Source organism: endosymbiont GvMRE of Glomus versiforme, assembly GCF_003546845.1.
This window is the reverse complement of sequence record NZ_NWVA01000009.1, coordinates 1-57,671: the sequence shown is the minus strand read 5'-3', so window position 1 is coordinate 57,671 and position 57,671 is coordinate 1. Positions and strand designations below refer to the sequence as shown.

Sequence of the window (57,671 nt, the reverse complement as noted above, 5' to 3'; positions counted from 1 at the left end):
ATCTTTTGAGAGGGAAGGTTTTTATATTCCTATTATTATCCTTTTTTCTTTATAATTTCATTTTTCTTTTGCTTCTTTTCTTTAAGTTTCCTATATTTTTATATTAAAAAGTTTTTTGAATGATTTATATAGTATATTTTAGATATTTACCACCCTCTATTGTGGCAGGATGGAAAAATCCTTACAAATTAGAGGAGGTAGAAAGAGGGTTGGGGATTTTTTTTTTGGTTCTTTTTTACAAGCCATGACTACTCGTAAGCAATAATGGGTAAAGCAAACACATAATTACTAAGATTATTAAAACAAACGCTATTCAAAAAATTAATTTTCCAATCATTATTATTACATTATCCGACAAGGATGCTTAGGTATAATTTAAATATTGGCTTTTATCCTATCTGACAATCGATTATCCTTTTCGCCTAATTTGTTATTACTTTCTCTCATTTCATTAATTAACTTAATGGTTGAGCCTTTGTTATTGTTTATCTCAGAGTATTTATTTGCCAAATTTGCAGTAGCAACAGTACCGCTTGCAGCAGCTATAGCTGAAGCAGCACCTAATAATAAAGAGGCTCCACCGGTAGCAGGAGCCAAAGCAACTGAACCAATAACATTAAAAAGTCCTAATCCTGTTATAGTTCCCATAGTAGCACCAGCCGGAACATTAACTGAGGCCATAAGCATTCTTTTTTTTTTGCTCTATCTGCCCTGAATAATTAATCCCATAAACGAGCATGTTAGCAAAATGCTCGCAGTTTCTATTTCGTAAATCATAGTTATTATGTCAAAAATTATTGTCGACAGCCCAAACAATTTGTTCGGCTATCCTTCGTAAATATTTAAAAGGTATCATGGAATGATAAACAACAGCTTCAGAACTGTCTATATTACCATCAAAACCATCAAATTTTTTAAAATCTTCCCAACTGTCAATATAGGTTCCATTTCTATCCTTAGAAAAATGACAAACTTCGCCATCACCAACGTACACTCCAACATGTTCATAAGAAACGCTAGATACTTTTAAAACATCAAATACCTTTGCATAATCACTTATATTATCAACAGGAACTTTTACATCTAATTGCCCTGGTGCAAGAAAAGGACCATATCTTATCTCTCATTTTTGAGGCACATCTCTCTTTATCACATAAGGACTAGTAATTATACTATCAAAACGCTCATAAGAATTAGTTTTAGGATGAATATCTAGCATAGGAGCATCATACCAACCATTACTATTTTGTAGTTTATTTTTTAGGTATTTAGCCTTATCTCTAGCACTTGATAAATTACTATGATCACTTTTATACTTTATAGCTGACAACTTTTCACTCATGCTTTTTACGGATGGCTCAAAAACTACTATTCAAATATAATAAGGATAAGAGGAAGAAGAATTACAATTAATCACATAACCACAGTTTTTATTAAACCAAGTTTCAAAGGTTTCTACTTCTCTAATATTGCTGATACTATGATGCTTTTTTAATTTATCAAGACATTTTTCGTGATAAGAACAATAATCTTTCCAAGAATAATCAGTACTAGTAGAGCAAGAATTTGCTTTGCAAGTTGTCATAATATATTATTTTATGGTTTTTTTGCTTTAAATGTTGAATAAATATTTAACTAAAACCCTTAAGAATTATTTTTTAAGAAAAAGCCTGTTCTCCTTAGTTATTTATCACTAATTTTTTATTCAGAGAATAAGCAAGTAAGTTTTATCAAGAGTTCAGGAAGTAAAAAAGCCTGTTGTTCAGGAGTGTTGTTTTTTAGTAAGATATCTATGTTTCAAGAACTCTGTAAAAAATTTACTGAATCTCCAATACTTTATAAAACATTATCTTAATTCAATATCTCACTTATTAAATCTCTCTTTTAACTCCTCAATGCTCTCTAACTTCACAAATCGCCTTCCATTTTTAATTAAATCATAAGTAATTCTAAAAAAGCATGGAGTTCCTTGGCGGTTCTTTTCCTCCGACTAAGCAATAAACATGAATGCCCCTAAATGTCCTAATATAAGACTGCCAACTTTTAAATACTTTAGTTCAACCCCTACTATCTAAATCCAAAGCACAAAACCAATAATTACCAATCTTGGTTCCTGTTCTCAACCCATACTCCTCATTTTCCTTCAATAATTCTTGAATGCTCTGCTTCTCTGTATAATTCGAGTAAGTAAGGAAAAATTAACAGTTGAATTAGAAGACCATCGAGAAATTAGTGTTCTAATTAGTTGATTAGCTAATAGGTGATTTTTCTTAAAAGATCTTAAATCTGAACAATTAAAGAATTATAAAATTTGGGGAGGGAGCTATACTTTGCTTTTTCCTGATATTGGTGAAAGTGTGACAGTTGGAGTATTTATCCAAGGAGAAAATTATTCTTGCTAATTTATTAGGTAATTGTGAAATAACTAAAAAGGATTTTCAAGAAAAGGAGCTAGGAAAAACTATCGATTGAACGAAATGAGTTGAAGCAACTTTTAAAGAAATCCAAAAACCAAAATAACCAACACTATAAATTAATCCAACTAAGTCAATTCATAATCATAATTCTAAAAAAAAACGTTATGCCAAATCCAAATAATCTTTTTGTCAAACCTTTTACTAACTTGGTCTTAAAAATAAAAATACCTCTCCTTATAATTTTGCTGGGAATTATACTCAACTACTAAAAAGTAAAGTAAATTATAAAGCAACTGTTAAGTAAAAGAAATATAAAATATTAATCAATAAATTTCCTTGATATTAAACTATTAAAACTAATAATTATTGCTAATTTTACTTAATCAATAAACTAAATAACTTTCTAAACAATGAATACTCACTCTCTTATTTTTATACATTCACCCTTTACCTCTTCCTACTTTATACTCCACTCAACTTAATAATTTTTGGGTCTTACAGTCCAAATCCTTTATCTGATAAGTTACACTCATCTTATTAAGGTTTTGATGCTTTGCTTCTACTAACATTTTTTTGGTTAATTCTTTCACTCTCAAAACATTTACTTTTTCTATTTGCTTTACTTCTAAACACTCAATAGCCCCTAATAATCTAAACAAATTTAATCCGTCCTTGGTTCTTTTATGGATGTAATTAGTATCCTCAAAAAGTAAGATATTAGGCTGATAATCTCTTACTAGTTGTTGAATAAATTTATAATGTTCTTTTCAATCTTTACCTTGATATTGCAAAAACTCCTCCACTTCTCCATTTCTGAAATATATTCCTGTTGTGCCTGTGCCTGAAGGATCTATACTTAAAATCTTATCAAACTCTTTATTAAAATTATTAAGATTTTGTTTCATTTCTAACTTTTATTTGGGCTAACAATCGATCTATTGATTTATGTCTCTAAATTTCAGCATTCCTTCTTTTAAGTATATTTACTTGTTTGACAATAAAAAAAACCAAATTATAGGAAGATGATTAAAGGACTGATATGTATTTTTCTGACCATTTCGACCTAATCAACTATCAAACTCTTCTCAATATTCTAAACCTTAGTTACGTTTTAAAAAACAAGAATAATATTACAGTGTTAGAAATTAAGATAGTCTTTTAATTCATTTTTAGCATTTTTATTTAATCAAAGTATTCTACACAGTATCATAAAATATTCTGATAAGCCTTTTTTTATTTAACAATTCTGCAGCTTTTTCAATAACATTTTTTATCTCTTCATAATTCCTTGGTCTATTCTTCCCGCCTGCTGTCCAAAAAATCAAGAGACTAACTCTGCAGGATTAAAAGAATAATGCGTTTCTTCCAAAAAGTCATAAAAAACTTCCTTTGCTGGCATTAGTTTTAAGAATGATCGAACTTTTTGTTAAAAAAGAACTAATTAGTTTTTAAACATAGTTAACTAATTAGGAAGAAATGTAGAAACTACCATTAATTTGATAATTTATAAGTGATTAAAATAAATGCATAATGGTTTTTTTTTCTCCTTCAATATTAGTCATTTTTAGATGTTTCATAAATTTATTGTTTTTTAATTAACAAAGGGTCATTACTTTTCAAAAATTTTACAGTTTCTTCTTTGCTGTAAAAAATATTAACTCATTGAGATATTACATTAAAAGTAATGCCATTGGAAAAATGATCTTTTCCTCAATTTGTTACATAATCACTAATAATATTTTCATTTTTAGCAATTTTTTTATCAAAAACAATGTAGATTTTTCCATCAGTAATTTTTTGGTTCAATTTTTCTTCTTCTCATTCAGTGTCGGAAACTGCACAAAATCAAATAAAGTCTTTGGTTTTGCCAGTCAAATTAGTAAAATGTTGGGCAAGTAGTTTGTTAAATCCTCGAATTCATGTTATTTTTTTACCATCGCTTCTTTTAATATCAAGAGTCTCTCTTTTTAGCTCTCCTAAATTAAACACAAAATATTTTTTTAGTTCTAATCTTTTTTCTAAAAGATATTTTTCCAATTCTTCTTCTTCAGATAATTGACCATTGTTATCGCTTTGAGTATATTTTCAAACAATTCCCCCAATCATTAAAAAACTAATTATAACAAACAAGAGAATTATTTGCTTTTTTTTTGCATACTAATATTATATTCATTTTGGTAGTATATATCAAGTAAAGGTTTGATTTTCTCGTTAAATACTTTGGCTTTTTCCTCGCCGAGTATAATGATAGGTTAATTTCTTTCTAGTCATGCTAATTTTCTTTAAAAGAATATTAATACTTGATCTACTTATCTTAATATCTAACTTTTTACAAGGATAGTTGGCTATCTCTTGTTGAGTTTTGATGTTATTATTGAGAACATAGGTAGCAATGACTGTATTTAATCTATTTCTTTTTTTTTTAATTCAATCTCTATTTGATATTTTTCTTTACGTATTTCTGAAAGTTTCTTTTCTAAATTTTTTATTTTTTCTCAATCGATTCATTCTTTGTATCATTTTTCTTCCTTAAATTCTTGTTTATTTTCTAGTAAATTTTCCCAATGTTGTCTCTTCTGTTGTTGATGAATTGCTAGATCAGAATCAATTAAGCTTTTAATATGCTCTTGTGAATTAAGCATCTTTCTTAAACTAACGTTTTGTTTTCAAAACATTTCAGCGGTTTGCTGGGATAAAGTGTTGATGGTACCAATTCGATAAACAGAATCTTCTCCTAGTAGTTGTCGCACATAATTATGAGCAGTCTTTTGATATTCACCAGAAAAATTAAGATCAATATCAGGTGTCTTTTCTCCCTCTCAACCAAAAAAGGTTTCAAAAGGTAAGTTATGGCCTTCCATAATTAGTAAAGAAGAACAATTAGGACAATTCTCTTTTTCCTGATAGTCATAGCATGAATAAACTCGGTCTTTGGTTTCATAAAGTTCAGTATAACGGCAACTGGAACAAAATTTATAAAAAGGCAAAGGGTTTAAATCAGTTATTCCACATAAATAGGCAATAAAAGAAGAACCAATTGAACCCCGTGAACCAACCAACGAACCGTCTTGGTGAGTTTTTTGAACCACTTTATAAGCCAATCAATAGATAAAGACATAACGACCTTTAATGATTTGCCATTCTTTTTCTATTCTTTCTTTCACGAATGGTGGTCATTGCTGACCAAATATCTCGTTAGTCCTTTGAGTATAAGCAGATATTAAATTAATTTCTTCTTTTTTAATACTTTCGGTGGTGGAATAATTGAGGGGAGGTTGTTGAATATTAACTTTGCCTATTTTATTTATTAATTGCTGAGGATATTGAAAAATAATCTTTTCTACTAGTTTTTTATTGCCAAGCCAAAGTCAGTTGGCTATCATTTCTTCTAAATTGAGTAAGTGTTGAGTTGGTAAATCAGCAAAGCGGTCTTCCTTTCCTTCGCGAGTGGCTTCATAATATAAATAATGGCGGCTACCATTTATACCTTCATTAGCCACCACAATTTCTTTTAATTTTTTTTCTTTACTTTGACAGTAATGAACATTGTGAGAAACAATGGTGGGAAGATTTAGTCCCTCGGCTGTCCTAATAATTTCTACAATCATGGCTTTTAATTCCATTTCTCCTATTTTTCCACTTAATCATAAATAACGAAAAGTTTCAGGACTGTTTATTTCTATATAATCATAAAACCTCATTGCTTTTTTTCTTTTCTCGTCAGAATTAAAAGCACTAAAAAGAGTAAAAATTTCTCCTTCTCGCCCTCCTGCTGCTCCCACTAAAAGACCCTGACGATATTTGGTTAAGTCAGAACGAAAAACACAAGGTTTTTTAAATAATCTTTTGGTATGAGAAAGAGTTATTAAATGATAAAGATTATTAAGCCCGACTTGACTACAAACTAAAACTTTTACTTTGCGTCCTCGATTAGGAAAATAATCATTATTAATTAATTCTTTTGTTTCTGGCCAATAACTAATTTTTTTTTCTGTTAAAATTTTCAACAATTTTTCTAATAAATCAGCTAATAATTTGCTGTCGGACAGCGCTCGGTGAGCTTGAGAAACTTTTCCTTGACCCGGAATACGGCTCAATTTCTCTAAACTATATGATTTTCGTTCAGGCAACAATATTCAGGATAAAGGTAAAGTATCCACCACCGGATAAGGTAATTCTTCATTAAAACACTCTTTTCAAACTTTATTTAAAAAGCCATAGTCAAAATTACGGGCATTGTGAGCTACCAATATACAATTATCGCCTCATTCTTGGCGGAGAGTTGGCAAAATTTCCTTAATTTTGGGAGCTTTTTTTAATTCGTTAGGGTCAATATCAGTGTACCAGTTGGCAAGAATTTCGGGAGCAATCTCTTTTTCGGGACAAATTAAATACTCTCCTTCCCGAATAATTTTTCCTTGGTGATAAACCACATATCCTATCTCAATTATTTCATTATAAGTTGAAAAAAAACCAGTCGTTTCCAAGTCAAAAGCACAGTAAGTTAATTCAGGTATTTTTGTGGTTAAAAGTTGGTCATTTTTCTTGCCCTGATGATTAAATATATAAGGAGGTAAATCGTCCTCTAACATTTCCAGTTCGCAACCATAAATAATTTTTAAGTCATTGTTTTGGTAAACACTAAATTCAGGAAAAGATTGAACATTGTAATGATCTGTTACAGCTAGAGCAGCATAGTTTTTTTGTTGAGCGTTTTCTATATAATCTTTTGGGCTACTTATTCCGTCTAAAGTGCTAAATTTAGTGTGAACTCCTAATTCAAATAATTTTCTCTCTTTTCATTCTTGAAACAAGTTCAATTTAATCAAACTTGGTTCTTCTTTTTTATTTATTAGCGCAACAGTTAACGATTTTGAGTTATTTTTATTTCTTCTCTCTTTAGTTTTGTTTTTATTCAAAGCGAAACGAATATCAGATAAACCAAGTTTATTTAATATGTTTTTAAGAATGACTAATTTAGACTTTCAAATACTTGTAACTTGATGATTAGGTAAATGTAAATAGACTATATTTTTTGATAACGCAAAGTTTTCTAATATTTTTTTTTGCTCAAAAAAAAATATTATATCCTCTTTATTTTTTCACATAAACGGGGTTGAAAAAATAAACAAAAAATATTCATGAATAATTCTTTCATTAATTACTACTTCATGAATATTTTTAACCTTTATTTGAAAATCAAGACATTTGAATAAATAATTTAATTTGTTATAGATAGAATAAAAAAGTTTACTAAGTGCCTCTCCTGAAAGCAAGCGAGAAATACTAATCTCTAAGCAGTTATAAGAAACAACACAATTAATTCATGCTTCTCTTAGTTCTTTGTCATTTTCTATTTCTAGTTCTTTAGAGAATTTGGAAAACATTTAGGAAATTAAAAAATCAAAAAAATTTATATAGAGGATTTTATTATGCTATCAATAATTCTTTATAGTTTAATTTTGTTGTAAAACCTTGTTAAACAAGAGGAAGAAATTTCTCTACTACATTCAATTTAAAGAAGTGCTTGATAATCTTGATATTGAACTAAATACTTGTTTATTATCTCTTGAATGATATTTTTTTTTACGTTTAATGAATAAATATCTCCAGCATCATTCAAATCAATAAGCATGTCGAGAATCTTTAAAGAGTAATTTGATATTTTGAATCTGTTAAAAATTATTCCTTCTCCGGTGCTTCATAAAAGATAGATATTTTTGCCAGTGCAAAGATATTGAATAAGTAATTGAATCTCAAAAATTAATAAAGCAAAAGGACTAGCAAATAATTTTTCAAAGCTATCTAGACAAATATTATCCCGGCCAAATTTCAATTTGCTTGTTTTAATACTATTAGATTTCAACTCGACAACAAAATCGTAAAATTCTAAATCAATGTAAGTAGCTAATAATTTACCTTTATAGAAAACGTAATGAAGCTTTTCGCTGCCAATAAAGCGGCTAAGTTTTAATGATTTGTTTTTTTTTAAAAAATTAATTGTTTCATAAATTCTCTTGTCTAATTTATTTAACTTGACATTTTCTACTGAATCAACAAAAGGAGGATAAACACCATTTTCTACAAACCCCTGGATAATTTCATGAAAATTTTTGCCTCGCTCAGCTGCTTTGAGGAGAATATGTGTTGGTATTTCTTTATACTCTATTTCCCGCAAAATTTTAGTGAGAGTGCTAGCACTTAAAGCTTTTTTTTTATCATGATAAGGCCACAAAATACCTGTTTCAAGTTTTAATAATTGAATTTCTTTATTATCCATTTAAACTGTTTAAATCTTAAAAATTATAGAGTTCTTCAAAATTCTAATTCTAGTCATCACTTATTAAAAATTATTTTCATTAATGTCTTAATCATTCTTAAGTTTAATTTTAGTGAATATCATTAAACAATATTAGCTAGTCATAGTATAGGTTAAAAATTACGCATTTTGAAACTTGAAACTACAAAAGGAACAATAAATATTATCATTAAATGCTGTCCATACACCATTAAGAATAAAATACTATATATATGTTAGTAGAAAACATGGAATATGAAGTTAAAATTAGAAAAGCAAACAAAACTTTTGAAAACAAGGTAGTTTTAGAAGATGTTAGTTTTAGCGTTAATAAAGGTGATATTCACGGATTTATCGGTTCAAACGGAGCAGGTAAAACTACGATTATTAAAAGTTTAATGAATTTAGTAAAACTCAATTCTTTTGAAGAATTGAGTTTAGGTGAAGAAGAAGTTGGAAAAGATCAACTTATTAATCAAAAAGTTGGATTTATGGTTGAAAAATCTCCTTTTATGAATAGTTTGAAAGTGGGAGAATTTATTCATTTAGTAGGGCGATTACGGGATATTTCTTATTCAAAAATAGAAGAATATTTACAAAAATCAGAACTAAATAACTACCGAGAAAAAAAAATCGGAGAATTGTCAATGGGGTGAACTAAAATTTTACTCTATTTTGTGTCTGTAATACATAGTCCAAGAATTTTAGTGCTTGATGAACCAACTTCCGGTTTAGACCCTTCTCATCGAGCAATTCTGTTAAGGCAGCTAAAGAGATTTCAAGAACAAGGAGTAACTATTTTTATTTCTAGTCACATACTGTCTGACTTACAAAGATTGGCAAATTCTATAACTTTAATTGATAAAGGCAAAATAGTTTATACTGGAGAAAAAAAAGATGATATTGAAGAAATGTATAATAGATTAATTCTTAAGGAAGATAAGGAAAAAATTGCAAAGGAAGAGAGTTCAAAATCATGAATTTAGTAATAGTTTAACGACTATAATAAATAATAAAGAGATATATAAAATTAATAATAATAATATCTTAATACATAAACTATGGAACATCAAAAAATAAATTTATGAAACACTTTTAAATTTTATTTTAAGAAGATTTTTTTTAGCCTAGGGATGCTTATTCCTTTATCTCTTAATTTAATAATTATTGCTGCTGTTGTTGCTAACCAAACAACGACAAATACTCCGCCTAATTCTTCTGTTGATTTTAATGACTTTTTTATTACTGTTTCTTTCTTAGTTAAGGATAATCTTCTTTACTTATTTGTTCTACCATTATCTTGATCGATTGTGAAATTAGTTGAAGAATTATCTCACGCATCTGTAAGGTCTGGTATTGATGAATTTTTTATTTCCACCGAAATAAACAATAATCGTAAAAAATTTTTCTGAAAAAAACTATTTACCCTAGCTTTTTCTTTTTTTATTTTATATACAATTGCTTTCTCTGTACCTATTAATTTTGTTCTTAAAAATGCGCCTGCTTTTCAGGCTTTATCTCTACCCCAAAGTATTTCTTTTTTAGCTTTTCACTATTTAATCATTCCATTGTTTTTTATCCTCCCTTTATTAGTTTTAATTTTTGCTTTATCTTCTTTAGAATCTATCTTATATCCTATTATTAAATGATCTATTAAACTTGCACTTCTTATATCTTCTTTTATTTTAATTCCTATTTATAAAATTATAGAAAGCAGGTTTGAAGATCAAATTAAATCAGCTGGAAAACTTCTTAAATGGGCAAAAAACAATTGTTTAATCTCTATGTTAACAGTTGTAGTAACAACTATTTTCTTAGCTTCTCTCCTTTTATTTTTTTCCTATAAAAATTATCAAAAAAAAGATTTGTTATCTGACGAGAGTAAATAGATATTTTTTTTACAAAAAAGAATGTATTTTTACTTAATAACTATTGCCTACGACGGTAGTGATTTTACTGGATGAGCTAAACAACCTAATAAATTGACTATTCAAGAATGTATAGAAAATGTACTTAGCAGCATTTTTAAGCAGACGATTAGCGTTTTAGCGTCTAGTCGTACTGATAAAGGAGTTCACGCTTGTGATCAAAAATTTACCCTGCGTCTTACATTTAATATTAATAAAAAACAGTTATTTAATTTACTAAAAAACTCTCTTAAAAAATATGTTTTTGTTAAAAAAGTTGAAAAGGTAAGCTGTGATTTTCATCCTATTTATAATGTTTTAAGTAAAGAGTATCGCTATTTTATCAATGTAGGAAAATATAATTTTTTTCAAAAAAAATACTGCTGAGAATATAACAAATTACTTGAAGCCAAAAAAATAAATAATATTCTTCAAATTTTCCAAGGCAGACACGACTTTTTTAATTTTTCCTATTGTCGCTGGCAAGAGCGAGAAAAAACTAATACCGAAAGAGAAATTACTTCGCTAAAAAGTTGAAAAAGAGAAAATATCATTATCATTAGCATTACTGCTAAAAGTTTTTTGCGCTACCAAATCCGAGCCATAATCGGAGAAGTTATTAATTGCTATGAGGGAAAACAAACTATCGCTGACCTAAAAGAAAAAATGACTAATTTTGCGAAAAAGAATTACAAATATAAAAATATTGCCCCGGCAGCAGGTCTATATTTATGGAAAATTGATTGAAATTAAGTAAATAAATGCAATAATAAAAAAATTTACCATGAAACAAAAATTAAAATATTTCTTGTTAATGATGATCGGCAGCGTAGTAACAGCAGCTTTTTTATTCTGACTTTTAAGAAATAATAACTCACTTCACCCCCCTTATCGGAAAAAACGTCGAACAAATCCCCCGGTTGATGATTCTCTTGGCACCGAAAAATATGCGGCAATTGAAGTTACTCAAAAACATCAAAAACTTGAATATGGTTCTTCCATTGTTTCCGCAGCTGGAATTTCTGAAAAAGAATTTCTCGAAAATATTAGGGGAGAATGAAAATTTCTTCCGGCTGGTTCAGCTCTTCTAACTGACACTCTTGATGGCAACGACAACGGTTCATCTATTCTTAACAGCAAAGGAATAACCCACATTATTCATGCTGCACCAAATCCTAGAAGTAGTTTTTCTAACGACCAAGATTTTATTAATTGTGTAGTTAAATCAGTGCAAAATTCGATTATTATTGCTGACCAGTTAGCCAATAATCCGGATAAAGAAGTCGAAAAATTAGCCATTCCGTTAGTTGGTGGAGGTATCTATCTTGGTAATTGTGATCCACAAAAATTAGCTCAAGCTATAATCATTGGAGCCGTTCATCAATTAGAAAAAATGCCACATTTAAAAAAAATTATATTTATTGATTGAGGAGGAGATTATAAATATTTCTCAAAGTCCTTTGAGGCAGAATTGCAAGATTTATTTCATGATAACATAAAACATCCTTATTTAGTAATCAGATTAAAAAACAAACTAGATAAATGCGTTGTTTGCAAAGAAGGAGATATTCGCGATAAAAATCTCCATAGAGCCAGTGTTATCGTTAATGCGGCTAATGCCCAAGTCAAATTTGGTGACGGAGTTTCTGGAAAAATTGCCGAGCAAGTAGGAAACAAAAATAAAATAGACCAAGTCGCCGAAAGATTAATTAGGAAATTTAATAATGAATTTTTTATTTCCAGAAGTAAAGTTATATACACTAAAGAAGACGATAGTGACGATGAAGAATACTATACTGTATCAAGAATTAAGTAGGGGATGAATTACGACAAAAGGCTAATGAACTAGTTAGCCATTTGTTTAACGTCTTCTTGGCTAACTAATTGAGTATTTAAATATGAAGCGATAATTACCAAAGCCTTTAAATATCGTTTGTATCCTAATCAGCAACAAAAAGAAAAATTAGAAAAACTTTGGAAACTTGTCGGCTACTCTATAACGATTTTCTTGCTGAAAAGAGGGATAAATACGAAAAAGAGAAAGAGAAAATAACTTGTTCTGAGCATAATTAATTCTTTACTAATTAGGAAAGAAGCTAATCTTTTTTTAAAAGGAGTTCATTCTCAAGTTCTCCAAGATATAGTTCGATGAGTTAATAAGAGTTTTCAGAACTTCTTTCGGAGATTAAAAACCCAAGTAGACAAAGCTGGTTATTCGAGATTTAAACCATTTGGGAGATATGATAGTTTCACTTATCCCCAATCGGACTTCAATCTAAAACATAGTCAATTATTCCTTTCTCATTTAGATAAGATCGAAAGTTGAAGCATGCAAGTCAAATATGTGTAGCAATTGTGATGAATTGCTCTTATTGCAATTACCTAGATAATAGAGATATTATGCTGCCATAATATTCTAAAACGCGCAAAGGGATTGGGAACCAGCCTTCAAGAAGCATTTTCGCTGGAAGCTGTGTAGAATTAAGAAATAATTTCTGATTTGTTAGAAGACCCCCTCTACTTCTATAATTGGTGGGTAGTTCACTCTAATCAAAAAGTCATCAAAGACATAATAGTATAACAATGATACAGAGCCTTAAACAAAAATAAATGTTAGGATATCTTCTCTCTGCCAAAAATATGCTTATAAAATAACTATAAATATGAATTTTTTTTTAGTTTGTTTTTTTCTAGTTTTTTTGGCCTATTCATTTCTTGTTGGTTTAAATCGTAATTTTACTTTTCGAATAATTAAAAGAAAATTAATATGATGAATATTAGCTCACTGAGGAGCATCCATTCTGGCTCTACTTGGAAAATTTTTTTTGTTAACCGTTGGCACTTTGCAAATGTTTGAAGGGTTAAAAGTTGGAGGTAATTTTACCGAAAATTTAAAAATCATTCAAAATCGTACTTTTTCTTTTCCTTCGCCTTGGAAAAATTATAAATTAGGTTTAAATTTATTTATAGTTTGCTATCTAGTTGCGACTCTGATTTATACCCATTTAGCTTATCTTCACATGTATTTAGGATATACTCTAGAGGACAAAATTCGGGAGCAATTAATTAAAATTTCCCTGGCCCGTTACGTCAAACTTCCTTACTTAGAAGCTCAAGCAGTGAAAAACCGACTGCGCAATATTCTTTTGTTAGATATTCCACTGATAAGCTTGTATTTTGCTGGTGGCAACAAAGGGCAAAATTTTAACCAAATCTTTTATCAAGGAGCTGATACTTTAGTTACTCTCGGGTTAACTGTTATAACCCTGCGAGATAAAGTTAAATCAGACAAATTATGAAAAGGTGTTTTGATAGTGTTTGGAACGGTCTTTTTTACTCTATTTTTGGTTACTTTATTACAATGGTTAATAACAAAGAAAGAAAAAAAGTTCAAGCAATCATCGGACCAAGAAAATCAAAAAATCGATAATCTATTAGATAATATTGAACTACTAAAAAAGAAGGAATTAAGCGGAGTTTTCTTAAAAGAAGTTGGTCAAATAGTAAAAAATAATACCAAAAGACGAATTAAAGACAAATTTTTAATTGTGGCTAATGGAATCTATCCAAATCATTTTCTGCCTCGAGCAGCTGGAGTAGTTCTATTTTTTTTTACTTTAAACTTTGAAGCCACTAAATTAATAAATGATGCTCTTAAACAATTAAAAAGTGTTTTAACTGCTACCTGAGATCTGCCTGGCGTTCTTGCTTCCAATCATCGTTTTTTTGACTTTTACCAGATGACTGTTTCTTGACTAAAAGATAAAAAGATTAGTTTTCGTCTTTTAGAGCTTATTCAAAAAATCGAATTAAAAGATGTTTGTTTTCGCTATCCTAGCCAAAAAAAATATCTTTTGAAAAACTTTAACAAAATAATTATAGCAGGAGAAATCACTGAATTAGAGGGACGAAATGGTACCGGCAAATCTACTATTATTTTGCTCATTTTAGGACTATTGAAGCCACAAAAAGGACAAATTATCATTAATAATCGCTATAATTTACAGGAAATCGATTTAGAATACTGACGCAAGCAAATTGCCTACTCCTCTAATCATACTTTGTTAAAAAAAGGTTCTGAAGGAGAAAAACAAATTCAAGAATTAGAAGATGTTATCACGAAAGATAATTACGCTTCTTATGACAATGAAAGAGGCAGCAAAGTCTTAATTTTAGACGAAGCATGAAACTCCATGGATAAAAACAATCGCGGACAATGAAAAAGAAAAGTGAAAAAATTAACTAAGGATAAAAAAATCATTACTATCATTATTGAGCACTAAAATATTCTTATACAAGTATCAATAATTATCACCATATTTAACGTTAATAACTTTTAATAATGTAATAATGACAACGCTACAACAATATTTAGACAATAAATATAAAACTAAAGAAGAAAGAAAAAAAGTTAAAGAGATTGATGTTTTAGAAATAAATAAAGAATTAGAAACTTGAAGCAGAGCTGAATGTACATGAGTTGTTGATAAACTGCTAGAAGGAGGAGAATTAGATTTAAGTGAATATGTAAATTTAGAGCATTTACTTTTAGACAATCATTCTTTGACTGGATCAAAATGATTAAGGACTCCATTTACTAAATTGACTTTGGGAGTAAAAAAACACCTTAAACGTTTTAAGGGTTGAGATAATATAAGGACTGGTGAATTGGATTTAAGTGGTTGTTCTATTTTTTTATATTTTGATTGTAGAGAAAACTCTCTAACCAAAATAATTTATCCTAATAATGATCCTCAAGGATGAGTTCAAAAGCAATGAAATGATAGTCGAAAACCTCTTTTTTCAGAACTAGAAAAATTGATTGATATTTCTGATTTAGATGAATGGATATTTAATTATGATTTTAACAAAGTGGGAGATTTTGAATATCATAAAATTTGTGGAAAAGAACGTCATTTTAATTGTCTTGATAGTGTTTCTATTTATAATTTGGGCAAAAAAGTGACTGCTCGAAATTTAATTGTTTTGTCTCGCTTACTAACTGATGAGAAAGAATTTAAAAAGGGCAAATTGAAATCTTACGAGAAGAAAATTAATGAGTTTGCTGAAAGAGAATTGTCGTTTTTCGAAGAAATGACTCTTAGCAAAAATTGAACTGAAGAAGAAAAGAAGGAAGTAGTTGATAAAATTTTAAGTGGCGATAGAGAATTACTAGAACGATTGCAAGATCTCCCTTATCTAAGTAAAGAATTTCAATTTTCTAGTACTCAGTATTTTTGAACAAGAATCGAAGACTTAGAAAAAAAAAGTACCAATCTAAAAGATGAATTAGCAATGGAACGAGAAGAAGCCGAAAAAATGCAAAAACAAATGGACGAATTTTATCGTAAAAACATACCCGAGCTAAAAACAACTCTTGCCGGGTTTAGTCAGAATATTTTACAACTTAATGTGGAAAATAAGAGACTGAAAGAAAAAAATAAAAGATTAAAAAGAGAGTCAAATTCCAGGCTCGACAACAATCCCCTAAATAAAGAATGAAGAGAAAGACAAATCAAAAAAATCACTGAACAAAAGGATCAAAAGATTAAAGAGCTCAAAGAACTAGAGGAGAAGCTAAATGATTTAACTATAAATCAAATATTAATCGAAAAGTAAATAATATTATGGTAACAAAAGTAGAATTACAAGAAATAAAAAGAGGAATAAAGGATGAAATTTATAAAAGTAAAAGAATTTTGAAAAACAAAGATGATTTTATACGAGAAAAGATAACAAAATTAGAAAATTGAGCAAAAAAATTAGACAAACATGATATAGATTCTATTGACGATTTGTTGGGCGAAGATATTGGCGATGAATTAAAAGAAACAAGACGACAAATAGATTTTAGAATTGCTCTTTTAAACAGAGAGGTTTTAATCGATGATTATAAACAAACCGAACTAATAATCCAAGAAATGATGAAAATTGATGAGTGAAATGAAGCGAGTCAAGAAAACCGAGACCTTTCTCGAAAACAAGCTCAAAATATTAGAGAATTTGGAGAATTATTGAAAGGATTTGAATATAAAGGAGAGCCTTTGATCAAGCACGAACTAGTTTTAGATGATCATGGTGATGTAATTTCTGGAAGTTTTAAGTATAATCTAACTGTTTTAAAAGATTTCTTAAATAATTATACTTTTGTTAATACTCAACTAAAAGACGCTAAGGAACAAACAAAGTCCTTACAAGATAGTTTAAATAAGAGCAAACAATTATTGACTAATCAGTTGCTTGATTGAGGAGAAGAAGAGGAAGGTAACGAATTTGAAATAGTAAGAGATATTGCTGAATTAGATGAAGAAATAAGAGAATTAAAAAAAAAACTAGCTAGAATTGAAGAAGAAAAAAAATTGTGAAAAGAAAATGCTCAAGAACTAGGAAAACAATTAGGAGAATTACAAGTTGAACTCAATCGAGTTGAGCTTAATAGCAAAATCATAGATACTACTAATATTGAAGAAGCGACTTTAGATATAATAAAACAAAGAGAACAATATTACCGAGACTTTCTTGTCAAAAAAGCAGAAGCTAAAGAATGATTAGATTGAATAGTGACTAAAGTAGGAAGAGTGGAAAATGAACAGAATCGTGATTATAGATCTGAAACCGAAGCTCGTTTGCAAGATTGAAAGGATGATGCTGAGAAATGAAGAAGTTCAAAAGAGAAAATTAAACAACTTCCTGACAAAATAGGATTAAAATTGGATAAAATATCAACTTTTGATAGACCTAAAAACGGCAATTTACTTAGTTGAGCATTTTGATATGAGGAAGTAGGAAAGATTACTTGTTTAAAAGATATTATTTTTGATTTAGATGAGGAAGGAAATTTAGCCAAGATTAATGAAAATAAAGTAACTGAGTTATTAAAAAGACAAACACAAACAGCTGAGGGATCAACTGAAAATTTTAATCAAAACTTAAACAATACTCTAGTTCAATCTCGACCTAATTCACCAACTCAAGCTGAGGACCCTTTAAAAGTTGCTAAACAATTTTGAATTGTATTTATCAAGGATTTAAAAAAGCAAAAAGAAGTTGCTACCAGACAGCTGAGAATTCAAAAGGGTAGTGACGATGAAAGTTATTGAAAAAGTAAAATAAGAGAAAAACAAAGTTTAAAGGAAGTTCAGAAGTTAGCTGAAGAAATTTGTTCTAACATTCTTACTACAGCTAAAGTTAATTTTGCTCAAACTACTAGGGGAATTTTAAATATGCTTGCTGTCAAAAATAGAAATATTTATGAAGAATATCGCAAAGCTGTTAAAGCTGTTATAGTTACTTTTAATTCTAATTATCAAAATTGGGAAAATGAACTAACTGAATTAAATCAATCTAAAGAATCTGTTGAACTAGCCGAAACTTTGCTAGGGGTCAAGTTATCTGAAATAGGGTATTATTTGCATAACTATTACAATCTGCCTCGACTATTTTACTGAAGTGTAGAAAACGATAAGATAATTAATCAGTTACCAACTATTTTTAAAACTAATAAGCAAGGAGGATTTATTGGAGTAGATGAAGAAAGATTAACCCAAGTAGCTGAATTGGTAAAAAATACCAATGAGGATGATGTCAAATTAAACGAGGCTGAAAAGCAACTTCACGAAAAAGTAAACAAAAACGAATCTTTAAGTGGTGGAGTTTTCTTTAAAACTCCTGAAATATTACGTTTTTGAAATTGGAGCGAAGAAGATGAAAAAGTAAAGGATAAACGATTTCAAGAAGTAAAAGTCCAATATCCAAACCTATTCAAATACTTGTGAGCCCTTTTGGATTATGCTGTTCATCATAAAAAAAGTGATGAAAAGATTAAACATCTAGAAGCTCAGCTGTCAGAAAAAGATATAGCTACAAACGAAAAAGCTAAAAATAAACCTGAGGAAAGAATTTCAATTAATAATTTGAGAACCCAATCTGATACTATTCAAGATGGATGGGAAATAATAGCAGATAAAGCTGATGAGTCAGATAGATATAAAGAATCTATTAATGAACTATTAAGAATGGTGAGATATGAAAAAACTGAAAATGATGTTGAATTAGATACTGATAATCTTTACTTTTCTGATTTAAGAAATAACTGGCCTAAACATAGCAACGATAAAGTGGTTAGTTTCAGAGTTTTATTTAAGGCTCGAGAATTATTAAATTCCATCAACCAAGAATTAAAACTAACCTACAAAACGGAGGATAATATTACTTTATTAGATGATGATAAGATAAATCATATTAAACAATTGTTAAAACTAGAAGAGAATGGTGACTTAGTTAAACAAATAGAAATTTTAACTTCTTCCTTAAAGAAAAGCGTAGAGCAGAACATAAAGGATCAAACTAAAGACAAAGAAAATGAAGATAAAAATATTCGTTTAGAGGAACAAATTGATCAGCAAGAATTAACCATTAAAGAACTATTAACTCTTGTTAATGATCTGAATTACGAACTTAGGTGAACCATTTCCTCACGAAATCGGGCTACTGTAAATAACAATGAATTGAATGAACAGGTGGCAGAATTAAGAGATGTCCTAACTGATCAAAACAATAATCAGATTCAATCATCAGACGATCTAAAGAATTCCCAAGCCTCAGAAAAAAGATTATGAGAAATCTCCAATATTTTATCCCAAGAAAATAGTCGACTAAATAAGGATAATAAAAAATTAGAAAAGCAAGTTCAATATTTAGTGGCTGAAAAAGCAGAGACCTATGATGAAATAGAAGAGAATCATTTGGCCAACTGAAGATATGCTGAATTATTAGTCGAAAAAGAAGACCTAGAAAAAGCTCTCGATGACCGCATTAGAGAAAGAGATAATCGTCCTGATATCACTATTGAAGAATATAATCGGCTAAGTCAAGAAAATGATGAATTAAGCAAAAACATGATTACTCTTAATGAAGCCATGCAAGGTCTTGAGGAGCAGGTGCAAAACTTTGAACAACTGATAGTAGATGAAACAGAACTTATTGATGTCGAAAGTTCTTATGGCGACAGTGAATCTAGCGATGAGGAAACTATTGATGATAAACAATCTTGAACTGAATGAAGTAAAGAAAAAGTTGATAATTCTGTCAAAGATGTCAAAAGAATGTTTAGAAATCCAAAGCGAACTATGAAGTTAGCAACTGGTGTTGCTCTAAAAGCAGGAGAAGTGCTGGCATATGCTGGAACTGGTTATATGGCAAGAAATTACCAAGCAACAAATAGTTTAAGTTTTAATAACCCTCATCAAGGAATAGAACCCAATCTTGCTCACAATATTACTATGGAAGATATTAATTATCTAAGAGGTAATTTAACCGAAAGTTGAAATAACAATACCAGATTAGCGAATTATTACACCTTTACTCAGCATGAACTTAACCAAACCCAATTAATAAATGCTGAACTACTTAAATCCTTAAATAGTCTTTATCGAACTAACCAAGACAAAAGTAGTGAAATAACTAAATTGGCTGAAAATGTTCAAGAGAAAGAATTCCAAATAGGTAAATTAGTTGAACAATTGAAAGATAATCAGCAACAAAAATCATGAAGTAGCTGAGCATTAGAATTCGCTGGTGTTGCTGCTTTTATTGGTTATAACGAAAAAAGAGAGGAAGTTAACAAACTTCAAGAACAAATAGATAACCATAATTGTGTTGGTTGTCATTTAGCCCTTCATAATGATTATAATAGTAGATTAATTGAAAGTGATGAATTTAGAAGAATAAGCGCTAAACTAAGTGGTAAAATAAGTGATAGTGAATTACAAGACCTATTAGATAAAATCCCAAGTTGCTCCCACATTGATTACGAAACTATTAAACAAGCTCTAGCAGATGAACGAGAAAAACTAACTAAACAAAAAGAACACTATAACAAAGAAAAACAAGAAGTTGAAATGAGAATCATTAACAAGATTATTACCGACCTTGAACTCTCCACTGAAAGAGAGAGAGAAAACGCATTAGAGTTAGTAATTCAAGAAATCAGGAACAAAATAACTCCGCCTACTGATGATAAAGATAAAGTTATTCATGATTTACAAGAACAAATGAATAATTCGAAAAAACCAAGTACTAGAATAGTTAACAAAGTTATTGAATCAGGAAAAAATATAAACATCAGTAATAGTGAATTTATCAAGAAAGTCAATGAAGCCTGTGATTACGATGAGCTAGTACAAGTTTATAATTCCGAGGTTGAAAATAGGTTAGAGATAGTGGCTCAAGAAAAGCAGAATATTATCGTTCTAAGTTCTGTTCTTAGCTCTATAAGCATTGGTAGTTCAATTATTTTAGCATATCGTATCTGAAATATTAGCAATATAAGTAAAAAAAAACTAACAGCTTTTTAAATGCTTCATTTTTTCAATGCTAGCGTGGTTAATCGCAGGTCTTGGCAAGGTTACTATGTGATACCATATTTAAATGATACATTAAACAATTCACATAGTAACCAAGTTTTAAGCCAAATTGTGGAATTTATTTTCCACTCACAATGCAAATAACGCTAAATTAACAATAATTTAATACCAAAATAAAATCACAAACATATAAACATGATGATGAAAAATAAAGATGCAAACGAATTAAGACACCAAAATAAAAAAGTTACAAATATAAAATTAACATGAAAGGCATTATAGAAGTAACTAGAATAACAGCAGCAACTTTTTTGGCAGCAGGTTCTGTGCTCAACGTAATATATGGACCGCAAACATATGAGAGTTATTTTGAAGAGCAAGTTACGCCTGAAATTATAATTTGTTTCGATATAGATGGAGTTGGTAGAATTCCTCTTGAGGAAGAACAGTTTGATGAATAACAGTGTCAAGTTAAAATCCTCCGACCTTTCTGGACCGAGAAATAAATAATTACTCTCACCAACTAAAAACTTTTTTATATGTGGCAGAATCGACCTGAGATACCAAAAAAGACGCAAAACTCTTTTAAGAAAAAGAAAAGAGAGAAAAGGTAAAAAGTAGTTAAACTCAATTATTTTTTCTCTTGTTTTGCTATAATTTTCTTCGTCTTTTGGTCTTTGACAAGTTCTATCTTTGGAATATTTTTTGTCTAATCATGTTTGGGCATTTACCAATCATCACACCGAAATAGATTATAGTAATTGAGCCGAAGGGTTTATTGATTAAAAAAACGAGAGTGGATAATAAACAGTGTTGATCTCATGATGAAAATAACTAAAAACTATCTAGACTGGACATATTTGATGAATCAATTAATAAAATTTCGCTAATTATACTCGTTACATTTAGAAAGATTCAAATTTAATTGTTTTAGTTTATTACTTTTTATGATAAGTAAATAATTATTTTGCTTTAATGCAAATCTGTTGTATTCTAAATATATTCTAATATAGATAAAAAATAGAAACTAGTTAGGTAAATTGATTAATTGAAAACTTCTGTTTATTTTTCTTTGTTTTCAGGTTTGCGATTATCATATGGATGTGTGTGACCATTCATGTGACCAAGTAAGCAAACTACTTTGTCATTTGTGCCGAAGTAATAGGAACAACGAGAACCACTACAACTGCCAAAAAACTCATTTCCGTTTAAGCGACAAGAGACTCTCTTAGTAATGCAATTTTTAGCAGTGTTAATATCTGGACATCCCATGACTGAGTTTGGATCATTTACGCAATTAAAAAAATCATCACCTCCCTCATCAGAAAAATAATTAGGATAATCATTCCCAGGATGAAAAACTGGAACTGAGCAATGTCCAAAAGGCGGACCATCATCATCAGCTACTACCCAACCTAAAAACAAAAATAAAGAATAGTAAATTATAGTTTTATTCATAAAACTATAATTATTTGCAAGCTACTCACTTGCAATCATTAAATTAATCAAAATTAAGCTAGTTACTGAATAAATTTTCATTTTTTAGGTAAATTAATAAAAATGTTAACAAAAACAGCGTATTTATTATCACAATGTAACAATAGCTGAAACTGCTTATTGTTCTAAAATGTAAGTAAAAAATATTCAAATAGTTAGAAAGAGAATTTTAAAAAGCATAAAGAACGGGACTCTCATTAAAGACACAAAACAATATTGTCTAATAAATCCTTATCGTCAAATTTTTGGCTCGAAAGCACAGAAACTTATCAGGTTTTAGTGAAAGAAATAAATAACAAAACGGAAATTAATTATTAAAATAGTAGTATTTTAATTTTTCCTTGAGTTTTTGCTCTGATTATCTAAGTAAAATGATTGAAGCTGAGTTCTTAAAAGTGACTGACATTCTATCGATAGACTAAATATGCTTAGTAGAAACTGAAAGAACGACGAAAAAGGAAGTTTAATCTTCAGCTAAGAATTTATGAAAATCTTGCTTAGATACTTTGCTTGATTTCTGCTAAGTCATTCAATATATTTTTGGGTGATTACAGGAGTTGTCTTGTCATTGAATAAAATATCAACTGAATTAAGAGAAAAGCTAAAAAATTCTCAGGAAAAAATTAATTTTCTTCGAGAAAACAAAAAAAGAGTTGAATGAGCTATTATCGCGGGATGAAAAAGACCAAATATAGCAGGGCCTTGAAAGATGATGAGAGGAGTTGATGATAGCCCGATTAGTTGGTAATTCATGTTTTTTCAAAAGACATGTCAAAAAAAACCTTTTCTTCTGAATCCTTGATAACATCCCTCAGTGAAAAAAAATCCGCCAGCATCTCTGCAAGATTAAAAGCGATAATTAAATTGGAAGTTTGTCCCGATAGAAAGGATGTTTTTTTACTAAAGAATAGCCATATTATTTTTATTGTTTATAATGATTTAAATAACTATGTTTCATACTGCCCTATTTTTGTATTTTGGACCTTACCGATTTTTTTTGTTGCTTTTCATTAGTAATTAGTTAACAATACAAAAAAGTAATTTTATTGTTATAGATTATTAAGAACAATTAATTACTTAATTGTTCTTAAATTAGAATTGTTCTAGCAACATTTTTGTTGTCCTGATTATTAAAATATCTCTGTCATACTGAATCATAAAGCTTAATTAGTAATAAAATACTTTATTTATTCATAAAACTATCGTGAAAAATAAAAAACATGGTAAAAAAATAGTCAAAGACTAAGAAAGAAAAAAAATAAAGAATTAACTCTTAATTTCTGTAGAAACAAAAAATTCATCAATGCCAGACTTTTCCAACTAAATTAACAACCAATCAAGATTAATTACAACTACAACCTAAATCTCGTGCAAGATTACGGGTTTCTATACTAAGTTTAAAAAAATTGTCGCTTGCAAGATATCCTGTTTCTGGGGTTAGATTATTAATTTTAAATGTTTCAGCTTCAATTCCATTAAGCACACCTTTTAACTTTTCAAGATTTTCACAAAAGCTGTCCAAATCTCTAATCATTGCATTCAACAAACATATAACCATGGCTTCGACAACGATAACGATAGCTAGAACAACAATTGCCTAAAAATTACAATGAAAAAAATAAGCCTGTATATCATTTTATTAATGGCTAAGTGGAATTAAACTACTTACAATGATTAAAGCACCAATGGGAGAAACAATAGAGCTTATGAGAGCGAATCCTAATCCTATAATCGTTGCTGCTGATTTTGCTGCTGATTTTGCCATTTCTTTGTTTCTTTCATGAGCCAGCTTCTGTTCAAAAATACCGTCTTTCAGGATTTTGATTTTTTCTCTCAACTTATCAACAAGCTTAATGAGATTGATAATCATACTATCACCTTAAAAACATATTTGTTTTGTAAATAAATAGCGTAATTTGAATAACTTTAAGACAATAAAAATTACCTGTACTAATCTTTTCACTCCTCTGGATTCTTTCGCCTAAATTTTTTAGCTCTGAACTCACTTTGTTCAAAAGTGAACAAAAATTTTCATCAGGAGGACCACTATTGTTCCCGCCGTGGTAGACAGAAACACCAGATCTTTCAAAAAAGCTACTTAACCTGGATACATCTAAAGAGGCTGCTTTGCAAACTACATTAAGTTTTTCAAATGATGACTCATGGTAATAGACCTTCTGTGCAGAATTACAAACTTTATAAGTTGCTTTCTCTTCTTCCTCGCTTTCGCGTCCCCAGTCGAATACACTTTTAAGTTGACTAGCTGCCATGCTTTTTAAAATAAACACATTAAAATCAGTAACAAGTTTAAAAAATAATCAATGTGAATAAATTTAATAGACTTACATTATTGGTCTTTTTTTTGCTAAAGTTAAATTCTATCTCTTTAACGACGCTTTCCATGGTTTGCTTTTATAATAAATTCGTTTATCTAGAATCCAACCAATTTGTTTTAGTGTTATCAAATTTTGCTTGCGAAGAATAAATCATTAGCTAACTAGCATTAGTATTCAGTTAATATTGTCGTTTACCCAAAAGGCAACAATTAAAGACACTCTAATGAAAAGTTAACACTTAAGTGATTATGATACTATTTAAAAGAATCCAAAAGAGTTTTTATTCTTAGAATGTCTTTTTCAGAATTCTTATCTTTGCTCTTGACAGCTATCAAACTATTTTGAACTTTTATTATTGTCCCTTTTTGAACAATCTTAAGCACTTTCAATGGAAATTTTACATGTTTTTTTTGGGGGATACTCTATGATGATGGCTGAAATTCTTACATAAATCATTGTAAGCTCTTCATTCATCAGTATAAAAAAAGTGATAAAACTAAACAGATAATGAGAAGAAGGTGTGCCAATCATTGAAAGTAAAATGAGACCAGTCTTTTAAGAATAAAACGTTTATGGGAAATATGTATTAGAGATTGTATGATGGGCTTAAAAGATAACATTTCAACTTTAATCTTACTTATGAATATACCAATCAAAGGAATAAGAAGCAATCTCGAAAAATCCTATAGAGCAGGAAAATGCAGAAACAGAAATATTAAACAAGATCGATTAAAAATAATAAGAAATTTTCTCACTATATCTAACCAAGAAAAGCCAACAAAAGATAAGAAAGAAATAAAACAAGAAACTAAATCAAAAGAAAAAAGTTACCTTTCTACCTGCAATTAATTGTCCTAATTTAAAGAAATTAGCTATTTATGATTGTCAACTAACTAACTTAAATTTAACTAATAATAAAAAACTTAAAGGGTTTGAGATTAGTTATAATAAACTAACCAACCTACTAAATATTGATTCCCAACAAGATTTAGAAGTATTGAGTGTTAATTATTATAACCTTACTGAATTAAATATTAGTAATCATGTTAATTTAAAAATACTTTTTTGTCATAATAACAAATTAAGTCGTTTAGATTTAAGTAATAATTTAGGGTTAAAAGGGTTAGCTATTAAAAATAATAAATTTATTGAACAAGATTTATCCTTTTTAAGTCATTTAGTTAATTTAGAGGGATTGAGGGTTAAGAAACAATCACTTTACTGATTTCTTAGAACCGAATATGAATAAATTAATCTTATACATCGATTAAATATGAAATAAAGTTTGTCAAAAATTTTGCACCTATTTTATGGAGCAGATAAATGTCTTTATTGCTTGATAACGCTTGAGGAGAAGTAAAAAAAACAAATAGTTAAACCAGTATTACAATAATAATTAAAATATAGTATTATGGAAAGTAAACAAGTTTTGAGCGTCAAGATCAATACCCAACTTTATCAACAATTAAAAACCCAAATTGGGAAAGGGAAAATTAGTGAATTTGTGGAAAGAACTCTCACTGAAAAATTGGAACAAAAAGACCAAGAACCAGAAATAGCCTATAAAGAAATCGCCCGAGATAAAAAGCGATGAAAATTAACTAAGGAATGAGAAAAAGCGGCTTTATCTGATTTAAAAAAGAAAGTTAAATAAACATGACAGAACGAATATTTAGGCGAGGAGAAATTTATTGAGTTAATATCGAAGAAGAACTGACTAATAAAAAAGATTTCAAGACTAAACCATAAGGGACTGAAAGCCAAAAAGACCGACCAGGGGTGATTATCTCCAACGATAAACAAAATCAATTTAGTGGAGCAGTAATTGTAGCCTTAATTACTTCTCAATTTGACAAAACTTACTTTTTTGAAGTAGAAATAGAAGTAGGAGGTAAAAAAGGAAAAATACTTACTGACCAAATCTACACAGTAGATAAAAGTCGTTTAAAAAGAAAAATGGGAACATTAATCGAAAAACAATTAAAAAAATTAGCAGAGGGATTAAACATTGTTTTAGAATTAAATTGTGGCGTTAATAACTAGATAAAAAATTTTTTTTAAATCTTTTTTTGGATAATCTTTTTTCACAATAGGTCCTTACTTTTGAGTCATTTTCAATTACTTTCGAAAAACACTTAAAGGAGAAAAATGTTGATCTAGAAAGAGTTAATAGGAACATAAGTTTAGACAATTTTGCCAACTTGATGAACGTCACTTTTACAAAAATTAAGTTTATAGTTTATAATGAAATCAATAACAAACCCAGAAATAATCGAACCAAAAAAAGGGCATCTTTCAATTATAATACTTTTACATGATTTGGACCAAAATTTTCCATGGAAAGAGTTTTTTGGTAATTTTATAAAAAAAAATAGGTGATAATATATAATTGCCTAAATTTATTATGTCAAACAAAGATCTAAGTGTATTAAAAACAGAAAACTTTGAGAGCGAGGAGAAGGTCTATAAATTCTTTGAGGAAAACTTAAATCTAATATTTCCTGGTTTAACTTTTGTAATACATAAATACAGACCTTACCAAGAGGGAAATGAGATAGATACAATAGCATGATGTATATCAAAAAAAGTTTTCGTACTTATTGAATACAAAAACAAAAGCAAATCTGAAGATCCAGTGACACAAATTTTGGGCTATCGTGAAGCTTTGGAAATAGGAGATTTTTATCGCTTGAGGGAGATACTAGAAAACAAAAATAATATTTTCTGAAAAAGAAATATAAAAGATGAGAAAAAAAATCTTATTCTTATCTGCATTTCTCCGTTAAATTACTTTACAAGTCGTCAAATTGCAGTGGCTAAAGCAAATGACATTATATTGATAGAATTTCAAAAACACGAAAGTAATATAACTCTAATTAATTGCCACTTTAAAAGTCATCTTGAGTTGCTAGAATGAAAGCATAATTATGTAATCATCAACAAAATGGCAGAAATGCAAAAACCAAACAATTTAATAATTGATGAAGAAAAATTCGTAAGTAAGATAATAAATGACAATGAATTATCAAACTTTTTACAAACTTTAGAAGTTGATAAAAAAATGAGTAATTGACTGTCAGAAATGTCAACTTATCTCTTAAATTCTTCTTTCCTCTTTAAGCGAAAGTTATTTTCGGAAGGAGAATGAAAGGGAGGGATAAATTTTTATTTAACGACTATGAGAAATATGTCTGTTGTAGACATTAAATTAGAGCAAAAGCAAATAGTAATTTGGTTACGAGAAACTGAAAAAGATACTTTTATACCTCCAAAAGAATACAATTTGGAGGACGGAAAATGAAAAAACCGATGAGGTAAAGAAAGTTATTGAAAAAAGTACAGAATAGAGGACGAAAATAGTTACAAAAAAGCCCACTCTCTTTTAAAAAATTATCTAAGTTATTTAGAAGGGTTAACTTTAAAGAGTTAAAAAATACAATTAATAAATCTATAAACCATCCTGCCAGCACCAAGAAATTTAACCTGATAAAAGTTCATTTTCTGATAACGAACATTTTTGTGGCAAAAAGGGAATACATTATTAGTAGTGGTAGATGGCATGCTGAATGAAGAATTAGTTAATTTTTTACTTAAATTCAATGGATGAGATGAATGGCCCCATAAATTATGTAATAATTTAACTGTTAAGAGCAAGAACGAAGGCTTAATTTGAATAACATTGCACCTTTAACTTTGGTGTAATATATATTATACATTACTTTACACTAAAATTATTATTATGTCAACAGATAAAAAAAAAGAAAATAAAGATAGGGAATTTTATACTTATTCGGATGATATTGTTTTTTTTGTTGGGGAGAGGATAAACACTTAAAATTATCGATGGAGTTCTGTATAAACTTGCACTAATGCTTCCATTTCTTGCCATTGCCGCCTGCTTTGATTAAGTGATATTCTGGCTTCAATAAACTCAGTTTGGGCTTGGCAAACTTTATCTATTTCTCCCTTAGTTAACGCTTCAAAATCTTCGATTAATCCTTGTTTAATATGCCTTAGTCTATCGCCAATTTCTTGGGAAAAATGCGGAGATAATTTAACCACACATAATGCATTTTCTTGGCAAGCGAGAAGAAAATACAAATCGCCCTGATCCAACTTACTTTTAATTTTTCTTATTGCCATCTGATATTGATTTACAGTTCGAGCAAATTGAATACTTTGCTGTCGATGAACGCAGAAGAGTTTGTAAGCCCTAATTTTCCTAATTTTTTCTTTGTTATCTTTTTTCTCTTCGCTTTCAGCTTTTTCTTCACTTAATCTCAAAGTATTTTTGATTTTTTCCACTCCCGCTCCATTCCTCCTAGCAGCACAGCAGAATTTCTCTAAAAATTGTGTAGGTAAATGTTCTAAACCACTATTGATATCAGTACCATTAATGTCTAATCTTACTAACCGCTTCAACCCTTTTAAATATTCTAGAGAGCCATGGAAACGATTATAAATATTCTGCTCTGATTTTTCTTCATCATCGTTGCCAACAAATAAGTTTTCTAACCTAACAAAACGGGAAAAAATACTTAAATCTCGTGGAGAGAGGTTGTTGTTCTGAATAATAATTCCTTGTAAATTTTCGGGATTTTGGTGAGAAAGATCAATATCAGTAAGCAAATTATCAGAACAATCAACGAATTCTATTCTTTCGTTATTGCTTAGATTGATGCTCGTCAGTTTATTTTCCGAACAATTTAATTTTTTTAGATTAACAAATTCACTTAAGTCTAAATGACCTTCTAAATTTTTATCATTTATTTCTAAACCACTAATCTTTCCCCTAATTTCTTTGGGGCATTGTTGATCTAAATATTCTTGGGTGTTTACCATAATTTTTAATTTTAGTATTTAGATTAATGCATTAAATAATTATTACCTTTGTTTTTTTACTATTTTTTAGTAAATATTGTTATTTGTTCTTTTATAATCTATTTATGCATATACACAAGAGCTAACAGTAAAAAGTTCTGATTATAACAGAAGCAATAATTAGATTTTAGAAAACGTAAAATATAGAATATGGTAAATGCCCAAAATTGACTAGATACTAATATCCCCTTTAATCAAAGAGGCAATGTTAGGAAATTATGTATTAGTAAAATTCTTCCTAATTCAGGAGAGGAGACACAAGAGTTGCAAGAACAAAATTCTCGTTTTTTTGTTTTAGATGATGCTACTAGATTAAAAGGAAATTTGGATTTGTCAGATTTCACCAATCTAGAAGAAGTAACTATTATTCATCAGCTTATTAACTATCTAGTTTTAACTAACTGCGAAAGATTGAAAGTAGTTGATGCTACTAATAATTTATTAAAAAAAGTAACTTGACCCGAAAGAGCCCCTCAATTGTATTCTATCCATTTGGGTAATAATAATTTTGATACTGCTAATTTAGCTGAGTTTAGTGATTTTACTGAATTAAGTACTTTGTTTTTAGGCACTAATGATTCTCTTCGAATAAATCAAGGTATTTATAATCGTTGAAATGGTTCTTTATGATATTTAAAAGGATTAAAAAAACTGAACGATTTAGATCTTAATGCTACTGATGTTGAAAATGGACTAGAATGATTGCCGATCAGTGAAAATAACATGGCTTATTTTACTTTTGGCAATAAAGGGCGAACAAATGCAAAAGTTGATCGGTTAAAGGAAACCATGGAAGATGATGCTTCGTTAGGAGAGGGAGAAACTATGGAACAGTGAGCTGCAAATGAAGATTTTGAATATAACTTTCAAAAAATTGAGAGTATTCGCAGTTTTCAGTGCTATTATGCCGCAGAACAATTACAAAATTTAGCTCCGAATTTAAGCTAGTACTCAAACTGGCTAATTCTGAAAAAAGATAAATATTACAGTATTAGAATTAAATGTCATACTATTTTTGTCTAATCCCTTTATATTTAGTGGATCTAGGTTAATCGATGCTGACATTAATTTCGCATAATGTAATAGTTAAAATTATAAAAATATATACTAACATGACAAGAGAATATTTACAAGCATGATATAACAATGGAGACATTAGTTATAGTGAAAAAGAAAGACTAAATAAATTAGGAGTAGGAGATTATGAAAATTACAGTTTAAAAAATCTAAAACAGATATTATTTTGTGAAAGAGTTGCCAAAGATACATGAATAAGAAATAAAATTGATGGCACAATAACAAAAATAGAGTTCTTTTGACCTCGAATTAATACAGTAAATTTTACTACAAATTATAGCGTTGCTTTTGTTAGAAATTCAAACGGAACATGATGGGTTATTGTTTATCGCTCTTCATATGCTGGTGAAATAGAAAGTGACTTAATAGTGAAAACAATTAACGGCAATGATAGAGATAGGATTAGAAGAGAATTGAGCAGCGATAATCCTATTCTAGCATTAGCACCTACTAGCAATTGAATTTCGGTCGGTGAAATCATTAAATCTCCTTATGTTAACATAAAAACATTGCCTAGTGAAGCAAAAAATAATCCTGATCGTTATATTCTGCCCCTAGATATTGTTAAAAGACCGATTGGAACTTCGGGATTTTACCACTTCGCTATTTATTTAGGCGATAAATGGGTAGTTCATATTACTGGCAAAGAAGAAGGAGTGAACTTTGATAGTTGATACAACTTCTGCAATCCTAGCGGAGGTTCTTCCTCTTCCGCTGGTTTGGGTAGTGGAACAATAACTAAATATCATCCAGTTGTTCCTTTCAAACAATATGAAATAGTATATCCTCATATTGCGAATGCTATTGCTTCCAGTTATGGAAAAGCAAGAAGTAAGAGAATAGGTGAAATAGATTTAGATGTATATGATTACTACTGAAAAAACTGTGAAGCAATTGCTAATGAAATAATTTTTGGAATTGATACATCAATTCAATCTCGTGGTAATGATGCTCAAATTTCTTTAAGACGTCTTATAGAAGCAACTACTAACAAACTTGGTTCGTTGCCTTGTAGTTCTGGAACTTATCGGGTTTTTTTCGACCAATCATTAGACTGTATGGGTGATGCTCAGAAAAATCGTATTTATAACCGTTCCCAGGAAATAACTAAAGATGAATGCTTTAACGGGTATATTGAAGTTCAACCCAATCCTCCTTGTAAAATACAGTAAATAATGATCTCGCATGAATTAGTTAATTTTTCTATTGCTCTTTTTGTTTTTTTGCGACTATTTGCTATTCTCTAATTTACTTGCTTAAAAGGAAAGGCAAACCAATAAAATCTCTTCTTTATTGATCATTAATAATCTCCCCTTTACCTTTTTTGATAATTCCTATTGCTCGGATAATAGAATTAAAAATTGTTTTTGGATAAACATGAGAGCTTAGAAGTAGATTAGTAAAATAATTACTGTATGTCGATGCCAAAATTTATAATAATAGTATAGAAATTATTTAGTAAATAAAAAAGATGGCGTAAAGGCTAGCTATGACAAACGCATTCATTTTTAATGCAGCTAATACAGAAAAAAGAAGCTTAAGTTCAAGTGTTTGACTAAGGAGGGAGCAAAAATAATCAAATGCAAGTAAGAACACTAAATAATAGTAAATACAATTACAACAAAGAAGCGGAAGTTATTCATGGCAATGCAGCTACTGGGGAACAATATTCGGTAAAACGCGTTATTTATTCAGAAGTTCCAATTACTCTTGAAATGGTGAAGCTTCATTGAGATGAAATGAGCGAGGAAGCGGAAAATTTGCGAAAACAGCATCCTTGACAAGTCATTTCCGCTATAGATTATCAAGATATAGGCGGCAACCAAATTATTAAATTTACTCCGACAACAGAGTTGATATTTCCTAGCAGAGTTCCGATATTTGACGAAAAGGGAAAACAAATTGTTGGTGAAAAGAATATAAGAGCCGAAATAGAAAAAAGACAGGAAGAATGGGCAAGATTGGAAAGAGAAGGAAGATTGCAAGAACATGTTGAAATTCATCATACGGACGATGGCAAAACTGTCCGAATAAAATTTAGAGCTGCTCCTAAAATGGCTCATCAAAATGAGATTAAGAATGAAACAGAATGATTAAAAATACAGGAAATAAGTGATGATCAAAGTGAACCATCCGAAAAACAACATTTTTTTCAATCAAAGCAGGTAAACAATAAAGAAAATGCGGAAATTTCCAAACCAAATAATTATCTGTTAAACCAAAGATTAGCAGAAAAGAGGGTAAAAGAGGCAGTAGAATACGCTAATTTTGCTATTGGAATAAACCATTTTACTGAACATCTAGAAAAAGCTCGCCAGAAGTTAATTGCGATACAACTTGATTTTGATAATAAGGAACCACAAATAGAAACTAAAAAAGAAATCCAGATATTACTGAATAGATTAGATAAAAGAGAAAAACAACTGAAAAAAAATAACAGAACTAAAAAAACTGATAGCAATAGCTTCCTTCAGTTAGTCAAAAATAATGCTATTACAGAAATTAACGCGACTTTTAGTGAATATCAGATCACTGAAGATGAATTGCTGTCAGTTGATTATCATAACTGAAGAAATCTAATAAATGACTTTGATGACCCCACTAAAATTAGCAATTTTGTGAAGGAAATTACTTCTGCTATTCGTATGTTGAAAGAAAAAAAGGACACCAACGAAGAGTTTAACGAATCAAATAATATCGAGCTAAATAAACCAGTAAATCCTTCTAATAAAACGTTTTTCCTACTACTTTTATTGCTACTAATAATTGTGATATTAAGCGGTTTTATGATAAAGACCAAAAAAAAACATTAACAATAATGACTAATACTAATGAACAGAAAGGAAACTATTTCATTATCGCTGATCATTTACGAACTACTATTTTTGCTTTAGCTGATGGAGCAACTTTCGAATCTAAAGGTCGCGGATATGTTTTAAAGAAACTAGTAAAAAAAGTTACGTTGTTAGCTTATGTTCTCAACATAAGCAACGATCGTCTAGAAAAAATTAGTAAAAAGTTGATCGAAATCAATTCCTTTTACCACACTCATTTAAAAAATAAAGAAGAGATAATAATTAGCGAGATAAAAAAAGAAATAGATAAATCAAACATGCTTATTAGTAAATCAGTAAAAAAACTTGCTAATTATCATTCACCAATCATCAGTGCTGAAAATATATTTTTTTGATATGATACTGAAGGAGTACCTCTTGAGTTAATTCGAACTTATTTAGAAGATAGAGGACAAAAATTTCCCGAATTTGAGTTTAAAGAACTGTTAGAAAAACAAAAAAAAAGGAGCTTAAAAGATAGAAAAAAGAAAAAAACGCTAATTTTCTAGCGTTTTTGCAATATGCATAAGTTGCCAAATCCAAAGGCAAATTTACATAGAAAAATAACGCAGAAAACTAGTTTGTAAGCAAATCCGTTTAGGTGGATTTAGATAATAGAGTATGGAACGACTATCTCTTCGCCAAAAATAAAAAAGAATAAGAAAAAGAACCTGCTAATTTCTACTTTAAAAAAATTGAACTAAATCATGGAAAAATCCAGAAAGGTAAGCAAATTTATTAACTCGATTGCTCTAATTATTAGCATGAAAGCTATTTATTCTTTTTTGTAACTGACTTTTTTTGCGATCAGATTTATTTCGGTGAATTACGTTTTTGCTCCTAGCTCTATCTAGTACACTTTGAGTTTTAGACGCTATCTTTTTTAATTCTTTCTCATCGATTTTTGTTTTCTTCAAAAAAGCTTCGACTTCTTTGAATTGATTTTTTATTAATGTTTTATATTTACTGTTTCTACTCTTCCTCTTTTGAAGTTTTTTTTCTTTATTTGCTAGCATTTTTATATATGTGTATATATATTTTTTAATAGTTATAGTAATACAAATTTCACTTTTTGTCTATATGTTTTAAAACATATGACAGAAACCAATCTAAAAGTAATAAATAATAACAAGTCTGTTTCAGAAAGAGAGGTTTTACTAAACCAACAGCAACCCAAAAAATTAATCACCCTTAAAGGTTATACAACCAGTCAAATCAGAATCCGTGAAACTTCTGATACTCCTGCTTACTGTTTTTTTAAAATAACAGCACCTTTAGACGAAAACACTAAGCATAGCCATCATAAAGAATGTGCTGAACAACAGTGCAGAGAGTGTGAAATACCAGTTATTTTCAGAATAAAAGAAAGACAAAGTCTTGTCGGAGACCAAAATAACCAAACTATACCCCCAATTAAAAAAGGTTCTTATTTAGCAGTAACTGGTCACTTTGCTAATAAGCAAGAACAAAAGCAATGCCCAAAAGACTGTCTAATGAGAAAATCTTTTACGGCTTACTCTTATCGTTTTCTTCCAAAAAACAATAAAGCCTTACGGTCTTACCAATTATTAGACCAAGAAGCTCAAATTGAGCCAAAGAATAATGACTAAAGCTCGTAACTCCTACACTTACGAACTAGTAGGTATTATTCAACAAAAAAAGAGTAAGTTAATAAGTAATCGAGAACTTTATCTCCTAACTGTGAAATTAGACAGTCACCCTAATGTTTATACAGTTCAAGCTTTTAAAGATAAGTTAGAAAATCAGGAAATTTGAGCAGATTTAACCGAGAATAAATTCTTAGACCAAAGATACACTTTCTTCTGCAAGAACTATTTTGGTAAGTATCATTTAGTAAACTGGGAATTAGCCAATATAGAAAAGTAATGTCAAAATCCAAAAAACTCCAAAAACCTATCCAAAAGAAACTAGACCAACTATCACAACTACTGGACAAAATTGATGAAGCCAGAATGATCAACTCCGATGATACCGAAACCTGAGACTCAGACGCCCTTTATAATCTTGCTGAAAACCTTAAAGAAGCCTTAGCTTTACTAGAAGATAAAGAAAGTAAACAAAAAGATGACTGAGGACAACCAATAGTCTTGGAAACAGGACTTTACACTTTAGTGGATGAATATAATTCCGAAGAAGAAGACCATGAAGATTATGACTAAAAAATGCCAATACCATTATCCTAATTGTCAAAAACAAGCTACTTATCAACACCTAGTTAAACTAGGTTCAGTAACTATTGATAAAGGCTGAGCTTGTAGCAATTGTAAACAAGCAATAGAAAAAGCAAGAAAAAAAAAGCCGGCAACTAAACCAAGCAATGAAAAATAATCTAACTAACTACATAAACTGACTTCAAGAAAGAAATCGTTCAGCCACTACCATCAAAACTTACACTGAAACTTTACAGCGATTTAAGCAAGTGATAACTACTGAAACTATTAAGGTTTTCTTAAAGCAAAACCTCTCTAAATACCAACCTAACACGTTGAAAGTTTTTAGGCAAGCTTTAAGTTCTTATGCTAAATTTGCCCAAATAAAGATAGCATGAGAAAGAATATCAGGTATTATTCCTAAAACTAGTCGTAAATTCTTCAGCACTCTTGATCAGGAAGAGCTGTCTTTACTAAAACAAGCTAATCCGGAAAAGAACGAAACCACTTATCAGCGAAATAATCTTATATTAGACTTTCTCTTTTACTCAGGAATCAGAGTATCAGAACTAGTAAACATTAAACACTCTGACTGACAAGGAAAAAGTTTACGAGTTCACGGTAAAGGTAATAAAGTGAGACAAGTTCTCTTACCCCCATTTTTAATGGGATATTTTAACCCTTTTTCTTCTGACTACCTTTTTACTAATCAGAAAAACCAACCCCTAACCACCTTAGTAATCAGACAGATTATCCAAGCAAGAATCAAAAAAGCAGGTCTAGATAAGCCCATTACTCCTCATACTTTCCGTAGATCATTTGCTACTCTTTTGCACAATAAAGGAACTAATCTAACTACTATTCAGCAATTACTAGGTCATGAAAGCATTACTACTACCGAGAAGTATATTCAGAATGATTTTGAGTATATTTATGCTGATTACAGTAAACTATGAAGAAATCAACCAAATTTTAAACCTTATGAAACTCCTTAGAGTTCTTTATTGAAACAAAAATAATATGAAAATAAAAGCATTAACCAACATTAAAATCATTCAAAACCAAGACCGTAACCTCAATACTTACTACCTCATTTTTAACCAAGATAGCACTGAAGAAGCTTATTTTTGTTTTGCTAACACGGTTAAAGAGGGTTGACCAGAATTTCAAGATAATTGAGCCAGCATTCAAAAAATAGAACTTGAATATGAAGAAACTGAAAAAGGTAACAAAGTTATCAACATCCTATCTCATGATCAGTCAGGAGATATTTTTGTTTAGAAATGGTCTTTTACTGGTTAGACTTTAAACAAACTAGTGAGAAGAAAAAAGTATTTTTCTTTCCACCAAAGATTATTTTTTGAATTCGGATAACTAGTAAATTAGCTAACTTATTGCTTATTTTTATTGTTCTTCTGTAAAACAAGCTTTTCGCTAGTTGTCCGAATTGAGAGAATAATTTTATTCTCTCTATGTTCTTAAGGAGGAACAAAAGTTAAGAAAAAACTAGGTAACCAATCCTAGATGCAAAGACCTTGCACTGCTATTCTACTTTAAAAAGATCAAGCAGAGAGGATACTGGAATCCTGTAAGTTGGAAAACTGAACTATAGTCTAGTCTGGAGAGAACTCTAACTCTTCAAAAATAAATCAGAGCTAATGAAAACTCAGTTAGAAAGTTCTGAGGAAAAATAACTTTTCTTTTTTATAGTCCAAGGGACTTTTTTTTCTTTTATATAGATTAATTTTAGCGTTTTCATTAGAAGATTACTAATAGTTCTATTCTTCTTTTTCAGTCTATTACAAAAAAAGCAGTCCTTGTATATTCACCAACTATGAACCAACTATCCACCACCGAAAAGAAACTAATCAAAGTCTTTGATAGACCAAGCATTAGAATCAGGATTCCTCGATTAGAGATTAATCAAGGTAAGTTTCCTTTAATTCCTAACTGACCTAATGTTTATGAACCTTTACTTGTTAGCCAGATATTAGAACAAGGCTATAACTGAGGCATCAGAACTGGAAAGAAAATAGGTGACTATTTTTTTATCGTGATAGATTTAGATGATATCTGAGCTAGAGAGAGAATTCAAGCTAGTCGTTATGTTCAAACTGCTAAGGGAATTCATGTTTATTGTTTAGTGAGAGAACTTCCTAATAACTCCATTCTAACTAATAAAGAAAGTAAAAGGATTGGTGAACTCCATGGTTTAGGTAAGCAAGTAGTAGGGATTGGAAGTTTACATAAAAGTGGAGTAAGATATTCTTTACAACTGAAAGGAAAAAACAATGCTCCTTGATTTCTGAAGTTTGAGACTGTGAAAGAGTTAGAATTATTTTTAGCAGAAAGAAATATCTTTATAAAGTTAGGGAAAAACAAAAATTAGAACTAATATTCTGGTGAAAACTAGTTAGATATTCTTTCCGCAAAATGGCTCATAATGTGGAAACAAAGCCGTAAAATACTATTATCTTTCCACCTAATCAGAATGTAATTAGTAAAGTATAATCTGAAATGTGTATAAATAATAACAAAGTATATGGTAAAAAGCAATAAACAAAAAGAAAAATCATTCAAAGAATACTTACAAGAAATTGAGGATCCAAAATATGATGGAACGGATGCTTCTTGAGATCTACCAGAAAATGCTACACCATTAGAAAAAGCTAAGTATGAATTATGTGAAAAAATATTGACTCATCAACTTGATAACAATCTAACCGATGAAGAAATAGCTCAGAAAATCAAATTAACTACTGGAGAAGCAAGGGAAATTCTTTATTGTCATATTGATTACTTTACTCTTGACAGATTAGTTACTTATGCTACTAAGTTATTCAAGCCTTTAGAAATAAAGATGGTTATTGAAACCAAAAAAAATAGAAGAAATTTTCATGACCAAGCTATTTAAATTAATTGATAAAAATTTTAGCAAAGTTGATAATGAATGACAGTGAACTTATTCTTGTTTATTCCCTTTTACTTTTAACAAATATCCAATCACCGAAATAACTATTACTGATCATCTCTGAAAGAAAAAAGGTCGAGAAGAGGTCACTAAGGAATTGATTTTAAGCATTTTAAGAGAAAGATTAAACAATAAAATTGCTAAACCGAGTAAATATCGAGGTAAAAGAATAGTATTTATTCGACAAATAATTCTTTACGCTAGAAAGAATTATAGACTAATCTTCTGATTTAAAGATCAGACTACTAATCATCTCTGAATTAGAAACTGTTATCCAATTAATTATGAAGAAAAACCCTAAAAAACTAACTATCTTACCTACTAACCAACTTTTACAGCAAGTATGAGATTATCTAATATCTAGACCTAGTAAAAAAGGAGAGTATAAGAAATCCCAAATGGAATGTTTATATCTTTTAGGCTGAAAGGTAGGGCTAAGGATATCTGAAGCTCTAAGTTTTGATTTATCTTTAGAGCATGGAGAAAACCAGTATAAGAACTTATATTTACTAAGAGGTAAAGGCAAAAAGGAGAGGTGAGTATATGTGAGTGAGGAAATTACTAAAGAACTAAAGAGGAGAAACTGAAAGGCTAATCAGACTAACCGTTTTACTTTTAGCAAGTTTTTAGAACAGGTAAAAAAAGAACTAAATATTAGTAATCAGATAGAATTATCACCCCATACTCTTAGAAGATGCTTTGCTACTTATAATGCCATCTCGGGAATGCCTTTAGCAGTATTGCAAAAAGTGCTCGGGCATAGTAAGGTTTCTACTACTGCTCTGTATGTGAAGGATGGTGATCTGAGTAATCTGGTGAAATTCCGTCCTATCTAGGATGGGATTGTTTGCTATTTTAGTAAATAGGAACAAATTCCGTCCTGTATAGGAAGAATTGTTCCTTGTTTTGTAAATAAGGTCAAGTTTAGACCTGTGTAGAAATATTGCTTAGAAACTTTTAGGAAAACAAGAAAGCAAAAAGAATTATCACTAAAATTAAGCATTATGGAGGGTAGTAAGAATTGGACAAATATAGATAAGGGGTTTGAATATTACCAACAATACTGAAAAAAAGCTAACATTACTTATGAAGAAGCTAAAGAATGAATAGAGATTGGTTTTAGACCTTATGATTATAAACAAGTTAATCAATGAAAATACCATTCTTTTACTCCTCACCAAGCTAAAGAATGAATAGAGATTGGTTTAAGTGAATATGAATATGATTTAGCTGCTTATCTAAGAGCTAAAAACATTCAACCTAGTAAATGCTTAGATATTAAAAAGTTAAAGGAGGAAGGAATATCTGCTCAAGAATACTTAGATATCTTTTACCCTAAAGACCAAAGGAAAACGATAAAGAAGTTAGATATTAGTGAAAAAAACCTCACTGGCACTTTAGATCTAACTGATTTTACTAGTTTAGAGGAATTAAATTGTCCTTATAATAAACTAACTTCCCTAAACTTAGCTAATTGCTTACAGTTAAAGGGAATTAATTGTTCTGATAACAACCTTACCCAAGACTTAGTTAGCTTTAGTCATTTAGTGAATTTAGAAGGATTAATTATTGGTAACAATCTCATTACTGGTAGTTTAGATTGTTTAAGTAATATGAAGAAGTTAAAAGTCCTTAATATTACAAATACTGATATTACTGAAGTAAATATAGATAAATTATCTCGGAGCTTAGAAAAGATTGATTGTTTAACTACTAAAGATTGTAAATCGAAGACTATTGCTCCTTTATTGGAAACAGTTAGATGAGGATGATGTAAAAAATGTCAACAACCTAATACTAGTAGAGAATGATGTCAAGCTTGTGCTGAGCAAGAGTGAAAACAATTAAAGGGACAAGAATTAGTTAAGAAGTTTATTGAACAACAACAATTAAGAGAAGATAAGAAAGAAAGTTGAGAAACAAGAAATCAATTAAAATGAATTCCTTATGAACAGTTCATTAATATAGCTCCTTTAGCTAAAGGTGGTTTTAGTCAGATCTATAAAGCCCAGTGAGGGAAAGAATGTGATAGAGATAGATATGTGGTTCTAAAAATTCTTACTAACTCTAAAGATATCACCTTAGAGTTCTTAACCGAGATAGCTAATACTAAGTTAGTTGATAGTTATGATTATGGTATTGTTCCTTGCTGTGGTATTTCCCAAGACCCAATTACTAAGAACTATATAATGATAATGGACTATAAGAAAGAAGGTAATCTAAGACAATACTTAGAAAATAAGAGTAGTGGATTGAGTTTAGAAGATAAAATTGAAAAGTTAAGAAATGTTGTCGATGGATTAAAAGAAATTCACCAACAAAACCTAGTCCATCAAGACTTGCATAGTGGGAATGTGTTGAATAACCTTAGAAGTACTTTTATCACTGACCTAGGTTTAAGCAAGCCTGTCAATTACCAAAAACAAGAAGGTCAAATCTTCGGAGTTCTCCCTTATGTAGCTCCGGAAGTATTACAAGGTCAGCCTTACACTAAAGCTAGTGACATTTATGGCTTCGGCATTATTGCTTATGAATTACTAGCTAACTCTTATCCTTATCCAATTCTAAATGAGACTGATTTAGTTATAAAGATTTGCAATGGATATAGACCTGAGATAGAAAGTCCTAGACTTCCAATACCACAAGTATGCAAAGATTTTATAAAAAGATGTTGAACTAATGATCCAACTAAAAGACCTGATGCTGAGGAGTTAGGGAAGGTTACTTATGATTGGTATGAGGAAATAAATAAAAAAAAAACACCCCTTTCTACCAGCAATATCTAGCTATAAAAGATGAATATGACCAATGATCCCAGACTACTCCTTACCAAATTCATGCTAATGCTATCACTACTAGCAAAATGATAAATACTAAACAAATTACTAGATTATTAGCCAAGACAAAAACTAAAGAATATCACACTAAAGCTCTAGAAGAACTAACTTTTGATAATTTTGATTTTGATGAACTTGATAATCAAGATCCTCAGGAAGAAAGTTCACAAAAAGCTTCATTTACACCAAAAGAAACCCCTAATAACTTAGCAGAGAAAGAAGAAACTACTTTCTTTACTAAACTAGCCAATACTATCCTAGAATGCTACACTAAAAAACAATGTTTACCATGCTTATTATGAGAAAGATATAAAGCTAAACAGCAATTACAAGCTCAGCAAGAAATACCTGTTAAACAGTTATTTGCTTAGAATTGGTAAACTTAACAAACAATAAAAACTGATCAATAAAAAAAACCTAGGTAACTAAAATATTTAGTAATGAACGAACTATTGTTGCTTGAAAAAGACTTAGAGGAAATTCAGGAAAAGATTCATCAACTTGAACTAACAGATAATAACCAAGACAATAGTTGACTTTTTTGATTGTTTAGAAGAAATGATAAAAAAGTTTATTTAGAAAGAAAAGCAGTTTGGAAAGTTCTAAAAGTGAACATTGAAAGAAAAATGAGCATAGCAAAGAACCAAGTATTGCTGATCAAGTTTTCCACCTGACTATCAAAAACGGAAGAAAAGATTGCTAAACTAGAAGCCAAATTAGATTATATCAAAGCTCTGGAAGAAAATATAAAATTAAGTAATTATTTTGGTTATGCTATCTTGATTATTTTACTGGTCTTTGTTCTTTATATGTATGGTTCAGGTAAGTGAAAATTTAATTAGTTAGATTCTACTATTCTTTACTTACTATTTTTCCCTTTATCTATTTTCTAGTCAAACAAGAAAAACAAAATAAGCAATAATTAACAAACAAAGAAAAGCTATAGCGAATGTTATTCATCTTTCTAAGGACTTTAAATAAGTTAAATCAACTTCAACTTTGGATATTTGTTCTTCAGCTCTAGTTAACTGACTAGACAATTTACTTATCAAGAAAACTTTATCTTCTTCTGAATAGTTTTGTTTTATTAGTTCTATCTTTTTCTGAATATCATTTTTAATTGCTTGTCAAGTTACTTTACGGTGAGATAGTTGTTGACCACTTCAAATTCATTCTTTATTTTGTTTGATTTTTAGGTTAGTTATTTTTTCTGTGATTTCTTGGAGTTCTTTTTCTAAGTGGTACATTATTTCTTTTTCTTGCTAAACAGTAAAGCACTGATAATTATACCTGCTACTAAAAAACTAGCACCTATTATTAGAGGTTTATAATCAGGCTCTTTGCTCTGTTCTGTTTTATTTAGTTCCTCTAACTTTTTTCTTAGGTTTGCTAGTTCAGTTTCTTCTGCCAGGGTTTTATTAGGTTTATTGGCTAGATTAGAGATAGACTGTTGTAATTTCTTGTTGGTGTTTATGCCTTTACTTTTAGCAAATTCTAAACAGTAATCTTCGATGTTTTCAGCAATTTTTCACATTGTTGCTTGTTCCAAAAAATTACTGACGGCACCTTCAAACCTACCTCTTTGCACATCAGACCAAACATCATAATAATTCTCTTGTCTAAGAAAATTATTAAATTCATAGGTTTTTAAATCTTTTTCTCTTAACCATTCTGTAATTTTCTTATAATATCATCTTTGTAAAGACTCACTAAACCTTTTGCTTTCTTCATCTCCACAATCTAAACAATAAGCATTTTCACTCTTATCTTTTTTGAAGAAGTCCTTTCACTCAATATTTTGATGTGAACAATCTTTAGACTTATTTTTACCTCGGTATTTAAGTTTTATTTTTTCAGGAAATTTGTTTTCTAATTCGCTTATTTCTTTTATGAATTCTTCTAATTCAGATTTAAATGGTTTGCTTTCATATTGGTGATCTAGTTTCTTAACTTCATTTGCTATTTTCTTTATTTCAGAATAGTTTTCAAAAGTTAATTCGCTAATTTCAGTTTGCTGTAATTCTTTAACTTTTTCTTGATGCTCATTGAGTTTCTTTCTCTTTTCTTCACATAGTTTTTCAGCTCAACATTTACCACAAAGAAAACAAGAACGATACATTCCTCTTTTTTCTATGCATTGACCACATCCCTGACACATTACAGGATACTCACCAAATTTAAAAGATTGATAATATTTGCTACAAAAATGACAAGATTTATTTCGGACTTTTTTACTATCTTCTGACAATTCTTCTTGGCATTCTTCACAATAACCATCTATCGGAGGAAGTTTATGTAGAACATCTTTGCTTATTAACATATTAATAAATTAATAAAGATTTTAAAACAAATAACTATTCCTAATTACTTATCTACTTCTTTTCCTCTTTCAACAACTTATACATCACATAACAACCACCCATTAGTAGAATATTCTCTAAAGTAAGGAAATCTCATATTCAGTGCTTTTCATCAATGTTTTTTCCTATGTCTGAGATCATTTTAAGAATTCGATCTCTTTCTTTTCTGTTGTTTTCTTTTTCATCTCTTAGGTTTTTATTATTTTTCTTTACATCATCTAATTGAGCTTGCAAAATTGTTAATTGACTTCTTAACTCTCCTTCTTCTTTCTCAGAAATATTCTTATCATTTAATTTTTTGTTTATATCGTTTATTGCTTTTTGCAAGTTACTTTCTTCTTCTTTTCCTTTATCTAAATCTTTGTCTATTTGTTTATCTTTTTTATCTAACTTTTCTAATCTTTTTCTTTCTGCTTCTATAGATTTAGCTTTTACAGAATACTTTTCTCGTTTAGTTCTTTGATTTTGTTCATAACCATCATGGAGTTTTTTGCATCCATAAGTAACGCAAACAACACAAAATCATATTATTGGTGCTACCATAGTTATTTAATATTTCTTTTATTTTCAGTTTCCTTTAGTTCTGCTACTTGCTGAACTAGATTAGAGACAGTATTTTCGTATTTAGTTATTTCTTGCTTGTAATTTGTTAGCATATTTTGTAATTCTTGTATTTCGGTTTCTATTTGGTTTATTTTTTGGTTGTTTTTCATAATTATTTCATATTTTCTCCTATGTTTCCTAGAAGTGTAGTTATATTACTAACTGCATCATTAAAATTTTCACTAAAAGTATTGTTGGCTATTGTCATCTCATTTAATATCTTTTTGCTTGATTTATCAATTTGTTTCAAACGAACATCTAAGATGTTGCTAATGTGATTGCTTGCCTGAATTATTGTATCATTAATCTTAGGTTCTCGTGGCTCTTTAAATTTAGCATTAAACTCTTTATCTCATAATCTTCCACTATCAAATTTTTGTCAAAAGAATTGCAGAAATTCTCCTAACTGAATACCTTTTTGTTTAGCTGTTTCTTCTGTTTCGCCAGTTTCTTCATCAACTATCTTAGTTTCTTCTTCTTCATTTAATATTTTCTTGTTGTCTTCATTATTGATAAACTTATTTCAAAAATCTACTCCATTTTCAAGGATTTCACCGTTAATTTTTCTTCCTAAAAAACTTTCTTCAAAATGAATTATGTTAAATCTACTTAGTCATTTTTCATCCTCTTCGTTTAATTCACTATTCAATCAGTGTTCAGGAAACTCGTTAATAATTCCAGCATCACTAGCATACTCTTTAAATTTTCCTAATGTTCAACTAAAATTCAACTGATTAGCTAGACGACCAGGTTGATAAACTGCCTCATCTATTTCACTTAAATGATTAGTAGCAATTATTCATAAATTATGGCTTTCGTTTTTCTTATAATTATCACTCCCCGTACATTCTTTTAAAAATTTTAAGCCTGAAGATTTGGTGATAAGGGTATTTTCGCTAACTTGATTAGCTTCATCAATGAAGAAAATGTATTGTGGTTCACCACTTTCTAGATTTCTTTCAAAATGAAAATCATCTACGAGAGTATTATTAATATCACAGATAGTATAAATAAACTTTTTAAAATTATCAACCTTACATCTTTGGTCATTAAGATTAGGAGTTAGATTAGAACCTTGAATTACTACTAAAGGATACTTATCAGCATAAAAAGCTAATTTCTCTACTATAATTGACTTTCCTGTTCGAGGAGCACCGTATAAAGTAGCATTGTTATCTATCTTGCTCTTATCTCTATCTCCTCTGACTGGATCTATTTCTGCTTTATCATATCAGTTATCAATTTTGGGATTAAAAGTATAACTATCAACTTCATCTCTTAAAGTAAGCTCTTCTGCTTTTTCGTGTTGTTTTTCTTCCTCCGTTAAATTATCTCAGAGAGAAGGAGGAAAATTAATTGTATAGCTAGCAGAAAAAGTGCAAATTTCAGGTTCTTTTCTTGGCTCATCATTAGGATTAATAATGGAGCAGTATTGATTTCAGGCTTGTTTAAATTCTTGTTGTAGAATATGTAATTTCTTATCAGCTCAATTTTCAGATTTTCTTAATCAGTGTAGTTTTTGCCTCTTATTCTTTTGTTCAGCAATAACTTCATTAGCCTCATCAATAATCGAAGTTATACCACTTTCAGAAGTATTGTTAATTCTTTTACAAAACTTTTTGATAGTTTTTTCAAAAGAAGGAATTGCTTGGATTTCCTTTTCAGCAAACTTTTTTATGGAATTTATGGCATTTTCCCTAGCTTCCTGTAAATTTCTAGCTTTGCCCTCATCTATTTCTTTTTTCCTAGTTTCTATTGCTTCTATCATATTCTCTTTAAATTTATTGATTTTATTAGGTAAATATAACTTATCTAAATAACTTTCTCATTTCTTAGTTTTCTTTCACAAACTATTATCTAAATCATTAGTGGTAAGAGAATGATAACTAAAGGCATCAGTGATCTCTTTCTTAGTTTCGCTTCTTTGGCTAGGTAAAAAAAAGAAAAGATAATATCCTATTCCTACTATTCCCATAACAGTCAGTATTTGCATTTGCTGTTTACTATTATCAGTCTTTTCTTCAGTGTCAAAGTTATTTCCATACATGATTATTCTGTAATTTCTTTAAGAATTCAGCTCTTTTTAGGATTCTTTCTTCTATTAGGGCTTCTAATTTCTTTCTTTCTATTTCAGTTAGTTCTCTTGGTTCCGGAGTCTCTTTTTTAGTAAGGAGGTAAATAGAGACTAGTAAGAAAGTAGTAAGAACAATTATTAGTGTTCCTCGTTGCCAAGGTTCTAAATAACTTTCTAATTGCTCAGTATGTTTACCTAGTTGTTCTTTTATTTCGTTAGTAGTAGTCATAGTTATTGGTTTCTTCTGGTTTTTGGGAGTAGAAGTAAAATAGTGCTAAGCAGGTAACAGTAGCAATGATGATTAGGTTTTTGTTTTCTTGGAGAAAATTGGGTTGTTCATCTTTTTCAGGGTCTTTTTTATTTCCTCAATTATCGGGATTGTTTTCTTCATCATTGGAACTTTCATCATCAGAATCAGAGTTATCATTTTCATCTTTTCTGTTAGTTCCACTTGGATTAGATGAAGAATTTTTTTTTCTTACATTTCTTTTCATTCTTTCTATGAAATCTGAAACATACTTATCAGGGTCAAATCTAAACTTTTTATCAATTTCTTTTTGCTTTTCCATATTTGCTTTTAGCTTTTTACTATCATCCTCAATTAGCTGTGAAAGAAGTGCTTTCTCAGCAAGATCATTAGTGTTTGCTAATTTCTTCTGATTTTCCTTTATTCCACCTTCGATTTTGTTTTGATCTAGTTTAAGTTGCTGTATTTCTTGTACTCATCTATAAGTTTCTCTTTCTAAGTTATCTTTTAATTTAGCTAAATCTTTTTTACAAACTTCTATTTTTGATAGAATATGTTTATCCATAGCTTCTAGAGATCAAACAATGCAGATACCGAACATGGAAGTGGTCGAAGTAGTTTGCAAATTATTGATAGACTTTTCACACTTTCTTATGTAATTAGTCTTTTTGGCTTCGTATTCTTGATTGTTAGTGCATTTCTCTAACTCTGCTTTAATTTCTCTTAAACTTTCCATTTCGTTAAGAGAATTGAGCAAAGTTTCACAGTCTTCTTTTAAATTGTGAGATCCACCTCAATTACAGGCTCCTCCGGTTCAGTAGCCAGCATCGTTTTTAAATTTGTTTTTGCCTTTACGAGATCTTCCAGCATCTTTGAAATCTTTTTCTAATTTTTCTACTGAATACTTTACCATAACTTTTTACTTCTTTTCTGGCAAATTCTTTCTTAAAAATCCTACTTCATGATAGAGCATCAATAAATCACCTCTATTCTGAGCTATCTTGTTTTCTAGAGCTTCAATAATCTTCTTCTGTTTTTTGTCTTCAGTAATCTTATACTCATTATCAAATCAATGCTTATCTTTTTCTAATCAAAACTGTTCTAATCACTTAGTCAGTTCTTTTTCAACTTCTCTAGTATTACTTAACTTACTACTAATATCATGCTCTTGTCAGAACTTAGCAAAATCTTTAATACTAAAAAAGGTGAAATGCCAAATTAAGTCAATAGTTTTTGAACCATATAGTATATTAGGAAAAGAATTAGGCATATTAACTTCTTCTTTTTCTAACAAGGTTTTTATAAAAGGCAATTGGAAACTAAAAAACACTTCGTTTAGATTACTCTTATAAAGATAAGGATTAGTTTCTTCTAGTTCTTTATGACTTTTGAGATCAGTAAGAAAAATATATAAAGCATTCTTGTTAGGATCTTTCACTACTTCTTTGCTACTTTCCTGTAAAAAGTTTCATTCACTAGTTCTTTCAGCTCATTCAATTAGCAGAATATAACCTTTTTGATCAGCTTCAGTTTTAATCTTTTCCACACCATTATCATAAATTCCAGCTTCTATTTCAGTAATAAGTTGCTTAAATTTATCTTTAGCAGTCATTCCTTCTAGTTTGTCATTGAAATTTGTTTCTAAAGCACTATTAGCATAGCAGACAAAAAGAGGTTTATCAGTTTCTTTAGCTACTAGATGAGCTAAGGAAGTTTTTCCTGTTCCTCCTTGTCCATAAAAAACAGCACTGTTTTTAGCAGTTGGATCAACAATAGTTTTCTGATATCAGCTTTCAACTTCGTTTTTAAAAGTATAGTTTTGTATTATGTTTAAATTTTGTTTTTTTAGGTAATTGTAGTTTATTTTCATAGTTTTTTTATTTCTTTATATTTCTTTCTTTTCCACTAACTCTTTCAACGTCTTAATCTCATTATCAGTAATTAGTTTCCTAACCAACTTTAACTTACTCTTTAAACTACTTTCTAAATCAGTTTGAGTGCTTTGAGGACTAGAGCTGTCTCGTAAATAATAGAAAAAATTATTATTGATTAGTTGGTTGGTTGTTTTTACTAAGCATTCAGGTGCTTAGACAGTAAGTTCCTAAGCAGAGGATAATCAGACCATAGTCTGCTCAGAAAGCTGAGTAACTAGGTTCTTTATTAGGTTCAGTGATTCTTAGTTTAGCTGCTCTTTGATATTCTTTGATTTGCTTAGCTAGATCTTGTTTTTGCTGAGTAGTCTGAGTTAATTTAGTTCTGAGTTGTTTAATCTCGTTTTCTTGACGGTTAATTTCTTCCGTGGCATCTTTAACTGTTTGGTTTAGTTCTTGTTGGGATTCCAGCAACTTTGTTTCTAGTTCCTTTATTCTTGGATTAGGGCTTTCTTTAAGGTTTTCTACTCTTTTCTGAGCTAAATTAGTTCAGTCAGCATTTACTTTAGCTAACTGGGCTTTTAGTTGCTGATTTTCTTGTTCTAGTTGCTGAACATCAGGCTGAGTAGGTAAAGGAGGGGCTTTGGGTATGTCTCCTAAGGATTTAGATCTTTTCAGTTTTCTAATATCACTAGGTTTAACTCCTTCTTTCACTTTATCTTTTAGTTCCTGTTTTAGTTGTTCTTTAGTCATGATTAGAGTTGTTATCTGATTCTCAGTCTTCAGCATCAAAAAAGACTTCTTCTTTATCCGATTTAGGTGAGATAGTTTTTGATTGTCTTTTTCAGTAAAGATAAAGAGTTATTAAGATAACAATTAGAATTAGAGTTTTAGTCATGATTTTTTCTTTTTAATTTAGCTAGTTCTTTTCTAAGCTCATCATTGTCTTTACTAAAAGCCAAAAGAGATTTTTGCAAGTCTTCAATCTGCTTTTGCTCAGATCCGTTCTTTTTCTCTAGTTTGAGAGTTCTTTTTTCCATACTAATAGTGTAACCAGCAAAGATAGCTAAGCTGATGACATTAGTAATTCCTAAGACTAAGGCAATTTCACAGCAGGTGATCATAATTGTTAGCTATTGGCTACCATTACTCCTAAGCCCATAGTTCCACTAGCAAAGGCTAGTCCACGATAAGGACAAAGTCAGCAGTCTTGTGCTAAACGGTGTCCATGAAAGACTACATAACCTAATCCAGCAAGGGCTGTAAAGAGTAGAATTGTTTTAGTGTAATCAGTCATTACTTTTTAATCGGTTGGATTAGTTTAGCAAAATTTTCTCCTAATTGCTGATAAGAAGTGATTCAGTTTTGAATAGCTTCAGTTCTTTGGTTATTTAGAGCAGGAGCATTTAGTTTACAATCTTTACAGCAAGCAGTTATTTTTTTCTTAGTTCCAGAAGTAGGATCTAATCAGTTATTTTGGGCAGAAGTTAGTAAACAGTTATAATAGTCTACTGGAGATTGCTTAGTTTTTTTAGCTGGTTTAGTAGGAGTTGGTAAATGGGCTTTGGTTTTCTTCTGAGCAGTAGGAACAGAAATTACGGGGTTTTTAGTTTTTGCCATGGTGTTTATTTATTAGTTCACTTATTGTAGGCATAAGCTAAGGCTAAGCCTGATATTATACCGATGGCGAGATAGGTGTATTTAGATTCTTGGATTTGGTTCATATTTTTTTGTTATTTATTTGTTGGGTTTTTATTAGTCTTTTTTGTTTTCTTCATTGTCTTTACTCTGTAAAGTCAAAAGCTTCCTTTTAGGAGTCCTCATCAGTATCAACTGAGGTGTGTTTTTGTTTGTCTGGGTAGAAATAATTGAAAGTGATATTAGGTTTAGTAGTTAGTTGATAAATGTAAATTCCTAAGTATCCACCCAGGATACCTAAGGCTAGGTATTTAAGGTTTTTGATTTGCATAATATTTGTTTGGTTGTTTATTCCTTTCAGAAGTAAGCAATAGCCAGTAATAAGAATATTCCTACTGCTACAGCAATCAGGATATTCTGAGTGTTTTGTCAGTTAGTTAAGTGCTCTGTTAAAAGGGCTTTGTATTCTTGTGACTTAGTGTCAAAGGCAGTCTTTAGTCTTTCATCATAAAAAGAGTTCAAGGCTCCTTGGAAGTCAGGTAAGTAGTCTTTTATTCCCATGATTAGTTAGTTTGTCTTGGTTCAGCTTTTTCTGGTCTTTGCACTTCAGCTTCATTTCTTAAAGCTTCGGCAAGACTTTGTCTCTGGTTAAACTTCTCGAGGTTGTCCATTGCTGGACTAGCAGGAGAATTGTTATTGGACTGGTTGCTTACTTTCTGATCCCTAATCTCTCTGAATTTTCAGTAAGTTATTCCATGCTTGTCACTGCGAGGTAAACCGAGGAATTTCTGTTTAGCTATTTGGAGATAAAAAGCATTTTCTATCTTAGTAGTCTTTCAGAGCAGGATATTAGTAAGATCAGTCATAAGTAAGATTAGTCTTTTTTAGTAAATATCTTTTCAGTAAACTTTTGTAAAACACCCATTTGGTATAAAGCATAACCAGCAGCTAAGCCAATAGTGAACATAGCTAATTTACCGGTAGCTCAGGATTCTCAAGTGTTTTCGTTTTCTAAATTTTCATTAGGTCTTGTCATATTATTTTGTTATTTGCGTAGTTGTTGTATTCCTAAATATCCAATCGAAGTTAAGATAGCTAAGACTGAAACACCTATTATAGCATAAGCAAAGGTGTATTTAATGTCTTCACGGTAGAATATTTCATCTCGGTGAACATTTAAGATACGGTTTTTATATTTTCCTTTTTGGGAAGGAGTTTCTTCAATTTGGTTTTCTAAGATTTCTTTTGCCATTATTTTTTTTCTTTTAGTAGTTGGTTTTGCTCTTGCAATAGAGCAATGATTGTTTGCTGACTTTGATTAAACTTCTTAATTTCATTAATTAAAGGATCTAAGTTAATATCGAACATAAGGATTAGTTATTTCTTTTGTCAAAGCTATTTAGTTGTCCGTTGCTGTTATACTGTCGTGATTGTTCACTTCCATTGCCATTATACTCTATTTGCTTTCTCTCACGATCATGAGTTAGTCTGATAGACTTAATGCTTTGGACTTGGTTAGTTAGATTATTAAAAGACTGCACAGCATTGTTTTCAATAGCAGTTAATCTTTGGTCTAAGCTTTGTTGTTGCTGAATAACTTGTCCGAGAGTAAGTTGAATGTTTTGCAGACCAGTCTGAATTTCTCCGATAGTTCCTGACATTTGCGGGATCTTTTGTCCAGTAGTCATTTCTAGAAAGAAAGGGATTCAAGGAACAAAGTTCATTATTGCAGGTGGTAAGGAGAATAAACCTTTAGATTGTTGAACTTGATTAACCTGTTCTTGGGTTTGATTTAAAGTTTGAGTTTGATTATTCATATTGTTTTTATGCTAAAAGCAATAAAGGAGTCTTGTAGACTTTCATATTGTATGATTATTTAACTAAATTAATTAAAGTGTTTACTCCGAACAAAGCTCCTCCAAAAGCAGGAATTAAGGTTAGTTTGGGTTGGTTTTCTTCTTTACCTAATTCTTTACGATAATATCAGAGAACAGCACAAAGAGCAACTACTACGATTAGTCAGTATTCTTTTTGTCATTGCATGATTTTACTTGTCTAGTGCTTTCTTTAGTTCCTTAGAAGCTTTGAAAGTGATTTGGTAGTAAGCATAAGTTTTCTTAGTTAGAGCACTCTTGAGTATTCTTTGCTTTTTAGCCAGAATTCCTAAGTTGCCTAATTTAATTCCACCTTCTTTTATCTTGGTTAGTTTAGTAAATAGATCAGCGATTACTGTGTCATAAGCTTCAGCTAATTGTTGATTAGGCTTAGTTATTTTTGCCATAATTTTATTGGTTTTTTTGTTTTTTTATTTTACAAGGAGGAATAAGGGAAGATTTCTTTTACAAGGTTAGATTAGTGAAAATTGTTTTCTTTTACAAGGAAGATACAGAAAATTACTTCAGTTGCTTTTTAAAGGAGAGCTGATAGGTTGCTAACTTTTTATTAGGAGAGCCTAGGTTTTTCTGCTTGGGTATATTTTTTGTTTTAGTAAGTTGTGAAAGAGAGCTTGTTAAAGGACTGATGAATATTAGTATGAGTGTTTATATGGATATTTAGTGGATATTCATGAGCAAAAAAATATAAAATAAATATATAGATAAAAAGTGTATGATTAGTTAGAATTTATTTAGAGTACTATGAATAAATCTGATTTAATCTAAATAGTCAAAACTATACATATTTTTTAATATTTTATTCAGTAACTTTATCTGAATTTTATTGTATTTTTTTTTTCAAGACTTAAGCTATAAAAAAATCGCTAGTAGTAAATGTATAATATATAATAGAAATACGATACGATAAGAAAACTTAGGAAAAAAATTAACTAATTATTGTGATTTTAAGTAAAAAGAGAAAATATTTTTTAGCATTGCGCCTTAAAAGTCAAGTTTAAACAATTCATCATCTGCAACTTCTGCTTCTAGGTTTGTTTCTTTTACTTCTCTATATGCACTTTTCAGCTCTTTGATGCTTTCGATTATTTCTAACGCCTTAGGAGAGTTGTTTTCAGCAGCTAGGAATAATAAATATTTAGCTTTACTATAATATAAATTTCCTAGTTCGATTTCTTTATGATTAATTTTATCAGTTTCTAAAAGATCAACGAAGTAAGAAACAACATATTCTTCATCTTCATTCTTTAACTCCGTTTCATTTAAATCTAAGCATTTTTTTGTTTCTAAGTTGTTTTGCAAGTATTGGTAAAATTTATCTTTTCTGTACGCGATACCAACAGTAACATTTTTATTCTTAATTAAGAAAATATTGGAAAAATCGTCCTTGTTCATTTTCGTAAATTTTGGAAATATTTTTACAATCTGGGGAAAAATATCGAACTTCTTTTATAGTTTAACCTGACAAAGAGTTTAGTCTACATCTTTTTTTAAACTAACTTTAAGTTCAATCTGAGCAGTTGTTTATTGTATAACGAGTTTGATAAAACAAAAAAATATCAAGACAAAAAGGAACAATACTGACAATTGTATCAACTTAACACAATTAAACCTGGAACTGTTAATTTTACAGTAAAAAATTTCCTCCGAATTTTTCCGTAAGTATCCCATGACTGCATATTTTTGTTACCTTGTAATGTCAAATGAATTTAGGAAAAATATATGAAAATACGATACGCATTCTATATCAAATTAAAAAAATTACTTCTGAAAATTTTTGCAAACCAACTCCATGCTATTATTTTTATTTGATTTCTTCCTACATCTAGCAAAAAGTTTGGATCGCTTCACCTAAATTGCTCCCTAAAATATTCTTAATTCTTACTAGCCCTCTTCTATTCATCTCTACAAAAAATTAACTTTGCTATAAATCTTTTATTTTTTTAACATTTGATTACATTGACAATTTTTATATATGGTTAGAGATCTTGATTCCAAGAAAAAAAATCTATTTTTCAAATTATTACCGACGTTATTTCTCAAAGAAAAGCCGTCCGTGAATGTAACTCTCGTAAAATTTCCTTTTGGTAGTAGAAAAAGTAATCAAAATTGTTTCTAGATGTCCTTCCTCTTATGGCTTAGAACCTTGATTTATTTTAGTTATTAAAGAATCAAAAATTCGTCAAGAACTTTATCCTTTTATCAATTATCGATCGCAAGTTCTTAACTGTTCACATCTTTTTTTAGTTTTATATAATCAAGCAAGGAGAATCTTTTAATTGAAATACTATTTTTTTTTAAAGAAAAGGCTATCCACAGATTTAACCAGCTAACAAGAGAAAATTACTCAGTTTTTATCAAGAAATCCTTGAGGGAATTTGCTCCTTCTAATTGATCTTGAATTGATAGCAGTAGTTTTTTCTATTGATTATTCCTCCAAAGAAGAGTTGTGAGAAAAAAATGAGAAAAGGTGTTCAAAACATTAAATTAGTAGTAAAATAACTAAACACGACAAAAATGTTTTAGACAATATTCAAAATAATACAAAATTAATCATCATTTAGCGAGCAACTTGTATTTTTTTATCAAAAACTTCGCGCTAAAATTATAAATAAATGCTTTGAAATACTTCGAAATCTATAAAAAAAAACCTACATAATTTTCAAAAAATTAATTTTTTAATTTTATATAATAAATTCAAACCTAAAGTAATTAGGCATTTTTTGTTTTCTACAATTAAGGTAATAACTTCTACATTAATAGTAACTACACTTTCCAATCTTTTTAAAGCTAAAAATAAAATAACTAAAGAAATAAATTTTGGTAAATTATTACCAAAACCACTACGAAAAATATTCATACACTTAAGTTTTAAGCAATTTATTGCTGGTGGCTTACTAATAGTGACAATCTATTTTTTTATTATTTATTTTGATACTCTGTGAGAAGAAGATTTAAGAATTAAAGGCGGTCATTATACTAAAAGCCTTATTTTAGATAAATTTCGACGATTGCCTTTCGAAGAGAGACAAATCAAAAAAGATGGAACAAATAATTTGATAGAAAGAGATTCAAGCGAAATAGGTTATTTTTGAGAACATTTATTGAATCATACATTTCATAGTCTAACTAATATTATAGCTTTATTATTTTTTAACTGGAGCAAAATTATGAAGATGAATAAGTTAGAAATTTTTTTTTCTATTTCTTGGTTGACACTAATTAATATTACTAGCTACATTTTTACTAAAAAAGTTCTTTTTAACGAAAAAAAATATAAAAAGCGACTAGATAGAGAATGAGTAATAATCAATCAGGAAAGAAATAATATCAATTTAATAGAAAGCATGGGATTGGATTGACAATATAAAATTAAGCAAGAAAAAATTACTAAAAACAATGAGGATTTGGCTCTCAGTTTTAACAGTACTAAGTCATTAAGTAAAAGTTTTCCTAGATTGCTAGCAGATACTTTTCCGTTTATTTTACTATTCATTAGTGGCAATAATTTTATCGGAAAAAATTTACTTGTCTTTTGGTTGGTTTTAGATAAATTAATAGAAATATTACGTTGTTTATGAGAATATGCTGACTATTCTTCTTCTCTTTCACGAGTCAACTCTTTTCTCGCTCTTCCCGAAAAAAATGATAACCCATCAGGATTAAAATTAGATAAGAACTTAATCATTGAAGCAGTTCATTATCAAAATGTTTCTTTTCGCTACCAGGAAAAAAAAGAGTGAATACTGAAAAATTACACCCGTTCTTTTTTTATGACTGAATCCAATCATTTAATTGGTGAGAACGGCACTGGTAAAAGCACTATTTTATATCTCTTATTAGGAGTGATCAGGCCTCAAGAAGGGCGGTTAATTGTCAAGTGTAAAGGCGGTTGAACCTATAATCTTCATCAGGATATTAACCTTCAACATTGACGAGAAAATAATGTGGCTTATGTAGCACACGAAACCTTATTAGAAGCAGGTTCAACAGGACAAAGGCAATGAACTAATCTGCAAAATACTCTCAGTACTAAATCAGAAGCTCAAATATTTCTTTTTGATGAAGCTAGCAATGCTTTAGATAGTGAAAAGAAAATTTGATTCCAGCAAAATCTAGCAAGATTAGTCAGAGATAAGCTAGTAATTTATGTAAAGCATTAAAAACTTTAAAAACAATTTATCAAATGTCATTAAATGAATAGTTTGATGACTTTTCTGTAATTTTTATGGCTGGAGGCTTTGTAACCAAGTATAAAAAAATTTATCTATTAGATTTCTGCATAATATAGCTAATTATTATATAACTAAATCTAAGAGTATTGTTTGTTGCTCCTACTGAACGGCAAAATAAATCAAATCAACCAACGATTATATTCCGGTATTACCCAAAATCAGCGACATTATTTAACCACTCCTCTAACTGGCACTTTGGATTGCTCTACTTTACCAAATTTAGAAAAATTAACCATTGAACACTAACTTATTACTAATCTAATTCTTACCAATTGCCAAAATTTACAAGAAATAAATGCTTCGGGTAATAGATTAGAAGAAGTTGTTTTTCCCAATCAGGCCCCTAATTTAACCGGTATCTATTTAACTAATAATAATCCTCCGTTCGCGAGATTTAAGTTGCTTTTCTCCTTTTACTAATTTAGAAAAATTGTTATATCGGCTCTAATAACGAAAATAGACAAGCAAATTTAATAGATCCAAATTTTTATAATCGCTGAATTGGTTCTTTGGTTCATTTACAAAACTGTCATCGATTACAAGAATTAGATATTAGCGGTAGCGATATTGATAGTGGTTTACACTATTTACCCACCAATGAATTAATGTTTTTTTTGTGCCTTCCAAAAAATTTTTTTCGCTGCATTGACATCTCTATCTTCTTCATAACCACAACTAGGACAAAGTAAAAATTTCTTTTTCTTTTAACTCTTTGTTAATTTTGTCACAACCAATATGTATTTCTTGGACTTACAAACATGTATCATTTACCAGCACCCTTTGCCTTGTAAATGATAAAGAACGCCAATTTGCCCCAACAAGCCTTTAACATTCCATCTTGGGTTCACTTGCCAACTTTTTTTGTTTTCTTTGCTAACCATTTTGCTAGTTTCTAGTTTTTCAAGAGACAGCAAATCAGAGTTATCCACTAATTTTCTTGAAGTTTTATGGCATAAATCTTTCATCTGATTACTAGTTTTCTTTCCCATTGTAGACATTTTTGACTTTACTTTTTTTCAGTTACTACTGCCTTTAACTTTTCAAAAGAATTCTTTTGGTCTCCGACAATGCTTTGCATTTCATAACTGTTTCTTAATGGTTGGATATTCCTTTTTTGATTAGTCGAGAACTAGCAGTCTTGTAAACATTAATGAACTTACT

General features: G+C 29.6%; 72 protein-coding genes and 1 pseudogene. 37 read left to right on the top strand and 36 right to left on the bottom strand.

Features of this window, described 5'->3' with window-relative positions; all coding sequences use genetic code 4:
* Positions 1 to 375: 375 nt before the first annotated feature.
* Both GvMRE_RS10955 and GvMRE_RS10950 read right to left on the bottom strand, forming a co-directional pair.
* Positions 376 to 681 carry a hypothetical protein gene (locus GvMRE_RS10955; protein WP_147411286.1) on the bottom strand — a complete coding sequence of 102 codons (306 nt, stop codon included), beginning with the start codon at positions 679 to 681 and terminating at the stop codon, positions 376 to 378.
* Positions 668 to 1,585 (bottom strand): lecithin retinol acyltransferase family protein, encoded by a 918-nt coding sequence (locus GvMRE_RS10950; RefSeq protein WP_147411285.1) that lies wholly within the window; start codon positions 1,583 to 1,585, stop codon positions 668 to 670. Before GvMRE_RS10950 ends, GvMRE_RS10955 begins: the two co-directional genes overlap by 14 nt.
* A 779-nt stretch (positions 1,586 to 2,364) precedes the next feature.
* Here GvMRE_RS10950 and GvMRE_RS13970 point away from each other — a divergent pair.
* On the top strand, positions 2,365 to 2,520 hold the full coding sequence (locus tag GvMRE_RS13970) for a hypothetical protein (protein WP_172575385.1): 156 nt from the start codon (positions 2,365 to 2,367) through the stop codon (positions 2,518 to 2,520).
* A 253-nt stretch (positions 2,521 to 2,773) separates the two neighbouring features.
* On the opposite strand, the gene GvMRE_RS10940 is transcribed toward GvMRE_RS13970, so the two are convergent.
* From GvMRE_RS10940 to GvMRE_RS10925, 5 genes are all read right to left on the bottom strand, one after another.
* The gene (locus GvMRE_RS10940) at positions 2,774 to 3,322 is read right to left on the bottom strand and encodes a hypothetical protein (RefSeq protein ID WP_147411283.1); all 549 of its coding nucleotides are present in this window, start codon (positions 3,320 to 3,322) and stop codon (positions 2,774 to 2,776) included.
* A 365-nt stretch (positions 3,323 to 3,687) separates the two neighbouring features.
* A complete protein-coding gene (locus GvMRE_RS14430; protein ID WP_281267977.1) occupies positions 3,688 to 3,816 on the bottom strand; it encodes a hypothetical protein in 129 nt (42 codons plus the stop codon).
* A gap of 182 nt (positions 3,817 to 3,998) precedes the next feature.
* On the bottom strand, positions 3,999 to 4,523 hold the full coding sequence (locus tag GvMRE_RS10935; RefSeq protein WP_147411282.1) for a hypothetical protein: 525 nt from the start codon (positions 4,521 to 4,523) through the stop codon (positions 3,999 to 4,001).
* Positions 4,524 to 4,819: 296 nt separating this feature from the next.
* Positions 4,820 to 7,804 (bottom strand): exonuclease domain-containing protein, encoded by a 2,985-nt coding sequence (locus GvMRE_RS10930; protein ID WP_147411281.1) that lies wholly within the window; start codon positions 7,802 to 7,804, stop codon positions 4,820 to 4,822.
* A 128-nt stretch (positions 7,805 to 7,932) separates the two neighbouring features.
* Positions 7,933 to 8,697 (bottom strand): hypothetical protein, encoded by a 765-nt coding sequence (locus GvMRE_RS10925; protein WP_147411280.1) that lies wholly within the window; start codon positions 8,695 to 8,697, stop codon positions 7,933 to 7,935.
* 251 nt (positions 8,698 to 8,948) lie between these two features.
* Here GvMRE_RS10925 and GvMRE_RS10920 point away from each other — a divergent pair, with 251 nt between their 5' ends.
* The 9 genes from GvMRE_RS10920 (at position 8,949) to GvMRE_RS10880 (ending at position 21,447) form a co-directional block, all read left to right on the top strand.
* Positions 8,949 to 9,701: an ABC transporter ATP-binding protein gene (locus GvMRE_RS10920; RefSeq protein WP_147411279.1), complete on the top strand. Its 753-nt coding sequence runs from the start codon at positions 8,949 to 8,951 to the stop codon at positions 9,699 to 9,701.
* Between the two features lie 75 nt (positions 9,702 to 9,776).
* Positions 9,777 to 10,604, top strand: a complete 828-nt coding sequence (locus GvMRE_RS10915; RefSeq protein ID WP_147411278.1) for a hypothetical protein — start codon at positions 9,777 to 9,779, stop codon at positions 10,602 to 10,604.
* A 21-nt stretch (positions 10,605 to 10,625) separates the two neighbouring features.
* The gene (truA, locus tag GvMRE_RS10910) at positions 10,626 to 11,375 is read left to right on the top strand and encodes a tRNA pseudouridine(38-40) synthase TruA (protein WP_147411277.1); all 750 of its coding nucleotides are present in this window, start codon (positions 10,626 to 10,628) and stop codon (positions 11,373 to 11,375) included.
* A gap of 31 nt (positions 11,376 to 11,406) precedes the next feature.
* Entirely contained in the window at positions 11,407 to 12,438 is a 1,032-nt protein-coding gene (locus tag GvMRE_RS10905) for a macro domain-containing protein (protein ID WP_147411276.1), read from the top strand.
* 146 nt (positions 12,439 to 12,584) lie between these two features.
* The gene (locus GvMRE_RS13965; RefSeq protein ID WP_281267985.1) at positions 12,585 to 12,695 is read left to right on the top strand and encodes a helix-turn-helix domain-containing protein; all 111 of its coding nucleotides are present in this window, start codon (positions 12,585 to 12,587) and stop codon (positions 12,693 to 12,695) included.
* Between the two features lie 590 nt (positions 12,696 to 13,285).
* Positions 13,286 to 14,905: an ATP-binding cassette domain-containing protein gene (locus GvMRE_RS10895; RefSeq protein WP_147411275.1), complete on the top strand. Its 1,620-nt coding sequence runs from the start codon at positions 13,286 to 13,288 to the stop codon at positions 14,903 to 14,905.
* A 67-nt stretch (positions 14,906 to 14,972) separates the two neighbouring features.
* A complete protein-coding gene (locus GvMRE_RS13960) occupies positions 14,973 to 16,241 on the top strand; it encodes a hypothetical protein (RefSeq protein ID WP_172575383.1) in 1,269 nt (422 codons plus the stop codon).
* 8 nt (positions 16,242 to 16,249) lie between these two features.
* The gene (locus GvMRE_RS10885) at positions 16,250 to 20,977 is read left to right on the top strand and encodes a hypothetical protein (RefSeq protein WP_147411273.1); all 4,728 of its coding nucleotides are present in this window, start codon (positions 16,250 to 16,252) and stop codon (positions 20,975 to 20,977) included.
* Positions 20,978 to 21,252: 275 nt separating this feature from the next.
* On the top strand, positions 21,253 to 21,447 hold the full coding sequence (locus GvMRE_RS10880) for a hypothetical protein (RefSeq protein WP_147411272.1): 195 nt from the start codon (positions 21,253 to 21,255) through the stop codon (positions 21,445 to 21,447).
* A 601-nt stretch (positions 21,448 to 22,048) separates the two neighbouring features.
* On the opposite strand, the gene GvMRE_RS10875 is transcribed toward GvMRE_RS10880, so the two are convergent.
* Positions 22,049 to 22,444 carry a hypothetical protein gene (locus GvMRE_RS10875; RefSeq protein WP_147411271.1) on the bottom strand — a complete coding sequence of 132 codons (396 nt, stop codon included), beginning with the start codon at positions 22,442 to 22,444 and terminating at the stop codon, positions 22,049 to 22,051.
* A 607-nt stretch (positions 22,445 to 23,051) separates the two neighbouring features.
* Between GvMRE_RS10875 and GvMRE_RS13955 the strand changes: the two genes are divergently transcribed.
* Complete coding sequence (locus GvMRE_RS13955) at positions 23,052 to 23,231, top strand: hypothetical protein (protein WP_172575382.1); 180 nt, start codon at positions 23,052 to 23,054, stop codon at positions 23,229 to 23,231.
* A gap of 891 nt (positions 23,232 to 24,122) precedes the next feature.
* Here GvMRE_RS13955 and GvMRE_RS10870 read toward each other — a convergent pair.
* Both GvMRE_RS10870 and GvMRE_RS10865 read right to left on the bottom strand, forming a co-directional pair.
* Positions 24,123 to 24,353 (bottom strand): hypothetical protein, encoded by a 231-nt coding sequence (locus tag GvMRE_RS10870; protein ID WP_147411270.1) that lies wholly within the window; start codon positions 24,351 to 24,353, stop codon positions 24,123 to 24,125.
* A gap of 1 nt (position 24,354) precedes the next feature.
* Positions 24,355 to 24,753: a hypothetical protein gene (locus GvMRE_RS10865; RefSeq protein ID WP_147411269.1), complete on the bottom strand. Its 399-nt coding sequence runs from the start codon at positions 24,751 to 24,753 to the stop codon at positions 24,355 to 24,357.
* 705 nt (positions 24,754 to 25,458) lie between these two features.
* On the opposite strand from GvMRE_RS10865, the gene GvMRE_RS10860 reads away from it, so the two are divergent.
* From GvMRE_RS10860 to GvMRE_RS10840, 5 genes and pseudogenes are all read left to right on the top strand, one after another.
* Positions 25,459 to 25,668: a hypothetical protein gene (locus GvMRE_RS10860; RefSeq protein WP_147411268.1), complete on the top strand. Its 210-nt coding sequence runs from the start codon at positions 25,459 to 25,461 to the stop codon at positions 25,666 to 25,668.
* Between the two features lie 148 nt (positions 25,669 to 25,816).
* Complete coding sequence (locus GvMRE_RS10855) at positions 25,817 to 26,068, top strand: hypothetical protein (protein WP_147411267.1); 252 nt, start codon at positions 25,817 to 25,819, stop codon at positions 26,066 to 26,068.
* A gap of 162 nt (positions 26,069 to 26,230) precedes the next feature.
* Positions 26,231 to 26,473, top strand: a complete 243-nt coding sequence (locus tag GvMRE_RS10850; RefSeq protein WP_147411266.1) for a hypothetical protein — start codon at positions 26,231 to 26,233, stop codon at positions 26,471 to 26,473.
* Between the two features lie 107 nt (positions 26,474 to 26,580).
* Positions 26,581 to 26,862, top strand: a pseudogene (locus GvMRE_RS10845) (type II toxin-antitoxin system PemK/MazF family toxin); the annotation flags it as partial.
* Between the two features lie 361 nt (positions 26,863 to 27,223).
* Positions 27,224 to 28,249, top strand: a complete 1,026-nt coding sequence (locus tag GvMRE_RS10840) for a hypothetical protein (RefSeq protein WP_147411264.1) — start codon at positions 27,224 to 27,226, stop codon at positions 28,247 to 28,249.
* A gap of 407 nt (positions 28,250 to 28,656) precedes the next feature.
* Here the strand turns inward: GvMRE_RS10840 and GvMRE_RS10835 are convergent, their stop codons facing one another.
* Positions 28,657 to 29,661: a leucine-rich repeat domain-containing protein gene (locus GvMRE_RS10835; RefSeq protein ID WP_147411263.1), complete on the bottom strand. Its 1,005-nt coding sequence runs from the start codon at positions 29,659 to 29,661 to the stop codon at positions 28,657 to 28,659.
* 189 nt (positions 29,662 to 29,850) lie between these two features.
* Between GvMRE_RS10835 and GvMRE_RS10830 the strand changes: the two genes are divergently transcribed.
* The 4 genes from GvMRE_RS10830 (at position 29,851) to GvMRE_RS10815 (ending at position 34,120) form a co-directional block, all read left to right on the top strand.
* The gene (locus GvMRE_RS10830; RefSeq protein WP_147411262.1) at positions 29,851 to 30,648 is read left to right on the top strand and encodes a leucine-rich repeat domain-containing protein; all 798 of its coding nucleotides are present in this window, start codon (positions 29,851 to 29,853) and stop codon (positions 30,646 to 30,648) included.
* A gap of 164 nt (positions 30,649 to 30,812) precedes the next feature.
* Complete coding sequence (locus GvMRE_RS10825; protein WP_147411261.1) at positions 30,813 to 31,949, top strand: hypothetical protein; 1,137 nt, start codon at positions 30,813 to 30,815, stop codon at positions 31,947 to 31,949.
* A 408-nt stretch (positions 31,950 to 32,357) separates the two neighbouring features.
* Complete coding sequence (locus GvMRE_RS10820) at positions 32,358 to 33,590, top strand: hypothetical protein (RefSeq protein ID WP_147411260.1); 1,233 nt, start codon at positions 32,358 to 32,360, stop codon at positions 33,588 to 33,590.
* A 5-nt stretch (positions 33,591 to 33,595) separates the two neighbouring features.
* Entirely contained in the window at positions 33,596 to 34,120 is a 525-nt protein-coding gene (locus GvMRE_RS10815; RefSeq protein WP_147411259.1) for an alanine--tRNA ligase-related protein, read from the top strand.
* 243 nt (positions 34,121 to 34,363) lie between these two features.
* Here GvMRE_RS10815 and rpsT read toward each other — a convergent pair whose 3' ends face one another.
* Positions 34,364 to 34,627, bottom strand: coding sequence for a 30S ribosomal protein S20 (rpsT, locus tag GvMRE_RS10810; protein ID WP_147411258.1), 264 nt, complete (start codon positions 34,625 to 34,627; stop codon positions 34,364 to 34,366).
* A 78-nt stretch (positions 34,628 to 34,705) separates the two neighbouring features.
* Between rpsT and GvMRE_RS10805 the strand changes: the two genes are divergently transcribed.
* From GvMRE_RS10805 to GvMRE_RS10750, 13 genes are all read left to right on the top strand, one after another.
* The gene (locus tag GvMRE_RS10805; RefSeq protein ID WP_147411257.1) at positions 34,706 to 35,221 is read left to right on the top strand and encodes a hypothetical protein; all 516 of its coding nucleotides are present in this window, start codon (positions 34,706 to 34,708) and stop codon (positions 35,219 to 35,221) included.
* Positions 35,214 to 35,498, top strand: coding sequence for a hypothetical protein (locus GvMRE_RS10800; RefSeq protein WP_147411256.1), 285 nt, complete (start codon positions 35,214 to 35,216; stop codon positions 35,496 to 35,498). Before GvMRE_RS10805 ends, GvMRE_RS10800 begins: the two co-directional genes overlap by 8 nt.
* Positions 35,498 to 35,791, top strand: a complete 294-nt coding sequence (locus GvMRE_RS10795; RefSeq protein WP_147411255.1) for a hypothetical protein — start codon at positions 35,498 to 35,500, stop codon at positions 35,789 to 35,791. The genes GvMRE_RS10800 and GvMRE_RS10795 overlap by 1 nt, the downstream gene beginning before the upstream one ends.
* Entirely contained in the window at positions 35,784 to 35,960 is a 177-nt protein-coding gene (locus tag GvMRE_RS13950) for a hypothetical protein (RefSeq protein WP_172575381.1), read from the top strand. Before GvMRE_RS10795 ends, GvMRE_RS13950 begins: the two co-directional genes overlap by 8 nt.
* On the top strand, positions 35,950 to 36,777 hold the full coding sequence (locus tag GvMRE_RS10790) for a tyrosine-type recombinase/integrase (protein ID WP_147411254.1): 828 nt from the start codon (positions 35,950 to 35,952) through the stop codon (positions 36,775 to 36,777). Before GvMRE_RS13950 ends, GvMRE_RS10790 begins: the two co-directional genes overlap by 11 nt.
* A gap of 25 nt (positions 36,778 to 36,802) precedes the next feature.
* On the top strand, positions 36,803 to 37,063 hold the full coding sequence (locus GvMRE_RS10785) for a hypothetical protein (protein WP_147411253.1): 261 nt from the start codon (positions 36,803 to 36,805) through the stop codon (positions 37,061 to 37,063).
* Between the two features lie 553 nt (positions 37,064 to 37,616).
* Positions 37,617 to 38,171: a bifunctional DNA primase/polymerase gene (locus GvMRE_RS10780; RefSeq protein ID WP_147411252.1), complete on the top strand. Its 555-nt coding sequence runs from the start codon at positions 37,617 to 37,619 to the stop codon at positions 38,169 to 38,171.
* 153 nt (positions 38,172 to 38,324) lie between these two features.
* Entirely contained in the window at positions 38,325 to 38,696 is a 372-nt protein-coding gene (locus tag GvMRE_RS10775; RefSeq protein ID WP_147411251.1) for a hypothetical protein, read from the top strand.
* Positions 38,680 to 39,054 (top strand): hypothetical protein, encoded by a 375-nt coding sequence (locus GvMRE_RS10770; RefSeq protein WP_147411249.1) that lies wholly within the window; start codon positions 38,680 to 38,682, stop codon positions 39,052 to 39,054. Before GvMRE_RS10775 ends, GvMRE_RS10770 begins: the two co-directional genes overlap by 17 nt.
* Positions 39,038 to 39,589 (top strand): tyrosine-type recombinase/integrase, encoded by a 552-nt coding sequence (locus GvMRE_RS10765; RefSeq protein ID WP_147411247.1) that lies wholly within the window; start codon positions 39,038 to 39,040, stop codon positions 39,587 to 39,589. The genes GvMRE_RS10770 and GvMRE_RS10765 overlap by 17 nt, the downstream gene beginning before the upstream one ends.
* Before the next feature lie 168 nt (positions 39,590 to 39,757).
* A complete protein-coding gene (locus GvMRE_RS10760; RefSeq protein WP_147411245.1) occupies positions 39,758 to 41,539 on the top strand; it encodes a protein kinase in 1,782 nt (593 codons plus the stop codon).
* A 77-nt stretch (positions 41,540 to 41,616) separates the two neighbouring features.
* The gene (locus GvMRE_RS10755) at positions 41,617 to 41,961 is read left to right on the top strand and encodes a hypothetical protein (RefSeq protein ID WP_147411243.1); all 345 of its coding nucleotides are present in this window, start codon (positions 41,617 to 41,619) and stop codon (positions 41,959 to 41,961) included.
* Positions 41,962 to 42,030: 69 nt separating this feature from the next.
* Positions 42,031 to 42,432, top strand: a complete 402-nt coding sequence (locus GvMRE_RS10750) for a hypothetical protein (RefSeq protein ID WP_147411241.1) — start codon at positions 42,031 to 42,033, stop codon at positions 42,430 to 42,432.
* 36 nt (positions 42,433 to 42,468) lie between these two features.
* Here GvMRE_RS10750 and GvMRE_RS10745 read toward each other — a convergent pair whose 3' ends face one another.
* The 22 genes from GvMRE_RS10745 to GvMRE_RS10670 form a co-directional block, all read right to left on the bottom strand.
* Positions 42,469 to 42,837, bottom strand: coding sequence for a hypothetical protein (locus tag GvMRE_RS10745; protein WP_147411239.1), 369 nt, complete (start codon positions 42,835 to 42,837; stop codon positions 42,469 to 42,471).
* On the bottom strand, positions 42,837 to 43,910 hold the full coding sequence (locus GvMRE_RS10740; protein WP_147411237.1) for a hypothetical protein: 1,074 nt from the start codon (positions 43,908 to 43,910) through the stop codon (positions 42,837 to 42,839). Before GvMRE_RS10740 ends, GvMRE_RS10745 begins: the two co-directional genes overlap by 1 nt.
* Before the next feature lie 52 nt (positions 43,911 to 43,962).
* Complete coding sequence (locus GvMRE_RS10735) at positions 43,963 to 44,493, bottom strand: hypothetical protein (RefSeq protein ID WP_147411235.1); 531 nt, start codon at positions 44,491 to 44,493, stop codon at positions 43,963 to 43,965.
* 2 nt (positions 44,494 to 44,495) lie between these two features.
* Positions 44,496 to 44,663: a hypothetical protein gene (locus GvMRE_RS13945; RefSeq protein WP_172575380.1), complete on the bottom strand. Its 168-nt coding sequence runs from the start codon at positions 44,661 to 44,663 to the stop codon at positions 44,496 to 44,498.
* A 2-nt stretch (positions 44,664 to 44,665) separates the two neighbouring features.
* Complete coding sequence (locus GvMRE_RS10730) at positions 44,666 to 46,600, bottom strand: AAA family ATPase (RefSeq protein WP_147411233.1); 1,935 nt, start codon at positions 46,598 to 46,600, stop codon at positions 44,666 to 44,668.
* Positions 46,587 to 46,856 carry a hypothetical protein gene (locus tag GvMRE_RS10725; protein WP_147411231.1) on the bottom strand — a complete coding sequence of 90 codons (270 nt, stop codon included), beginning with the start codon at positions 46,854 to 46,856 and terminating at the stop codon, positions 46,587 to 46,589. Before GvMRE_RS10725 ends, GvMRE_RS10730 begins: the two co-directional genes overlap by 14 nt.
* Positions 46,843 to 47,787 (bottom strand): hypothetical protein, encoded by a 945-nt coding sequence (locus GvMRE_RS10720; protein ID WP_147411229.1) that lies wholly within the window; start codon positions 47,785 to 47,787, stop codon positions 46,843 to 46,845. Before GvMRE_RS10720 ends, GvMRE_RS10725 begins: the two co-directional genes overlap by 14 nt.
* A gap of 6 nt (positions 47,788 to 47,793) precedes the next feature.
* Positions 47,794 to 48,744 (bottom strand): AAA family ATPase, encoded by a 951-nt coding sequence (locus tag GvMRE_RS10715; RefSeq protein ID WP_147411227.1) that lies wholly within the window; start codon positions 48,742 to 48,744, stop codon positions 47,794 to 47,796.
* A 172-nt stretch (positions 48,745 to 48,916) separates the two neighbouring features.
* Positions 48,917 to 49,498 (bottom strand): hypothetical protein, encoded by a 582-nt coding sequence (locus GvMRE_RS10710; protein ID WP_147411225.1) that lies wholly within the window; start codon positions 49,496 to 49,498, stop codon positions 48,917 to 48,919.
* Positions 49,491 to 49,643 (bottom strand): hypothetical protein, encoded by a 153-nt coding sequence (locus GvMRE_RS13940; protein ID WP_172575379.1) that lies wholly within the window; start codon positions 49,641 to 49,643, stop codon positions 49,491 to 49,493. The genes GvMRE_RS10710 and GvMRE_RS13940 overlap by 8 nt, the downstream gene beginning before the upstream one ends.
* The gene (locus tag GvMRE_RS10705; protein ID WP_147411223.1) at positions 49,636 to 49,869 is read right to left on the bottom strand and encodes a hypothetical protein; all 234 of its coding nucleotides are present in this window, start codon (positions 49,867 to 49,869) and stop codon (positions 49,636 to 49,638) included. Before GvMRE_RS10705 ends, GvMRE_RS13940 begins: the two co-directional genes overlap by 8 nt.
* A gap of 5 nt (positions 49,870 to 49,874) precedes the next feature.
* Positions 49,875 to 50,042, bottom strand: a complete 168-nt coding sequence (locus GvMRE_RS13935) for a hypothetical protein (RefSeq protein ID WP_172575378.1) — start codon at positions 50,040 to 50,042, stop codon at positions 49,875 to 49,877.
* On the bottom strand, positions 50,042 to 50,365 hold the full coding sequence (locus tag GvMRE_RS10700; RefSeq protein WP_147411221.1) for a hypothetical protein: 324 nt from the start codon (positions 50,363 to 50,365) through the stop codon (positions 50,042 to 50,044). Before GvMRE_RS10700 ends, GvMRE_RS13935 begins: the two co-directional genes overlap by 1 nt.
* A gap of 190 nt (positions 50,366 to 50,555) precedes the next feature.
* Positions 50,556 to 50,714, bottom strand: coding sequence for a hypothetical protein (locus tag GvMRE_RS13930; RefSeq protein ID WP_172575377.1), 159 nt, complete (start codon positions 50,712 to 50,714; stop codon positions 50,556 to 50,558).
* A gap of 17 nt (positions 50,715 to 50,731) precedes the next feature.
* On the bottom strand, positions 50,732 to 50,944 hold the full coding sequence (locus GvMRE_RS10695) for a hypothetical protein (RefSeq protein WP_147411219.1): 213 nt from the start codon (positions 50,942 to 50,944) through the stop codon (positions 50,732 to 50,734).
* A gap of 2 nt (positions 50,945 to 50,946) precedes the next feature.
* The gene (locus GvMRE_RS10690; protein ID WP_147411217.1) at positions 50,947 to 51,249 is read right to left on the bottom strand and encodes a hypothetical protein; all 303 of its coding nucleotides are present in this window, start codon (positions 51,247 to 51,249) and stop codon (positions 50,947 to 50,949) included.
* Positions 51,250 to 51,257: 8 nt separating this feature from the next.
* Entirely contained in the window at positions 51,258 to 51,419 is a 162-nt protein-coding gene (locus GvMRE_RS13925; RefSeq protein WP_172575376.1) for a hypothetical protein, read from the bottom strand.
* Positions 51,420 to 51,428: 9 nt separating this feature from the next.
* Entirely contained in the window at positions 51,429 to 51,635 is a 207-nt protein-coding gene (locus GvMRE_RS10685; RefSeq protein WP_147411215.1) for a hypothetical protein, read from the bottom strand.
* A gap of 121 nt (positions 51,636 to 51,756) precedes the next feature.
* Positions 51,757 to 52,200, bottom strand: coding sequence for a hypothetical protein (locus GvMRE_RS10680; protein WP_147411213.1), 444 nt, complete (start codon positions 52,198 to 52,200; stop codon positions 51,757 to 51,759).
* Positions 52,201 to 52,255: 55 nt separating this feature from the next.
* The gene (locus tag GvMRE_RS13920) at positions 52,256 to 52,426 is read right to left on the bottom strand and encodes a hypothetical protein (protein ID WP_172575375.1); all 171 of its coding nucleotides are present in this window, start codon (positions 52,424 to 52,426) and stop codon (positions 52,256 to 52,258) included.
* A 4-nt stretch (positions 52,427 to 52,430) separates the two neighbouring features.
* Complete coding sequence (locus tag GvMRE_RS10675) at positions 52,431 to 52,664, bottom strand: hypothetical protein (protein ID WP_147411212.1); 234 nt, start codon at positions 52,662 to 52,664, stop codon at positions 52,431 to 52,433.
* A 595-nt stretch (positions 52,665 to 53,259) separates the two neighbouring features.
* On the bottom strand, positions 53,260 to 53,670 hold the full coding sequence (locus GvMRE_RS10670) for a hypothetical protein (RefSeq protein ID WP_147411210.1): 411 nt from the start codon (positions 53,668 to 53,670) through the stop codon (positions 53,260 to 53,262).
* Positions 53,671 to 54,359: 689 nt separating this feature from the next.
* Here GvMRE_RS10670 and GvMRE_RS14155 point away from each other — a divergent pair.
* From GvMRE_RS14155 to GvMRE_RS14555, 4 genes are all read left to right on the top strand, one after another.
* A complete protein-coding gene (locus GvMRE_RS14155) occupies positions 54,360 to 54,554 on the top strand; it encodes a nitroreductase family protein (protein WP_216361645.1) in 195 nt (64 codons plus the stop codon).
* An 897-nt stretch (positions 54,555 to 55,451) separates the two neighbouring features.
* Positions 55,452 to 56,438, top strand: a complete 987-nt coding sequence (locus GvMRE_RS13915; protein ID WP_172575374.1) for an ATP-binding cassette domain-containing protein — start codon at positions 55,452 to 55,454, stop codon at positions 56,436 to 56,438.
* A gap of 165 nt (positions 56,439 to 56,603) precedes the next feature.
* Entirely contained in the window at positions 56,604 to 56,756 is a 153-nt protein-coding gene (locus GvMRE_RS13910) for a hypothetical protein (RefSeq protein ID WP_172575373.1), read from the top strand.
* A gap of 3 nt (positions 56,757 to 56,759) precedes the next feature.
* A complete protein-coding gene (locus tag GvMRE_RS14555) occupies positions 56,760 to 56,930 on the top strand; it encodes a leucine-rich repeat domain-containing protein (protein WP_172575445.1) in 171 nt (56 codons plus the stop codon).
* Between the two features lie 182 nt (positions 56,931 to 57,112).
* Here GvMRE_RS14555 and GvMRE_RS14550 read toward each other — a convergent pair whose 3' ends face one another.
* Together GvMRE_RS14550 and GvMRE_RS10660 are read right to left on the bottom strand one after the other, a co-directional pair.
* Positions 57,113 to 57,199 (bottom strand): zinc ribbon domain-containing protein, encoded by an 87-nt coding sequence (locus GvMRE_RS14550; RefSeq protein WP_425451146.1) that lies wholly within the window; start codon positions 57,197 to 57,199, stop codon positions 57,113 to 57,115.
* A gap of 78 nt (positions 57,200 to 57,277) precedes the next feature.
* A complete protein-coding gene (locus tag GvMRE_RS10660; RefSeq protein WP_147411207.1) occupies positions 57,278 to 57,499 on the bottom strand; it encodes a hypothetical protein in 222 nt (73 codons plus the stop codon).
* Positions 57,500 to 57,671: the final 172 nt, after the last annotated feature.